Raw genomic sequence first — 55205 nt, 5'->3', positions numbered from 1 at the left:
GTCAACCTCCTGCCAGGTTTGTCGTCCCGGGCTCTGGGCGTCGCGATGCTCGCGGCGATGGCGGCGGCGAGCATCATGGCCGCCGCCGCGCCCGGTGCCTTTGGAGAACGCGCTTGGGCCTTTTCGCTGGCCAATGCCGCCATTCGCGTGGTTCTGCTGATCTTGTGGCTGTACCAGCACCGTGAAAATTCGGCCGAATTTCCGTGGCGGATTTGGATCTACAACGGCGGCACGGCCGTCCTCTGGCTCATCTCCGCCTCCTTACCTCTCCACATTGCCGTCGTTCTGTGGGCCACCGCGATCGTGGTCGAGATTGGCATGATGGCGCTTAGCGCCCGCCTTTGGCCTGACCGCGGCATCGCTGGCATCAACATCGAGCACGCTTCCGAGCGGCTTGGCTTGTTCGTCATCATTGTGCTCGGCGAGTCCATCTTCACGATCGTCACCGAGGTGTCTGACGATTGGGGCCCGGGCGCAGGCCTGCTCGGTGCGCTCGGATTCCTCGTGGTTGCCCTGCTCGGCTGGGCATTCTTCCAATACGGCACGGGGACAGTCACGGCAGGGCTCGAGCGACTGCAGGCCCGGTCCGATTTCGCCGGGATCCTTCAGACCACGTTGTTCATGCCGTTTCTTCTGGTTTTGGGGGTAACTGCAATCGCCGGGGCCATTGCGACGACCATTCCAGCCCCCTATGAGCACTTGCCCTTCGGTTCCGGGATTTCTCTCGGGGGAGGTCTGGCCCTCTTCTATGGTTGCAATGCGATCGTGTCGCTTCGCTACGGTCAGCCTCCGCGCGCGGTGCTGCCGTGGGCGGTGCCGACCGTGGTGATCGCCGTGTTGCTCATACCGGTGAGCGCTGTGGTTCCCGCCGCCGTCGCGTTGGCCCTCGCAGTGGTTGTCCTGCTCCTTGTCACCGCCTACGTCGAGATTCAGAGGCGACGGCGGCAGGCCCCAACTAGCTGACAGTTGTTGTCGTTCTGGGGCTTCAAAACGACAACAACTGCTAGTCAGTTGGGTCAGCCGTTGATCACCTGGGGGACCCCGAGGGCTTTGAGGCCTTCGACGCCGAATTCCAGGCCATAGCCGGATTGCTTGGCGCCGCCGAAGGGGACCCGCGGGTCGACGTTGCCATGTTTGTTGATCCATACGGTTCCGGCCTCAAGGCGGGCGGCAACGTCACGGGCAGCGTCCAGGTCGGAGGACCAGACGGAGGCGCCGAGTCCGACGTCGAGCGCGTTCGCCATGGCGACGACCTCGTCCACGGTGCCGTAGCGGATGATGGGCAGGGCCGGGCCGAACTGTTCCTCGGCGACGAGGGGGTTGCTGTTGTCGATGTCGGCTACGAGGGTGGTGGGGTAGAAGTTGCCGGGCTGGCCGTCGTCGGGGTTGCCGCCGAGCAGGATGCGGGCGCCGGAATCGCGGGCGGCATCCACGAGCTTCGCGACGATGTCGAACTGCTGCCGGTTCTGCAGCGGTCCCAGCACGTTCGCCTCGTCCAGACCAACCCCCATGGGCATCGCGGCGGCAACGGCAGCAAGCTCGGTGCACACTGCTTCATAGAGGGAGTCGTGGACGTAGAGGCGCTTGAGTGCGGCGCAGGTCTGGCCGGTGTTGATGAAGGCACCCCAGAAGAGTCCTTCGGCGATGGCTTTGGGGTCTGCATCGGGCAGGACGATGCCGGCGTCGTTGCCGCCGAGTTCGAGAGTGAGCCGCTTTACCGTGTCCGCGCTGGAGCGGATGACGGCCTTGCCGGTGGCGGTGGAACCGGTGAACATGACCTTGCCGATGGCCGGGTGTTCGGCGAGCCGGGCGCCGACGTCCCGGCCGCCGGAGACCACCGTGAGGAGGCCTTCGGGGAGTTCTTCGTTGATCACGGCGGCCAGGGCCAGCACGGACAGGGGTGTGTATTCGGAGGGTTTGACGACGACGGCGTTGCCCATCCGGAGGGCGGGGGCGATCTGCCAGATGGTGATCATCATGGGCCAGTTCCAGGGGCCGATCGCGCCGACGACGCCGATGGGCCGGTAGTGGAGTTCGGCGCGGGTTTCGCCGTCGTCGACGACGGTTTCCACCTCGAGCGGGGTGGCGGCGGTGGCGCGGAGCCAGGCCGCGCAGGCGCCGACTTCGAAGCGGGCGTTGGGGCCGTTGAGCGGTTTGCCTTGCTCGCGGGAGAGCAGCCGGGCAAGTTCCTCGGCGGAGCGTTCGACGGCGTCTGCCGCCCTGAGGAGCGCGGCGGAGCGGACGTCGTGGCCCAGAGCGGCCCACGCTGGTTGGGCTACCTGGGCGGCGGCGACCGCGCGTTCGAGGTCGTCGACCGTGTGAACCGGGGCCTCGCCGACAACGGTGCCCGTGGCGGGGTCGATAATGGTCCGGCTTTCGCCGGTGGTCGGGGTGATTGAAGCGAGGAGGGCGTCGTAGCTTTCCAAGGGTTTACTCCACTCTGAGTTGGTAATGGTTTCTATGGACAAGGCACTTGCGGTCAGACGGCCATCAGGATCATGGCGCCCAAGGCGCCCGCCGAAGAGATCGCCTCAAGCGATGCAGACGCGTGACGACGGTGTCCGCGGCCATTTGGTCGAAGGGTTCGGGCGGCCAGGGCGATTGAGTAGGCGATGACCGCTGCCGCGAGGGCAACTGCCAGGGCCGGATTCGCTCCACCGAGTCCTGAATGCGCATGTGCTTGGTGTACAGAACTTGACGGGACAGTGGGAAGGGTTGTGACGAAAATGGCGAACATGGCCACCATGGACAAGGAGCGGTGTATTTCCATGCCGCCCCGGCGATCCTTGGGCAAGAGCACCAGCGGAAGAGGGGACGTGAGGAGCAGGAGAAGGCCCCACACGACGCCCGGCACAATGCCTGGCCCGACGGTTGTGTCCGCCATCGCAATGAGCATGAGTGCCATCGGCCCCCACTGGCTAAGGTTCCTGACCAATCCTTCACGCATCGGGCTCCAGATTCCGAGGGCACAGCAAGCGAGCATGACGATCGAAAGGGTGGTGTGCATGGTGTTCACCGATCATCAGTCCCGGCGCTACACGTCGTCTTCGTCGCCGAGATGGACGGCCGCCGGCCCCTCCTCGCCGTGACCGATCCGCCGATACACGGCCGGGTTGCTCCGGCGGAGGCGGAACGCCCAGGCGATCCCCACCAGCCCGGGCACGATGATCGTGGCAGGCAGGACGAGCGTCAGCGCATTGGTCTCGTTTTGGCCGAGCAGTACGTTGAAGTTGACCACGATCAGCACGAAGATCGCCGCAAGGAGCACGAACCCCAGGGCAGGGGCGATCAGGCGGGTCCAGATTCCAGCGTCATGCCTGTTCTTGCGGAAGAACCCAATGACCGCCAGCGAGACAACGGTCATCAAGAGGACAAGTCCCATGGCGCCGTCGTTCGTCAGCCACGTGAACATGGTCAGGACAGGATAGAGGTCGCCCAGCGATGATCCGGTCCCCGCGATGGCGAAAGCCACCGTGACCACGACGGCGATCACCGTCTGGGCGATCGACCCGGCGTAGGGGGCGCCGCTGTGCCGCCGTACTGCGCCCAGCTTGCGCGGCAGGACTTGTTCCCGGCCCAGGGAGAAGAAATAGCGGGCTGCGGCATTGTGGAAGCTGACGAGAGCTGCGAAGAGGCTGGTGACGAAGAGCAGGCGGGCCAGGTCGGCGAGAAGTACGCCGGCATGGTCGCTGAGGAAACCGAACATCAGGTCCGGTCCTTGTTTCGCGGAAGCGTCCACCACTGCGGACGGTCCGGTTCCGACCGCCATGGCCCACGAGGAAACAGCGTAGAACAAGGCGATGATGGCCACCGCGGTATATGTAGCCCGGGCGACAGTGTGCTTGGGGTCCTTGCTTTCCTCGCCGTAGATCGCGGCCGATTCGAATCCCATGAACGCCGCGATGCCGAAGGAAAGGACCGCCCCGACGCCCGGCACGAAAAGGCTCTGCGTGCTGAGCGGCGCTCCGCTGACTCCCTCGGGGGCCACGGCAAAGGAGACGACGTCGTAGACAATCACCACGAGGAACTCCAGGCCGACGAGCACCCCGAGGACCTTCGCTGACAGGTCCACGCGGTTCACGCCGAGGAATGCAACGACGGCGATGCAGACAAGCACCGGAATCCACCACGGGACGGTGATGCCGAAGCGTTCGTTGATCAGGCTTGAGACGGTGAAGCCGAAGAGGCCGTAGATGCCGACTTGCATCAAGTTGTAGGCCATCAGGGCCACCATGGAAACCCCGACGCCGACCGGCCGGGAGATGCCCTGCGCCACGTAGGAATAGAAGGCGCCGGCGTTGACGACGTACCGGCTCATGGCCGCGTAGCCGACGGCGAACACGGCGAGGGTTCCGCCGAGCAGCAGGAAGGACAGCGGCACGCCAGTGACTCCGGTGACGGCAAACGTCGTCGTCACGCCGCCGGCGAGGACAGTGAGCGGAGCCGAGGCGGCGATGATCATGAAGGTCACCGCAGGGACGCCGAGACGACGTCGATGATGATGAGGTTGGCCCACCTCAGTGGTCTCTTTCCCGGTTGTTAAACTCATTTCTGGGCCTCCATGTGGCAGTGGCCGCCTGCGGCGGGTTTCGACGGCGGAACGTCGAGTACGGGGCTCCGGTCGAAGAAACCTTCGGGGCGGAGTTTGAATCCCACCGTGTCGACGGGCATGATCGGCCAGTCCTCGGGGCGGGGGAAGTGGGTCAGCCCGAAGGTGTGCCATACGACGATGTCTTGTCCGTCGATGTCCCTATCGCGGGCGATGTAGGCCGGCAGTCCGGCTCCTCCGGAGTGCTGGTTGACGAAGTCGCCGCTGGGGTAGCGCTCGTTCTCGTCATAGCGGGTCACCCATAGGTCCTTCGTGGCGAAGGCTGCGCGTTGGGCGATGGACGATTGGGGATCGGCGAGGAGCATGGGATGGCCTTGTCCGTGGAGCTTGTATCCCACGGGGTCGCCCAGGCGGTTGAGTGAGTCGGGATTGGAGATGATCCAGGCCCGTCCCGCCGCCATGTCAGACTCGCGCACGGCCTCCGACTCGCTCTTGAGCACCGTCCGACGGCGGGCGAAGGCGTTGCCCCGTTCGTTGCCTTCTCCCATCGGTACGCGGACGGCGTCCTCTTCCTCGACCCTGTTGCCTAGGCCGTCGATCGCGAAGTCCAGCCGGGCGCTGAAGAGGTGCTGGTGGAAGGGAGCCCCAAGGCCCGGGGCGAGCTCCGAGGCGTACGGGTAGCCCTTTCCGGGGTGGGCGCTCGTGAAGACGACGCCGGTGGCCTTGGCTTCGAACTCGATGGTGCCGTCAAGGTAGAGGTACCAGTAGAAGCCGTAGTCGTAGTTGCCGATAGTCGTGAAGAAGCTGATGACGAGCCTGCGGTTCCGGCGGGTGTAGTTCACGCCGCTCCAGAGGTCGCTGTGCTTGGCGAGGATGCTCCAATCCTCTTCGTGCATGCATATTCCGTTTCGGATTTCCCGTGGCCGGCCGAACGCGTCACTGACTACCGGGCTGAGGTAGGTGATTTCGCCGAGGCAATCGCAGCCGAGTTCGAGCGAGTTAGCGTATTGGCCCACGAGGTATTCGCCGGTATCGAAGTAGTTCTGCCAGGAGCGCACGGGTGAGGGGTCGCCGTATGGCACCACCATTTCGGCGATGGAAGCCCGCTTGAGGATGCTGCGACGGCGATCGACGTCGTCGAACGCTACATTGTGCAAAACGACGCCTTCCCGGACATCGAAGCCGATGTCCAGGCTCCACTTCTCCCACTCGACGTGGTTTCCATTGTGGACGGTGAAGCTCGGACCTTCCGGCTGGGTGATGTGGATCGGCTTCTGCGTGGTGCGCATCGGTCCGGTCAGCTCCGGGTCCGTAAAGTTGCCATGTTCTGCCGGCACCGGGACGGCGCCGAAATCCAGGACCTGGTCCACCGTCTTGCTGACGACATCAACGTAGGCAACCAGCCCATCCACGGGGTGGGCCCAGGCGCTGTCCTCGCGGAACTCCTGGACGAATGCCAAGCCGCGCAGAATCCGGCGGCCTTTCTCCTCGGGGTACTCGAAGACGCCGGCCGAAAGGGGAGCAACCCTGACTTTGCTGACGTCGAGGTTCCGGTCAGCCAAGGCCTTGAGCCACCGCTCGTCCTGGGCGAGGATCTCTTCGACCACCTCGAATTCTTCTTCGATGACCGGAAGCTCGCCCGTCACCGAGGTGTCAAGATCTACCTTCGAGACGACTTCCTGGTGTGTCACGGAGACCACGACGTCCTGTGCCGCACCGCTCAAGACGTTGTGCAGGAACGCCCTGAACCTGCGGTCCGGAGTCTCCGTTTCGCCCGCTCCTGAATCGCGAGGGGGGTCAAGGAGGCCAAGGTAGGCGATCCGGATGGATCCGTCGAAGAGCCCGGCGTCGGCCAAAATGCCCCTGACGGCCGTGATGTCTTCGGCACTGGTCAAGGCATACGGAGACAGTCCGGCAATCTCAGCCATGTCGGCGATTTCTGGAGAGGAGGTTGTGCTCATGGAAGGCCTTTGTGAGTGGCGGTTTATTTTCTATGTGTGTAGAGAATAGCATCGTGTAATCTAAGTCACAACGGTTGTAGAAAAAAGATTTGGGGAAAGAGTGCCGAAGATCGTAGACCACGACAAGCGCCGGGTGGAGCTGGTCGAAGCCACGTGGCGGATCATCGCAAGCCGGGGGATCGAGGGTGCCACGATGCGCGAGATAGCAACGGAAGCGGGCTTTGCCAACGGCGCGCTCAAGCCGTACTTCCCCACGAAAGACGATCTCTTGACGTTTGCTTTCGGCCACGTCTTCAACCAGACGAATAGCCGCATGAGCGACTCCACCGCCGGCCTGCGGGGACTGTCGGCGTTGCGCAGCTACTGCCATGAAATATTGCCGCTCGACGCCGAGCGGCTAAACGAAGCGCGAATCGCGATCGCCTTCTGGCAGCGCGCACTGACGGACCCGGCGAAGGCCGCCTTGCATGATTCCTCGATGGAGCAATGGCGTGACGCCCTGTTCGACAAGCTCCGTGAAGCCAGGGAACTCGGCGAACTGAAAGAAGGTCTCAACGACGACGACATCGTCGGCGGGATCATGACGTTTGCGCTCGGTGCCCAGATCACGGCCACGCTGACGCCGGAACATCACTCGGCGGATCAGCTTCGGTCCCAACTGGAGACCTACATATCGCTCATTTCATCCGAAAAGGGCGATCTGGTGCCGACGGCCGGATCGAAGGGATCCGCTTAGCGGCGCAGGGTGCTCTGCCGCGCCACGAGCTCCGGCGTGAACACCACTTGGCTGTGCACGTGGCCGGGTTCGGCGTCGATTTCGTCGAACAGGAGTTGGGCGGCACGCTCGCCGATCAGCTGCCTCGGTTGACTGATGGAGCTGAGTGGGATGCTCGACTGCGAAGCGAAATCGATGTCGTCGAACCCGACGATGGCGATGTCCTCGGGCACGCGGAGCCCGTTCGCGGCGAAGGATTGCAAAAGCCCTAGGGCTAATTGATCGTTGGCGGCAAACACGGCATCCGGGCGCTTGTCAGGTTGGAGATTCCCGATAAGATCTCCAATCCGGCGTCCGCGTTCGAATTTCAGATCGGGCGTTTCGAATAGTTGAAGCGGGACTCCGGCACGTGCGGCCGCGTCGGCGGCACCCCGGTATCGGTCCTCGACCTGCTGCAGGGTGAAGGGGCCGCCGACGAATGCAGGACGTACCGAGCCGACGCTGACGAGATGCTCCAGGGCAGTGGCGCCGCCGGCGACGTCGTCCACCGAAACCGAGCAGAACTGATCCGTGCTTGCGAGCCTGTCGACGAGTACAGAAGGGATACCCCGGTCGCGCATTCTTTCCAGCCGTTGAAGAACTTGTCCGAACGGCGTGATGAGGACGCCTTGGACCCGCTGCTGCTCGAAGAGGTCCAGATAGGCCTCCTCGCGGCCGGCGTCTTCGGCGCTGTTGGCCAGTATCAGGGAGTGCTTGTGGTCTTCGGCGACGTTTTCAGCGCCCAAAGCGACATCGGTGAAGAAGGGGTTTCGCACGTCCAGCACCAACATGCCGAGGCTCCTGGTGGAGCCGGACCGCAGTGAGCGGGCTGATTCGTTCCGCACGAATCCCAGCTCTTCGATGGCGGCAAGAACGCGGGTCCTCTTGTCGAACGAGACTTGGTCCGGACGGTTGAGGACATTCGAAACTGTTCCGACCGAAACTCTGGCAAGGGCGGCGACGTCAGTCAGCTTTGCTCCCGGGCCGCTTGGCACTCTCTACCTCCCAATTGATGAATCGAATCAAACCGCTTGATCAATATTACGTGGTTCGATCGGCGATCTCCGGGATTGACTGTTGACACGCCATGGAAGCAGGCCCTACCGTGTGAGTAGGCTCTTGAATGAAACGATTCAAGACGGAATTGATTCAAAAGAAACGCACTGCTGTTCGAAGACGACGCACAGGCAACAGAAGGAAAAACCATGAACACGACGGAAGCGGCCCTCGGCCGCCTCGGCGAATTGGCCATCGAGGTCCCGTCCTGGGCCTACGGCAACTCGGGCACGCGATTCAAGGTGTTCGGCACGCCCGGCACCCCGCGGACCATCCAGGAGAAGCTGGCTGACGCCGCGAAAGTCCACGAGCTGACGGGTCTTGCACCGACTGTGGCACTGCACATCCCGTGGGACAAGGTGGACGATTACTCCGCCCTCCGCGGGTACGCGGCGGACCTTGGCGTCGGGCTGGGGACCATCAACTCCAACACGTTCCAGGACGACGAATACAAGTACGGCTCCCTGACGTCCTCCGACGCCGCGGTGCGCCGCCGCGCCATCGACCATCACCTGGAGTGCATCGAGATCATGCACGCCACGGGTTCCCGGGACCTGAAGGTCTGGCTGGCGGACGGCACCAACTACCCTGGCCAGGATGACATGCGCGGCCGGCAGGACCGCCTCGCGGAATCCCTCCAGGAGATCTGCGCGGGACTGGGCGGAAACCAGCGCCTGGTGCTGGAGTACAAGTTCTTCGAGCCGGCTTTCTACCACACGGACGTTCCGGACTGGGGTACCTCCTATGCCCAGACGCTGGCCCTGGGGGAGAAGGCCTTCGTGTGCCTGGATACCGGCCACCATGCCCCGGGCACCAACATCGAGTTCATCGTCATGCAGCTGTTGCGCCTGGGCAAGCTCGGTTCCTTCGATTTCAACTCGCGCTTCTACGCCGACGATGACCTGATCGTCGGTGCCGCGGATCCTTTCCAGTTGTTCCGCATCATGCACGAGGTCATCCGCGGCGGCGGCTTCGGGAAAGATTCGGGGGTCGCCCTCATGCTGGACCAGTGCCACAACCTGGAAGAGAAGATCCCGGGCCAGATACGGTCCGTGCTCAACGTCCAGGAAATGACGGCACGCGCCCTGCTCATCGACACGGACGCGCTCACCGAAGCGCAGCGCGAAGGCGACGTCCTTGCCGCCAACGGCATCTTCAACGATGCCTTCTACACGGATGTCCGGCCGGTCCTGGCCGAGTGGCGCGAATCGCGCGGGCTCCCGGCCGATCCGATGACCGCGTTCAAGAACAGTGGCTACCAGAAAAAGATCAACGAGGACCGCGTGGGCGGCCAGCAAGCCGGATGGGGCGCTTAGGCATGAATATGCAGAACACAACCAACAAGACTGTTGAAGAACTGATCGCCCGTTCCAACCGCCTGGGCGCGGACAAAAGGAACACCAACTTCGCCGGAGGGAACACCTCGGCCAAGGGCACGGCACAGGACCCGGTGACCGGGGAGGACGTCGAGCTGTTGTGGGTCAAGGGTTCCGGCGGGGACCTGGGAACCCTGAAGGCGGACAACCTGGCGGTTTTGCGGCTGGACCGGCTGCAGGCACTGAAGGCCGTTTACCCCGGCGTCGAGCGCGAAGACGACATGGTGGCCGCCTTCGATTACTGCCTGCACGGCAAGGGCGGCGCCGCGCCCTCGATCGACACCGCCATGCACGGGTTCGTGGACGCCGCGCACGTGGACCACCTGCACCCGGACTCCGGCATCGCGATCGCGACGGCAGTGGACGGCGAAGCGCTGACGTCCAAGGTCTTCGGCGAGAAGGTCGTGTGGGTTCCGTGGCGCCGTCCCGGTTTCCAGCTGGGACTGGATATCGCCGCGATCAAGGAAGCCAACCCGCAGGCCATCGGCACCATCCTGGGCGGCCACGGCATCACCGCGTGGGGAGCCACGAGCGGGGAAGCCGAAGCCAACTCCCTGTGGATCATCGAGCAGGCCGAACGCTACATCGCCCAGAACGGCAAAGCCGAGCCGTTCGGTGCCAAGCTTCCCGGCTACGCCGCGCTCCCGGAAGCCGAGCGTCGCGCCAAGGCGGCCGCGTTGGCTCCCGCCATCCGCGGCCTCGCCTCGGCCGACAAACCGCAGGTGGGCCACTTCAGCGACGACCCGCGGGTCCTGGAATTCCTCGAAGGCGCCGAGCATCCCCGCCTCGGGGCGCTGGGCACCTCCTGCCCGGACCACTTCCTGCGGACCAAGGTCAAGCCGCTCGTCCTGGATCTTCCCGCCGGCGCCGGCATCGGGGAGAGCATCGCGCGCCTGACGGAACTGCACGCCGCGTACCGCGAGGATTACCAGGCGTACTACGACCGCCACGCCGGCCCGGATTCCCCGGCCCTGCGCGGCGCGGACCCGGCCATCGTCCTGGTCCCCGGCGTCGGAATGTTCTCCTACGGCAAGGACAAGCAGACCGCACGGGTCGCCGGGGAGTTCTACCTCAACGCGATCAACGTGATGCGCGGAGCCGAGGCCATCTCCTCCTACGCACCGATCGAGGAATCCGAGAAGTTCCGGATCGAATACTGGGCCCTCGAGGAAGCCAAGCTCGCCCGGATGCCCCAGCCCAAGTCCCACGCCACGCGCATCGCGTTGGTGACAGGCGCGGCGTCGGGCATCGGGAAGGCGATCGCGACCCGCCTTGCCGCGGAAGGCGCCTGCGTGGTCATCGCGGACCTCAACCTGGACAACGCCCAGGCCGTCGCGGCCGAACTCGGCGGTGACGACGTCGCTATCGGCGTGCAGGCAGACGTGACCGACGAAGCCCAGGTGCAGGGAGCCATCGACGCGGCCGTCCTGGCATTCGGCGGGCTGGACCTGGTGGTCAACAACGCAGGCCTGTCGATCTCCAAACCCTTGCTGGAAACCACGGAGAAGGACTGGGACCTGCAGCACAACGTCATGGCCAAGGGCTCGTTCCTGGTCTCCAAGGCCGCGGCGAAGGTCATGATCGACCAGGGCATGGGCGGGGACATCGTCTACATTTCCTCCAAGAACTCAGTGTTCGCGGGCCCGAACAACATCGCCTACTCCGCCACCAAGGCCGACCAGGCCCACCAGGTCCGGCTCCTCGCCGCGGAACTGGGTGAATACGGCATCCGCGTCAACGGCATCAACCCCGACGGCGTGGTCCGCGGCTCCGGGATCTTCGCCGGCGGCTGGGGCGCCAAACGCGCCGCCGTCTACGGCGTCGACGAGCAGGAACTGGGCAAGTACTACGCCCAACGCACCCTGCTCAAACGCGAAGTCCTCCCCGAGCACGTCGCCAACGCGGCCGCCGTGCTCACCAGCAACGAACTCTCGCACACCACCGGCCTGCACATCCCGGTCGACGCGGGCGTCGCAGCAGCCTTCCTCCGATGAGCGGGAAGGAGGCCGGCGCCGGCGTTTTCGCCGCCGTCGATATCGGAGCGTCCTCGGGGCGCGTCATGCTCGGCCGGGTCACCGGCGGGCCCGCGTCCGGAAAAACGGTCTCGCTGGAAACGGTGCACCGTTTCCCCAACGGCGTCGTGGAGCTCGACGGCGGACTCCACTGGGACTTCGACGCCCTGTTCGGTGAGGTGCTCACGGGACTTGCGGCGGCCGCCCAAACGGCCGCCGCAAGCGGGGATCGGATTGCCAGTATCGGGATCGACACGTGGGCCGTCGACTACGGACTCGTGGATGCCTCCGGTGTCCTGCGGACCCAGCCGTTCAGCTACCGCGACGAGCGCGGCCGCACCGCCGTCGCGGACGTCCACAAGGTCCTGGACCCGGCGCGGCTCTATGCCACCACGGGTCTGCAGTTCCTGCAGTTCAATACCATCTACCAGCTCGCCACGGAGCGTGAACTGCGCGGCGTCCAGGCTCTGTTGATTCCGGACCTTATTGCGTTCAAACTGACGGGGCAACGCCGTACCGAGGCCACGAATGCTTCCACCACCGGGCTTTTCGACGCCGTCACGGGGGAGTGGGCCACCGAATTCTTCAGGGCACTCGGCCTGCCCAAAAACCTGTTCCCGGCCATCATCCAGCCGGGCGAAACCGTAGGCACGCTGCTGCCGGAGATCGCGGCCCGGACAGGGTTGCCCGCGGAGACTGCGGTGGTTGCCGTGGGATCGCACGACACCGCCTCGGCCGTGGCGGCCGTTCCGGCCCGGCAGGAAGACTTCGCCTACATTTCCTCCGGCACCTGGTCCCTCGTGGGCGTTGAGCTGGACAGCCCGGTCCTGGACGAGTCAAGCCGTTTGGCCAACTTCACCAACGAACGCGGCGTCGACGGAACCGTCCGGTACCTGCGCAACGTGGGCGGCCTGTGGCTGCTCAGCGAATGCCAACGCACGTGGGCGGCCGAAGGGCACCGACAGGAACTCGCCGCGCTCCTGGAGTCCGCGGCGGCACTTCCCGCCGCCGGTCCCCAAATCAACGCCGACGATCCCGCGTTCATCGCCCCGGACAACATGCCCGAGCGCATCCGGGCCGCGGTCCGCGCCGGCGGTGCCGTCCTTCCGGACCGGCCGGCCGCCGTCGTGCGCTGCATCCTGGACAGCCTCGCGGCCGCCTACGCCAGGACCCTGGCGCGCGCCGAAGAACTGTCCGGCAAGCAGACGTCCGTGGTCCACATCGTGGGCGGGGGCTCGCAAAACAGGCTGTTGTGCCAGCTCACCGCCGATGCCACCGGCAAGACGGTTGTCGCCGGCCCCGTGGAAGCCACGGCCCTCGGAAACGTCCTGATCCAGGCCCGGGCGGCAGGAGCCATCAACGGAAGATTGGCGGAACTGCGGGCACTCGTGAGGGCAAGCGTCGGGCTCGAAAGCTACGAACCAAAACTGGCACTTCAGAGTCCCTAGGTCCAGCGCCCTGTTGTGCCGCAAAACCCCTCGATAAACTTAAGGGGCGCCGAAGAGACGCAAGGTTGGTTGCGGGAAAGGCAAGATCATGTCCGACAGCAGCGGCGTCGAAGAACCCACTGAAGATGAGACAAGCGGAGCTCGCGAGGAACCGGAACTCAGGGGCCGTAACGTCGAGGGGGAGTACGGCAAGACGGGAACGGAACCCGGGCGGCACTCCGAAGACGAAGAAGGCCAATACAGCGAAGGAGACTACGGAGCGGCGGGCAGCCAAGGCGGCTTGCCCGAACCCTTGGGTGGGAAAGCCAAGGAATCCGGGCGCTACGCAAAAGCCGACCTCGGTGACGCAGGAACAGTTCCGGGGCGCACAGCAGAGTCGGAAATCGGCCAGTACGCGGAGGGGGACTACGGCGCGGACGGCGCAGTGGGACCGCTACGCGAGGCGGCCAAACCACCGGTGCCAGCGGATGACGACGACGACTGACGCAGTCGAGTGCCCTGGCATCGATTACGTCGGCCGGACCGTGTTTTCTTCAGACTTGGCCCGGAGGAACCTCAGATCCTCGGGGGAGAGGCTGACCTGGCTGTGCTGGTCGGCATCCGGGGTGATGCCGGTTTCCTTATGGAGTATCTCCGTGAGGGTCCGCGGCAAGACCACGCATCCAGGGTTGTCGATTAGCCAATGCCGCGTTTCGGGGCTGAGCATGTCCCAGTGGTCCCTGATGTTCATCTCCATGGATGGCGCCTAACTAAGTGGGTGCAGGGAAAAATGGTGGGTGCAGACAAGAATGCCGGCCGAGGCCGGTGCCGGGAACGTAATTAGGATACGCCGCGGCATAGGGGAAAGACAGGCCCGGAGATGGCAACTGAAAGCGACGGCGTAGGCTTCCGATCCAAGCGGGGCCCGATACTCATAGCCCTGATGCTCTCGAGCGGCCTTGTCGCGATCGATGCCACCATTGTGGCGACTGCGGTGCCTTCGATTGTGCATGAAATCGGCGGGTTTGCCTCGTTCCCGTGGCTTTTCTCCGCCTACCTGCTCGCACAGGCCGTTTCCGTTCCGGTGTACGCGAAACTTTCCGACATGGCAGGTCGCAAGCCGATCATTCTCACCGGGATTGGACTCTTCCTGATCGGATCGATCCTCTGCGGCTTGGCGTGGAGCATGCCTGCGCTCATTGCCTTCCGCGTGGTTCAGGGCTTGGGTGCCGGCGCGGTCCTCCCGGTGGCCATTACCATCGCCGGCGATATCTACACCCTCGCCGAGCGTGCAAAGGTGCAAGGCTACCTGGCCAGCGTGTGGGCCACCTCGTCGGTTGTCGGCCCAACACTGGGCGGCGTGTTCGCTTCGCTTGGAGTGTGGCGCGGAATCTTCCTGGTCAACATTCCGCTGTGCCTCGTGGCGGCGTGGATGCTGGTTCAAAAATTCCAGGAGAACATCGAACGGGTAAAGCACCACGTCGACTATCTGGGAGCCGTCCTTCTCACGGTCACGTTGACCTTGACCATCCTCGGGGCTTTGGAGGGTGGACAGGCATGGGCCTGGGATTCTCCGATCAGCATCGCGGTGTTCGCCCTTGGTGCAGTGTTACTCGTTGCCTTCGTCCTGGTCGAGCGACGAGCAGCTGAGCCCGTCCTTCCGCCGTGGGTGGTTTCGAGGCGCCTTCTCGCCACGACCGCCCTGATCTCCTTCGGGGCCGGAGCAATCGTGCTTGGCCTCACTTCTTACGTTCCGACCTTCCTTCAAGGTGCGCTTTCGGTGTCGCCATTGGCTGCGGGCCTGTCATTGGCAGCCTTGACCATCGGCTGGCCCATCAGTGCTTCTCAGTCGGGCCGTTTCTATCTACGGATCGGCTTCCGGGCAACAGCGTTGATCGGGATCACCGTCACCCTCATCGGTTCGGCGGCCCTCGCCGTGACGGCCTACACACCGAACCTGGTGCTCGTCGCGGGCAGCTGCTTTGTCGCGGGACTCGGACTTGGGCTTCTGGCAACCCCGAGCCTGATCGCCGCCCAGTCCAGCGTCGAATGGCACGAGCGCGGAGTGGTGACGGGCACCAACCTTTTTGCGCGATCCATCGGCAGTTCTCTTGGCGTCGCGGTTTTCGGCGCCGTGGCTAATGCGATCTACGCCGGCAGCCCCGGTGGCGGGAAGAATTCGCAGGCGGTTGTCTTGGCGTCTGCTGCAGTGTTTCTCGCCGTGCTTGTGAGCGCCGCGCTCACAGTCATCGCTGTCCTCGCGATGCCCGATACGGCCCCGGAGGCGCCTGCGCCCCAAGGCAAAGGACCGGCCCGCCTGCTTCAGAAAGTGCGGAGACTCAACGGGCGGGACGGAGGCCCTTAGGCCCGCGTCCTCGGCTGGGCTAGTTCCCCGGCTCCTCCGGAGACTGACTGGCTTCGTGGCCAGCCGTACGGACAACGCGGATCTTCGTGGTCTGCGGCTCTGACTGTTCGGGGAGCTGGATGCGGATTTCCAGGACGCCATCCTCATACGTCGCGACGATGCCGTCTTGGCTCACTCCGCGGGGCAGCGGGATGCTTCGGGACCGTTCGCCGTAACGGAGCTCGGTGCGGTAGCCCTTCTTGTCCACGCGTTCGGCATCCTCTTCGCGCCGCGCCTCGATATGCAGGGTGTCGTCGGCAATGCTGATATCGACGTCGGTCTCGGGGTCGATTCCCGGCAGATCCACCCTGACAACGAGCGTGTCCCCCTCTTGGTACTGCTCGATGCGGAGCGAAGGGTCGGATTCGCCTTGAAGGAAGCGTCGGAGCGGCTCCGGTACTCCAAGTCCGCCGCGTCCGAATAGGTTGTCCATGATGACCTCCTGGTAGGTACCGGCTGCGGGCCAAGTTAGACGTGCCGGGATGAGAAAAAAGCTACGCCTAGCATGGTCCCGTGGATAGCCCTTTGTCTCAGCCGACGCGGCGTCCACCACTTAATAGCGCAATCTTGACGACGGCTGTGCCGGGTCGGAGACTGAGCATAGGAGGCGCGCCGTGGGCAATTTACCGTGGATATTCGTGCTGCTCATCCCATCGCTGGGCTTCATCTTCTTCCTGATTTACGCAAATATTCGGCTCTCAGCCAGGCGGAAAGCCCTTGGGTTACCCCCTCTAGGTCTGACTCCACGTCGTTCCAAGACTCGACACCGGAAGCACCACAAGTATGTGATCATCCATCGCTTGAAACACTGAGATCGGTTCCTCTCAGCTTTGATGGAAGTCCGGAGCCTTTGGGGCGTCGAGTATTCCAGCGATCTTCTCTTCCAGGGCGGCGATGGTCGCTTCGGGCAGGACAATCAGCCCATCCAATTCGCGCCGGGCGCGCTTGTAGGCGGTCTGTCGCTCCGCCGGCGTCGCTGCACTGTCAGAAGCGATCCTCAGCAGCTTCCTGGCGGTCGCCAGCCGCTGGCGCTCGGGCTCGGTGAAGTTGCTGTCCTTGATGCGCTTGGCTTCCCGTTCCGCCACATCGAACGCCAGCTCGAAGCTCCGGACGGCCGCGCGATACTCAGCCAGCCGGGCCGCCGTCGTGATTTCTCCCGGAGTTGCCGGACGCAGACCGTCAGCATCCCGCTTGGCCCGAAGAAATTCCACGGTGAGCGGTTCGCGGACATCGGACATGACCGGAAAATCGATGAGCTTAGCGATGTCGAGTTCGTATTCGAGCCATCGCCTGTTCACGGCGTCGTGTGCTTCTTGCAGCCGCACCACCTCGGCCTGGCTGGCGTGCTCCGCTTCCGCCGCGCGGTTCTTGAGCTGATAGAACTCCACCCGACGGCGGTGCCGCCTTTCGCTGGCCCTGGACCAGGACCGCGCCCACCCGCCAGCCAATCCGCTCAGCGGAAAGATCAGCCACCAGTTGTGGCTGACGAATTCGAGGAAGGGATTCACCGCTTCATCGTCCCACCGGCCCGGACCTGTCTCAAGAGGGCGCAGCCTAGCCGACCTTCCGGAGCCAGTCCGTCAGGAGCGGCAAGACGACGGAGCTACGCATCGCTCCGATGTGATCAAGGCCAGGAAGCACGTGGACATCCCACCCGGACTCAATGAGTTCTTGCTTGTGTGTCGTCAGGGGCTCGCCGATCTTTACATGAACGTTGCCCCATGCCGGGCCGTAATCGATCAGATCGTCCGATCCTGCGAAGGCAAGGCGGGGCAAACCCGGCTGGACTTCGGCGGCGGAATCGTCGAAGTCTTGAAGGGCCTCGTAGAGAGTGACGAATTGTCGGGTTTGTGCTTTGTTCGTTTGAACGGGCACCGAATCCCAGTCTCCAGGCTCAACGTCGGCGGTCGGTGAAGGAACGACGTCGGCAGATTGTGTGGACATGGAATGTGCTGCTCGCGTGACCGCCAACATGCTCTCGTAGGGTCCATCGAGGGGTGGGAAGCCGCCCATCACCAGCGCCCAGAGCCGGTCAGTGCGGATTGCTAGTTGCAAGCCGCAAAGTGCCAGCCAGGAGTAGCCGTAAAAGGCGAAGCTGCCGGCATCAGCGGCATCGGCGATGGCAAGGAGATCAGCCGTGACATTCCGTGGAGTAAGGGTGTCCGGCGCGGGGTGGGCCATCCGGTGGCTTTCATAATCGGCGACGATGACGCGGTGGGATCGCGCGAGTCCGTTCACAAGATTGGGTCCCAGATCCGGATCTGCGCCCCACCGGCGCATCGTTTCGGCTTCCTCCGGCGGATAAGGGGCGAAACGGGCCGGAACCATCAGGGCGCGTCCGTTTCCGTGGATGGTGATGGGAATCGTCGTGCCGTCGTGAAGAACGGCTTCAGCGGTATCAATCACGGCTTACCCTCCATCCAGGTGCGGCCCCTTGTGGTCAAGCTTGCCACCGAATCGCCGGCGGCGGGCGTTCGCGTGGTCGCCCAACTCAAGCCCTTTCCCATCGACAGGCACCCTGCCCAGGAATAGCCTTAAGCCGTCCCATTGACCTACGAGGATGACGGAGAGGTATCCGAACATGGGAGCTACAGAAAACGCCGAATTGGTCCGGCGGGGATATGAGGCCTTTAACACGGGTGATCTGGCGGCACTCAGCGAGTTGTTCGCTGAGGACGCAGTCTGGTACGCAGCTGGGAATGGCGTGCTGTCCGGCACTAAGCAAGGACGCGACGCCATTCTGGCCTATTTCGGCGAGCTGGGAGCACGTTCCCAGGGTACCTTCCAAGCCGCGGTCCAGGACATCGTCGGTGGAGAAAGCCACACCGTCGGGCTCCAGCAAAGCCGCGCAGAAAACGATGGAAAAACCTTGGATATTGCAACTGCCATTTCCTTTGTTCTCCGCGACGGAAAGGTCGTAGAGGGCCGGGAATTCTTCGAGGACACGGCCAAGGCAGACGAATTCTGGACCTGAATCCCGGAGGTGGATCCCGCTTTTGAAAACTCATTGACATCCCGGGCGGCGGGGTCTATTGCTTGGCATGTCCACACCCATCCACACCAGCAAGGAGCAGATATGGAGCCGTACGGAGTGGTGCACTTCTTCCCGGGAGGCACCAAGGACCAATACGAGGCGTCAATAGCCGCTGTTCACCCAGGAGAGGGGCTCTTGCCCGAGGGCCAGACTTTCCACGCAGCAGGCCCGTCGGCGGGCGGTTGGACGATCATGGCCGTCCACGAGTCGAAAGAAAGTTGGGAGAAATTCCGCGACAGCATTCTCATGCCCCGCATGCAGGCGGGCATCGCGGGTGGATTCGAGTCACCCCCGGAAGAGACCGTCGTCGATCTCTACAAGGTCATGCCCTAACCCTTCGAAAAGGCCGCCCCCAGGTCTCGCGGGCGGCTTCCGACTTTCAGCGAGGGAAGTGGAAAGGAAACAGTTTTGGCCTCCATAGTGAACTACTTCGAAGTCGGTTCCCCCGATCCGGAGGGCACGCAGGCCTTCTACGGCTCGCTCTTCGACTGGAGTTTCGGTGAGTCCTCTCCTGCCAGCTACCAGATGGTGAATGGCGACAAGGGCGGGCTGTGGGACACGACCTCGCTCGAGGGAACGTCGTGGGCGATCTTCTACGTCCAGGTTGACGACGTCAAAGCCGCGATCGCCAGAGCCGAGTCTCTCGGTGCAAGCGTAGCCATTCCGTTCGTTGACAACGGCGCGATCGAGTTCGCGCACCTCCTGGACCCGCACGGCAACCGTTTCGGCGTGTGGCGTCCCAAACAGCCGAACTGAAGCGTAGGGATCATCCGCACGACGGCGACACTCGATGAAAAGGACGAAGTGCATTGACTCTCGATACATTGCCCGTGATCGATTTCTCCCGTCTGGATGCAGGCCCGGAAGAAGCCGCACGATTCCGTGACGAACTGCGAGATGCCATGCATGAGGTTGGCTTCCTCTATCTAGCCGGCCACGGCATCCCGCAGGAGTTGACGGACGCGATTCTCGACGTGTCGCGCCGCTTTTTCGAGCTGCCGGAAGAGGAAAAGCTCGCGATCGAGAATGTCCACAGCCCCCAGTTCCGCGGTTACACCCGCGTTGGTGGCGAGCTCACCGACGGCGGGATCGACTGGCGCGAGCAGATCGACATCGGCGTCGAGCGCGATGCTGTTGAGCCGGGCCCTGGCGTTGCCGAATATTGGCGTCTGGAGGGGCCCAACCTGTGGCCGGAGGCGTTGCCCGAGATGCGGAACATTGTCTCGGAATGGACCGAACGGCTGAGTACCATCTCGCTTGCGTTGCTACGGGCACTGGCAGTTTCGCTCGGAGCACCTGAGGACACTTTTGATGCGGCATTCGCCGAGCGCGCTTTCCCTGTCCTCAAGATTGTGAGATATCCGGGGGAGTCGAACCCGGAACCCAAGCAGGGCGTAGGATCCCACCGTGACGGGGGAGTGCTCACGCTTCTCCTGGTTGAGCCCGGGAAAGGCGGTCTCCAGGTCGAGTACCAGGGGAAATGGATCGACGCCCCACAAGTGCCGGGGACTTTCGTGGTCAATATCGGCGAAATGCTGGAACTGGCCACCAATGGCTACCTCAAGGCGACCCTGCACCGGGTCATCTCACCCCTTCGAGGCACGGACCGGATTTCGCTTCCCTTCTTCTACAACCCCGCACTGGACGCGACCATGCCACAGCTTGCCGTGAGCCCTGAGTTCCAAGCAAAAGCCCGTGGCTTGTCCGTTGACCCGACAAACAGTCCGATTCTGGAAACCTACGGGGACAACGCCCTCCGGTACCGGCTTCGGGCCCATCCGAACGTCGTCGCAGAGCATCACGCCGACCTGCTGTGAGCCGGACAGGTCAAAGCCGGATAATGGGGTCATGGATTTCGAATTGCTCACCATCCAGGACTGTCCCCACAGCTCGGCGGCCCGCGAACTTTTCTCCCGGGCCGTGGAGCTGGAAGGGAACAATCCGGCCTTGATTTCGGTCAGGGAGATTGTGAGCGACGAAGAGGCGGAAACGGCCGGATTCCACGGATCCCCGACGTTCATGGTGGACGGAGCTGACCTCTACCCGTCCACCGCGGAACCGGCTATGGCGTGTCGCGTCTACCGTACGGCCGATGGTTTAAGGGGCCTGCCCAGCCTGGAGTCGCTTCGACGGGCGATCCAGGCCAGGCTGGCCGCCTAACGTCAGCCCGGGACGTGTGCCGCTGAAACCACCGGGTGGTCCCGGCCCAGGTTTCCCAGCGCCGAGGCTCCTTGCGGGGATCCGAGTTCCTCGAAGAACTCGACGTTGGCCCGGACATAATCTGCCCACTCATCCGGGACATCGTCCGAATAGTAGATCGCCTCCACCGGGCAGACGGGATCGCAGGCGCCGCAGTCCACACATTCGGAGGGGTGGATGTAGAGCGAGCGTTCGCCTTCGTAGATGCAATCCACAGGGCATTCGTCGATGCAGGCTTTGTCCTTGACGTCCACGCAGGGCTGCGCGATCACATAGGTCATGACGCGCTACACACCGGTGTAAACGGTCTTGCCCCACGTGAAGAAGTCCAGTGCGGACTTGCCCTGCTCGCGGAAGGTGTTGGTGGAGGAGTCCTTCACGCCACCGAACGGCACGTTCAAGTCCAGGCCGGCCGTGGGACGGTTGACCTTGATCACGCCCGCCTGCGCGCGTGCGGCGAAATCCGTGGCCAAGGCCAGGGAGTCGGTGCAAATGCCTGCGGTGAGGCCATAGCGGGAATCATTGATGGCGGCGAGTCCGGCCTCGTAATCGGGGACCTGCAGGACCGCGACTACCGGACCGAAGATTTCCTCGGTCACGGCAGCGTCGTCAAACGCAATATCGGTGAGCACCGCGGCAGGGAAGAGCAGCGCTCCGGAGGGGTCGCCGTCGTACTCTCCGTGAAGGAGGGTGGCGCCGCGTTCGACGGCGGTGCGCACCGCTGCCTGGTCCTGTTCGAACTGCTGGCTGCTCACCACAGCGCCCATCTTGGCGCCGTCGAGCCCGTCACCGGCGGTGTAGCCCGCGGCCTCGGCAACAAGGGCTTCGAGGAACGCGTCGCGGACACCCGGGGTGACATACACGCGGGACGTCGCGGTGCACGCCTGGCCCGTGAGTCCGAACGCACCGGCTGCGACTACCGCGGCGGCCTTCTGCGGATCGGCGTCGTCGAGCACTAGGACGCCGTTCTTGCCGCCCATTTCAAGCTGGACGCGGGCGCGGCGGGCGTTCAGGATTTCCTGGAGCCCAAGCCCCACTTTGGTGGATCCGGTGAAGGACAGCCCGGCGATGCGGGGATCGCGTGCCAAAGCGTCTCCCACCACGCGGCCCTTTCCGTGGACCACGTTGAAGACTCCTGCGGGTACACCGGCGTCGTGGAGGGCGCGGGCAAGGTGCGTCGCGGAGAGCGGGGTGAGTTCGGCCGGCTTGATGACCACGGCGTTACCGCTGATGAGTGCGGGGGCGGCCTTCCATGCCGGGATGGCGATGGGGAAGTTCCACGGGGTGATGAGCCCGACGACGCCGAGCGGCTCGCGCCGGGTGGTAATGGTGGTATCCGGGAGCCCACTGGGAAGTACTTCGCCCGTGGCGCCCCAGCCGAGGGAGCCGAAGAAGCGCAGGACGTCCGAGGCGCGCTTGACCTCTCCCTTGGCTTCGGCGAGGGTTTTGCCTTCTTCGCGGACGAGGTCCTCGGCGATCGCGCTTTGGCGCTCGAGGAGCAGGTTGCCGGCGGTCATGAGGATGGCGCCGCGGGCGGGGGCGGGCAGGGCTGCCCAGGCCGGCTGGGCGGCGGCAGCGGCGGTGATGGCCGCGTCGACGTCGTCGGCGGTGCCTCGCGGGGAGAGGGCAGCGAGTTCATCCGGGCGGGCCGGGTTGATTCGCTGGATTTCGGGTTCTCCGGTCCATTCGCCGTTGATCAGGTGCTGCGTGGCGGCAACATCCTGTCGGGCGGACGTTGCCGATTCGGTGGCGGTGGAAGTCATGGTCATCCTTTGGCTTAGCGGTTGGGATTGGGTGTTGGGGCTGTGCGGGAGGACGGCCGGACCTAGAGGCTCCGGATCAGGCCCCCGTCGCAGCGAAGCGCGACGCCGGTGATGTAGGAAGCGGGGGCGCTGCAGAGGAAAGAAGCGGCGGCGCCGAACTCCTCCGGTTCGCCGTAGCGTCTGGCCGGAATGGTCTTGCGGGATTCGAGTTGGATTTCCTCGGGCGTGGTGCCGCGGCGCTTGGCCGCCGCCCGGTCCAGTTCGGCGACGCGATCGGTGGCGATGCGTCCCGGCAGGATCATGTTGACCGTGACGGCGTCGAGAGCCACTTCCGCCGCAAGGGTTTTGAGGTAGCCCGCCAATGCTGCGCGGCCCGTGTTGGAGACGGCAAGGTTGGGCAGGGGTGCCACAACGCCGCTGGATCCGATGGCCAGGATCCGTCCCCAGCGCCGCTCCCGCATCCCCGGCAGGATCTTCGAGACAAGCGCGTGGTGGGGCTTCACGAGCAGCTCGAACGCGGCGGTGATGTCGTCGGCGCCAAGGCTCGCGGCCGCCCCCGGCTTGGGACCGGGGCCGTTGAGGACAAGGATGTCGATGGGACCGAGAAGTTCCACTGCGCGTTCGACGGCGGCGGTCACTCCGTCCGCTGTGCTCAGGTCGGCCTCGACAGCCACGGCGCTGTGGCCGTCGGCCTGCAGCTCTGCTGCGATCTTCTCGGCCAGCTCGCCGCGGCGGCCGGTGATGGCAACCCGGACGCCTTCGGCCGCGAGCCCGCGGGCGACGGACAGTCCCAGCCCTCCCGTGGAGGCGGCGACGAAGGCGGTCTTGCCGCTGATTCCGAAATCCATTAGAGCCTTCCTGCTGTGTGCTCGGCGGGGGTAAGGGAGAGATCCAAAGCGTGGGCCGCTTCAGCCAGATGCGTCAGCATTCCGTTCCTGAGGACCTCCGGGAAAGGAGTCGCCGGCGGCCGGACGCCGGAGTCCTTGATGAAGCCCCGCTCACGGAAGCACTCCTTCCGGACCGCCAATGCGATCCGGGCCTGCTGCTCGAAGTTGATGAGCGGCAAGTACGGGAGCAGCGCGTCCCGGGCAGCGTCGTAACCGCCCGATTGCCACGCGCGGACGCAGGCAACGAGGGCTTCCGGGTAGGAGAACCCCGTCATGGCGCCGGCGGCGCCGGCCACCAGCTCGTCCAGCAGCCCTTGACCTCCCAGCCCGCCGAACACCGAGACGTCGACGGCGGCCGACAGTTGAGCGATGGCCACACTGGTCGGCGGGGCCTCGGCCTTGACCGCGACAACAAACTTGCACGCCTGGACCACGTAAATGAGTGCTTCGGTGCTGATGCTGACGCCGCTGGCCACTGGGTAGTCCTGCAGGACGACCTTGGCCCCGGTGGACTGGTGGATGGCGTTCAGGTGCGCGATCACAACTTCCGGCCGGGCCGAATTGGCCTGCACCATGACGGCTGCGAGCCGGTCGCCAGCCACGGCCTGGGCGGCGCGGATTTCTTCGACTGCCGTGCCCGTAAAGAGCGAGGTCACACCCACCACGAGAGGCAATCGGGTTTCTTCGACCACCACTTCCAGCGCCAGGCTGCGCTCCGCTGCGGTCAGGGCGGCCGCCTCGCCGAAGACACCCAGGACAGTCAGCCCTGTCGCGCCGATTGATTCATAGTGCTCCACCAACCGGGCCAGGCTGTCGGTGTCCAGATCGAGGGTGCTGCCCTGGAATGGAGTGGCGACGACGCCCCACACTCCGGGTGCTAGTGCTTCCCGCATTGGTTTGTCCTTCCGTTCGTGCTGAAGTTCGGTGTCTTGCATCTGTTCATGCTGCATTCAGCGGCCCGGCCACACAGGCGGGCGTTTTTCCTGGAAGGCGAGCACGCCTTCGGCGGAGTCTTCACTGTCGAGTGCGGCCATGAGTGCCGGCAGCCTGAGGCCGCGGGCTTCCGCCGCGCTCAAGTGGCTCGTCCTGCTGACCATTTGCTTGACGGCCCGGACGGAGCTGGGCGCGCAGGCGAGGATCTGGTCCACCCAGCGCTGTACCGCGGCGTCGAGCTCCTCCGCGGGGACCACTTCGTTGACGAGGCCCATCGATTGCATCTCTGCAGCCTCGGCCTTGCGGCCCGTGAGGAGCATGCCCATCGCTTGCGTGTAGGGGACGCGGCGCACCAATTGGTGGATGCCGCCGTCGAGCGCCAAGCGCCCGACCCGCGGTTCGGTGAGGCCGAAGCGGGCCGAGTCCGCGGCGACCACAATGTCGGCGCCGAGCACCATCTCCATGCCGCCGCCCAGCGCATAGCCGTTCACCCGGGCAATCACCGGAATGTCCAGGCTCGTGCGCAGGCTCAGTCCGCCGAAACCGTTGGGGTCAAGCTCCGCCCAATACTGCAGGCCGGTCTTGTCCACGGCAGAGGCGGACATGTCCGCCCCGACGCAAAACGCCCGCGTGCCGGCCCCGGTGACGACGACGGCGCGCACGTCAGGATCGGCTTCGATCTGGCTCCAGATCTCGTTGAGCCGGGCTTGTGCAGTCCCGTCGACGGCGTTGAGCACGTGCTGGCGGTCGATGACCACCGTGGCCACGTGGTTCTCGATGGTCAGCGTGACCTGGTCGACGATCGTCTTCTCTTCCATCGACACGGTCACCGGAGCACTCCCAACTTCTGCAGGCGCTCGATGGTTTCAGCGTCGAAGCCGTTTTCCAGGAGGACCTCCACATTGTGCTCACCGAGCCGCGGCGCCACGCGCCGGACGGAAGGCGGGGTAGCAGACAAGCGAATGGGTGCGTTGAGCATCTTCACGGTGCCGACGCCCGGGTGCTCGGCTTCCACGATCATGCCGTTGGCCTCCGTCTGGGCATCGGCCAGTGCTTGTTCCAGGGTGTGGACAGGCGCGTTGAGCAAGCCTTGGCTTTCCAGTTGGTTGGTCCAGTACTCGGTAGTGTTTGTGGCCATCCGCTCCCGGAAGATCGCCTGCAAGGCCGGCTTGTGCTTGAACTGCTGCTCCAGGTTGGCGAACTCCGGCCGCTGGGTGAGGTCCTCGTCCAGGCCCAGCGCTTCGGAAATCCGAGCGAGCGGATCAGGCGTGAAGCCGCCCACCATGCAGACGGCGCCGTCGGTGGTTTCGAAGACACCGCTCAGCGGCATGGCGCCCCAATTGACTTCGTAGCCGCGGTTGAGCTGCATGCACGCCTCCTGCATCTGCAGGTGGAGCATGGAGTCGTACATTGTCACCTCGACTTTTTGTCCGACGCCGGACGCCTCCCGGGTGCGCAGTGCCAGCAGGATGCCCTGCATGAGGTGCATGCCCGTGATGTAGTCGCACAACGTGGTGGGGTAGATGGCCGGCTTCTGGTCGTCCGACTCGCGCCGCCACATCACGCCGGAGTACGCCTGTGCGATCGCATCCTGGCCGCCCTTGTGCGAGTAGGGTCCCACCGGGCCGAAGCCCGTGCCGGAGGCCCAGATGATTCCGGGGTTCTCCGCCTTGAGTTCCTCGTAGCCGAAGCCCATCCGCTCCATCACGCCGGAACGGAAATTGCTGACGACGACGTCGGCGTCGGCCATGACCCGGCGGAGGACGGCTTTGCCCTCGTCGGTGCGGGTATCCACGGAAACGCTGCGCTTGTTCCGGTTGATGGACAGGAAGATGGGGTTGTCCTGGCCGTCCTTGTCCGGGAACGAATTGCGCGAAATGTCGCCGGCGCCCGGACGTTCCACCTTGATGATGTCCGCGCCGTAGTCGCCCAGGAGCTGGGTGCAGGACGGTCCCATGAACACCTGGGTGAAGTCCACGATCTTGATGCCGTCGAGCGGAAGCGGGATGCCGTTGGACTTGGCGGCGCCGGCGGGCGCCGCCGTCGTGGTTTCCTCAAACTCATCGAGAAGCGTGTCGGTGCTCATGCCCCCACCACCGCTTCGCTGTCGACTGTAGCGTTCGACGACGGGATGTCGCCCGGGTCCGCACCGTGCCGGCGCATGCCCTGCTGGATGTCCAGCGCGGAAACGTCGCGGACGAGGGTGCCGTTTTCGACCGCGAGAGCCGCGGCGACGCCGACTGCCTGGCCCATGGCCATGCAGGGCGGGATCTCGCGGGACATCTTCTGCGCTTCCGGGGTGGCGGAGTAGTGGCGGCCGGCGACGAGGAGCTGGTCCACTTCCTTGGGAAGCAGCGAGCGGTACGGGTAGTAGTAATCGCGGCCGCGGGCCACGGTGTCCGCGAAGTGGCGGCGGGAGGTGACATCGTCCTTGGTCATGACGTATTCGCCCTCGAGCAGGCGGGTCTGCCGTACGCCCATTTGGGAGGCGACGTCCAGCATGTGGCAGTTCTCGAAGCCGGGCAGGTGGGCGCGGACGTACTCCACGGCCTCGGTGATACGGTCGCGCGCGGCAAACTCTGCGGCGGTCATGTCCGCCGGATCCACGCCGTCGTACCCGGTCATGTGGGGAGCGTTGCACCAGACGACGCCGTCGATGGGCGTCTTGAGCCACCACAGTTCCCAGGCGCCGCCAAGGAGCCGCTTGATGGTGCGGTTGATGGCACGGGCCTCCTTCGGGTTGGCCTGCTCGAAAGCTTCTGCGGCGGCCGTGTCCACGTTGCCCAGGCGGAAGACGAGGGTGGTAAGGTAGCTGTCCTTGATGTGGCTTGCGCCGGCACGGGAGGCGACGTCGATGTCACCGGTCGTGTCGATGACGATGTCCGCCATGAACGCCTGCGGGCCGGACTTGGTCTCGCAGATGACGCCCTTGATCACGCCGTTGTCCACGATCGGGCGTGAGAACCACGAGTGCAGGCGGAGGTTGACTCCGGCTTCGCGGACAAGGTCGTTGGAGACGCGCTTCCAGCCGTCCGGATCGAAGGCTGCGGCGTAGCAAATCGGCTTGGGGTTGGTGTGGGAGTGGAAGTCGAAGGTGCCGTAGCGGCCCCACTTGTTCCAGAGTTCCTCGGAGGTCTTGCGGTCATCGGCAGGCGGGACGATAGCCAGGCCGAGTTTCTGCAGCCGTTCCACGTACTCCGAAACGATGCCGGTCACCGTGATTTCCTGGCCGTTGATCATGTCGTCGAGCACCAGGACCATGCCTCCGGAGGCAAGCCCACCGAGCGAGGAGTAGCGCTCCAGGAGCGTGACGGATGCGCCGGACCGTGCTGCGGTGACTGCGGCGGCCACGCCGGCGGGCCCACCGCCGACCACGAGGACGTTGGAGCGGGAGATGACGGGTGCGGTGAGGTCCGCCGTCGTCGTACTGAGTTCCAGTGACGATGTGGTGGCAAAGGAGTTCATGGTGGAGGATCCTTACTTCCCGGCGGGCATTCCGTTGGAACGGTTGCCGGGGTATAGACGGGGTGCTCAGGAGGAGCCCGCGGCGATGTACGCAGCGGACCAGGCCTGGCGGAGGGCATGCCGAGTAGAGGTCATGGGGGACCTGGACACGGAGATTGAGATGTTTGCGAACGGACGTCCAAGGGTCCGTACGTGTATGGGAGCGAGCGGCGGCTAGCGCCGGCTGGTCACCATACGTGAGGGGCGTTGACCCAGATAGCTACGCATACCTCTTCGTAGCTGTTTTTGTACCAGTGAGGCGTATCCGAGGAGAAGGTGATCGAATCGCCCGCCTCAAGCGTGTAGCACTCGCCGTCGAGGAAGATGTCCTTCTTTCCCGACAAGATGATGCCGAACTCCTCGCCGCTGTGGCGGAAAGGGGTGGCGCTGGTGTCGTGGCCTGGCGGACTCACGATCCATTGGGCCTCCAAGGCGCCATTGAGGTCCGGGGTCAGGAGTTCATAGACTGCCTCTCCCACGGACTTCTTGGTGACGCCTTTGAGGTTTCGCCGCTCGGACTTGCGGACAACCGGCGACCTGGTTTCTTCCTGGCCGAGGAAGAACTTCCCCACAGGAATGTCCAGACCGTGCGCCAGCTGCGCCAAGGTGGTGAATGATGGGTTGGCCAGCCCGCGTTCGATCTGGCTGACGATCGCCGGGCTGAGACCGGTGATCTCCGAGAGTTTGGACAGGGTCATCCCCTTGTCCTTGCGCATCGTGCGGACCTTGTTGCCGACAGTTGCCAGAAGCGCGCTCGTGCCGGCAGGCGAGGATGCCGTGATGATCTCGTTGGTCATGATCCAGCTTTCTCTCGGTGAGCTGACTCACATAACTATAGTGAAAAATTTTAGCGAATCAATGGTTTGGTGAAATTTTCTCGTTCTCCGGGTTCACTGACGCCGCTGCCGCGGCAGACTCTTCAATGCACGCGGGGCAACGAAGGCTATTTACCAAAAAGCATTGACCTGGTGAATATCTTCAATATAGTTAAGTGAGTCGCATCACTTGGGGAAGTTTGCAACACGATCAGAGACGTTGGCGCTTCAGCCTTCTGGCGGAAGGCCCAGCCCGGCCCCACGTCCACCCTCGTGTTTCCCTTACTGATCCTGCGGCACCCAAGCAAGCCATCCACGCTCCCTCTTACGGGACTGGGTGTCCCCGTTTGCTTCAAAGCGCTACGAAGAGGCACGCGTAGCTATCTGGGCTAACTCGCTTCCCATGAGGTGAGCTGGTTCGGCCTTGCCGGACCAAGCCAAAATGATAGTTTCGATCACCGTCCATTCCCCCTGGATGTCAACGGTGATCCGTACCCTCACGCACCGCGAAGGTGCGGAGGAAGGAAAGAATCATGACTGACACTGTCGTCAAGAATGGCCCGGAAAGCGCCCGGAAATCCCGGCTCTCTCCGGAAGTCCGCCGTGGGCTGCTGGGCCTCGGACTCGGGAACACCCTTGAGTGGTACGACTGGATGGTCTTCGGACTACTGTCGGCCTTCATCGGGCCAAAGTTCTTCCCCTCGCAGGACCCCACCGCCGCAACGCTTAACGCCCTGGCCGTCTTCGCCGTCGGGTTCGCCTTCCGTCCCTTGGGCGGCGTCCTGCTCGGTACTTTCGCCGACAGAATCGGCCGTCGAAAAGTGATGCTCTGGTCCATCATGATGATGGCAATCACCACGCTGATCATCGCCCTGTGTCCGACGTACCAGCAGATCGGCGGCGCCGCCGGCGTCATCCTCTTGGTCTGCCGCATCGTGCAGGGCATCTCCACCGGTGTTGAAGCTCCGCTTTCCACCGCGCACGCCGTCGAACTGGTTCCCGTTGGACGCGAAGGGTTCGTCGCGGGCATCATTTCCTTCTTCGTCAACTCGGGCATTCTCCTCGCTTCGCTGGTCAGCTACCTGTGCAGCCTGATGCTGAGCGGGGCTGTCATGGCCGACTGGGGCTGGCGTGTTCCCTTCATCGTGGGAGCGATCTTCGGCTTCATCGTGGTCTACCTTCGGCGCACTCTTCCGGAAACCATGCGGCCCGAGGAGCTCGCGGAGAACTCCTCCAAAGCTGTTTGGGGCGGCGTGCGCAAGCATTGGCTGAGCGTGCTGGCCATAACCTTCGTGGTTGGAGCAGCGCAAGCCTACAACTACGCCTGGAATACCGGCCTGCCCACCGCGGCCCGCAGCGGCTTCAAAGAAGACGCCACCGCTGTCTTCGCCCTCACCACCATTCTTGGAGCCGTGCTGGTTGTCGGCAGCCTGGTAGTCGGCAAGTTCGCAGACGGTAAGTCGATTTCGAAGTGGTTCCTGATCACCCGCGCACTGTCGATCCCGTCGGTCTTCCTGATGCTGATGTACGTCCGTCCGGGCATCGGCGGGTTCGCCGCGGTCCTCCTGGGCGGCTCGGTTGTCCTTGTCCTGAACATGACCCTGTACAACGTCGTCACCAGTTCCCTGATGCCCAAATCATGCCGAGGCGCCGGAACTTCCCTTGGTTACGGGATTGGTGTGGCCGTCTTCGGTGGTACGGCTTCCTATCTCCTGGTCTGGCTCCAGTCCATGAATGCATCGTGGATCTTCCCGGTTTACGTCGCGGTGCTGTCCGTGCTGAGCATTGTCTTCTACCTGCTGGCACGCAGGAAGAGCGGCATCTTCATTGGAAGCTAGGAACGTGATCTCGTTTGACCTCAGTCAGTCCGACGTAGAGCTCTACACCGCGGCCCGCCAACTGCTCCTCACGGCTCATCACAGCGAGAACCATCGTGTCGCTGCCGCGATGCGGGGCGCGTCAGGGGCTATCTATCTGGGCCTTCACATCGGTTCCAAACGAATCAACGTGTGTGCCGAATCCAGCGCCCTCGCCAATGCCCGCATTGCCCAGGAAGCCTCCATCGAGTCCTCCGTCGCAGTCAGCATGGACGAACACGGAGAACCGCAAGTCACGAATCCTTGTGGCGTCTGCCGGGAGCTGCTGCGGAACTACGGAGCCGGGGCAACGGTCCTGGTTGATGCCGGGGGAGAGGTTGGAACTGTCGGTCTAGCCGAACTCCTGCCATATCCCTGGATGCGGGCCACCGAGACCGAATGGGCCACCCAACCACCGGAAGCCATGAAGATGCACTAAATGCAACGGAAAAGTCCGGGTCCGCACTCTGAAGAGTGCGGACCCGGACTTTTATCGTGAAACTGTTCCCTCGGCAACTGTCCGCTGAGGAACGGCGCCCTTTGGGAATTGCGGCGTTATGCCGAGCGGCGTTCCCCGCGACGTTCGCGCAGGATGTTCAGGCGGTCTTCGAGGATCTGCTCGAGCTCGGGAAGGCTGCGACGTTCCAGCAGCATGTCCCAGTGGGTGCGGACGGCCTTCTCGTTGGTGTCAACGGGGCGTTCACCATCAACCAGGAGCGCTTCCTTGCCGGTCTTGGAAACCCAGACAGGAGGGATCTCGGCTTCGGAGGAGAAGGTAACGAAGACCTGCTCTCCGTCGGCGCAGCGGTATTCAACCCTCTGACGCGGCGCCGGCTCCACGCCGGATTCGGTTTCCATGCTCTGGGCGCCAAGACGCATGCCCCGCAGGCTGCGATCGCTCATGATTACTCCCTCTGTCTGTTCGCGGAACCATGCTCCGCGCTAGCCGGACGCCGCGAGGCGTCGCCCGGACTACTGTCTGCACACGTTGCATCACTAGATGAAACGCCTGACCAAGCGTTAATGTTCCGTTCGGATTGAACCGGCCGGACAAATACACCATTATACGCGGATCGAAGCTGACAGGACAAAGCGAAGGGGACCGGCCAGAGAGATTGTGGCCGGTCCCCGTTCAAACTGTCGGTAGTTACGCGGACGGTTCTTGTTTGGAATCGCTGAACAGGTCAGCGACGCCGGATCCACCGTTGGCGCCACCGAGCGCTCCGCCGATGCCCTTGAGGGCCTCACCGACCTCGCTCGGGATGATCCACAGCTTGTTGGATGAGCCCTCCGCAATCTTCGGCAAGGTCTGGAGGTACTGGTAGGCAAGCAGCTTTTGATCCGGGTTGCCTTTGTGGATGGCGTCGAAGACCTTCTGAATGGCCTGCGCTTCGCCATCGGCGCGGAGGATGGCTGCCTTCGCGTCACCCTCTGCAGCCAGGATTGCCGCTTGCCGTTGGCCTTCTGCCGTGAGGATCGCCGATTGCTTGGTGCCTTCGGCCGTCAGAATCGCAGCACGCCGGTCGCGCTCGGCCCGCATCTGCTTCTCCATTGAGTCCTGAATGGAGTGCGGCGGGTCGATTGCCTTGAGCTCCACGCGGGAAACGCGGATTCCCCAGCGTCCCGTGGCTTCGTCCAGGACCCCGCGCAACTGGCCGTTGATCTGGTCGCGCGAAGTGAGTGCTTCTTCAAGATTCAAGCCGCCCACGACGTTACGGAGCGTCGTGGTGGTCAGCTGTTCAACAGCCTGGATGTAGTTGGCGATCTCGTAGGTCGCTGCCCGGGGATCCGTGACCTGGAAATAGACCACGGTGTCGATCGATACAACCAGGTTGTCTTCGGTAATCACCGGCTGCGGCGGGAAGGAAACCACTTGTTCGCGAAGATCCAACAGCGGCAGCAAGCGGTCGACAAACGGGATCAGGATGGTGAGCCCGGGGTTGAGCGTGCGCTGGTATTTACCAAGGCGTTCCACGACGCCGGCGCGCGCTTGCGGGATGATCCTGATCGAGCGGACCAAAACGATAATCACGAATATGACGAGAACTAGCAGCACGATCGCGGCTGCAGTTCCTCCCAAGCTGTCCATACATCTCCTTCATTCCCCAGTTACGTTTTTGATGCGGTATGTGTGCGGCAAAATGCCGGTCGCCAGTCGCCGAACGCTCGTCGTCGAACGTCGTGGCGTAAGCCATGGCGGGACGCTGCTAGTGCGGGCTGTTTTCCACTGTCGGGGCGACTACCGCCGTCGCGCCGTCAATCCTGGTGACCTGCACGGTCTGGCCGGCGTCGATGGTTTCCGCCGCGCTGCGGGCGCTCCACACATCGCCACCGATTTTGACGAGTCCCGCCGTCGCGCTGACGGGCTCCATGACGAGCGCCGATTGGCCGATCAAGCGGTCCACGTTGGTGCGTTGCTCGGCGGGCCCTTTGTGCAGATGCTTGAGTGCGATAGGACGGACGAACGCGATCATCAGCAGGGACACGATGCAGAGGACCACAATCTGCAACCACAGATCGGTTCCGGCAAGGTCAGCGACGAGTGCAGCCAGCGCGCCGGCCCCGAGCATGATGAAGAAGAAGCTGAGCGTCAGCATCTCCACCACGGCGAAAGCGAGAAACACCGTGAGCCAGAGGGCCCACCAGTTGCTGCCAAGCCATTCAAACATCGTTCCCCCTGTTTCCGGACTTGCGGCGGCAGCCGGCCTGATCCGGACTGCAGCGTCGGCAAGATCACAGTCGCTATTTTTCCATCCTAGCCCGGCGCGAAGGTTCCCGTTAGGCGCCTTGCTACGGCGCTGTGAAAACGCTGAGGGTGAACTTCGCGGTGGCTTGAACGGACGTTTCCGAGGCCGTTGACGCCAGAAGGGCGGCGCGTTCCAGGTGATGACCCGCCGGTCCCATGAAGGCGACATCGGCGATGTCCCGCCCACCGAGCTTGAGGTCCACGTCGAGGTGAATGGTGTCGGCGAGAGTGAAGAACTCCTGCATGGACTCGGTAAGTCGTTCTTCTTTTCCCGGCTCAATGTTGAGCATTCCGGTGCGTTCCGCAATCTCCCCAAGGTGTCCGTTGCGCGGAGTCACCACGATCACCCGGCCGCCTGGACGCAGGACGCGGGCGAATTCCGGGGGGTTCCGCGGCGCGAAGACCACGATGATGGCATCCACGGAGTGGTCGGCGATGGGCAGTGGTCGCCAGATATCCCACACCAGATTTACGGCGCCGGGATTCAGCCGTGCGGCCCGGCGGAGGGCGAACTTCGAGATATCGATGCCAATGGCTGCCGCAGGAGTGCGTTCCAGCACTGTCCGCAGGTAGTGGCCGGTGCCTGTCCCCGAATCGAGGACCAGGGAGCCCGGCACCGACAGGACCGGAGCCGCCTCCTCCGCGATGGCTTCGGCGAGCGGAGCGTAGTGGCCCGCGCCCAGGAAATCGTCGCGGGCCGCGACCATCTCTGCCGTGTCCGCCTCGAAGACGGTGCCCTTTCCCGTGAGCAGGTTGAAATAGCCCTGTTTGGCGGCGTCGAAACTGTGGCCGGCGACGCAAACCAGGGAAAGCGGCGCCGCCCCGCTTAGTCCAAAAGGACCCCTGCAGACCGGGCAGCGCAGGGAAGGGACGGCGTCGGAAAGCATAGGGACAATCCTACGGCGGCCGGAGTGGCAGATATCGTCACGCCGTGGCGGCCGCTAGGCTCACCAGCGTGAAAGCCGAACAACTCCCGCTGCTGAATTCCGTCTCTGCTCCCGCCGCCCATCCCGATGGGACCCGCGCCGTCGTGTCCGTAACGCGGCCCGATTTCGATGCTGATGCGTATGTCGGGCAGCTTTGGAGTGTTCCTTTTGACCCTGCGATCCCGCCCCGTCGGATAACCCGTGGGTTCCGGGACACCGCACCGGCATTTTCGCCCGACGGTACGGTATTGGCATTCCTCAGGGCGACGCCGGACGGCAAGCCGCAACTGCACGTGGTGGAGGCCGACGGCGGGGAACCGCAAGCGATCACTGAGCAGAAACTGGGTGTCTCGGACTTTTCCTGGGCACCCGATTCTCACAGGATTGTTTTCTCTTCGCGGGTTCCCGAGGAAGGCCGTTACGGAACGGTTGACGGCGTCGGGCCGGGCAGCGAAGACCCCCGATTGATCACCGACAACCAATACAGGCTCAATGGACTGGGTTACACCGCCGACAAGCCCGCGCAACTGTTCGTCGTCGACGTTCCCGAGCCCGGAGCGGAACCGCCGGTGGCCCCCGCCGGGAGGGCCGCTAAAGCCCTCGGGCCAGAGGCCGCGAGCCTGGTGCCGCGGGCCATGCAGTTGACCTCCGGCGACATCGACCACACCTCGCCGTCGTTCAGCCGCAACGGCGAGAGCGTTTACTTCGTCGCCTCGCTTCACGAAGGCCACGACGCCGATCTCGCCTCGGGTATCTATCGTGTCCCCGCCGCGGGAGGGGACATCACCGCGCTGCGTCCGGACGCTGCACCGCAGTCTGTCCTGGAAGTCTGCGAGTCCGTGGACGGCGAATGGCTGTTCTTTACGGCACAGGACCTCGGCGATGACGGCCTGGATTTCGTCGCGAGGAACACAGCGCTATATGTCATGCCGGTCCGGGGTGGCAAGGCGACGATGCTGAGCGATGTCGAAAACCAGGACGTTGGCGGCCCCCTCGAAACCGTCGGAGCGGATGGGGTGCTGGCGCCCAACACGACTCGTGGGAACGTGCAACTGATCCGCTGGACGGCCGACGGCGGGGCCGAGGTCCTCGTCGAGGGGCCCCGGGTGGTGATCGGCGCTTCCGCGGTGCGAGACATCGTGTCTGTCTCTTTCGGTGACGCGTTCAGCAACGGTGAGCTCGGCGTTCTGGAGAACGGTGAATTCCGGGTGCTCACCGATTTCGCCAGGGCGCTCCGATGCAAAGCAGCCATTCTTGAACCGCACGAGTTCACAGCCACCGGCCCTGACGGCTACCCGGTCCATGGCTGGGCGGTCCTGCCGGAGGGGCCAGGCCCGCACCCCGTGCTGCTCACCATCCACGGCGGCCCTTTCGCGCAGTACACGGGAGCCTTCTTCGACGAAGCCCAGGTTTACGCCGAGGCGGGATACGCCGTGCTGATGTGCAACCCGCGTGGTTCCGCCGGGTACGGCCAGGCGCACGGCGAGGCCATCAAGGAAAGGATGGGCACCGTGGACATGGCGGATGTACTCACCTTCCTGGATGGTGCCCTGGAAGCCTTCCCGGTGATGGACAAGGAATCGATCGGCATCATGGGCGGGTCCTACGGCGGATACCTGACGGCCTGGGTCATCGGCCACGAACACCGCTTCAAGGCAGCCATCGTGGAGCGCGGATTCCTTGACCCCGTCAGCTTTGCCGGATCATCGGATATTGGATGGTTCTTCGGTGGCCAATACACGGGCGGCTCGCTGGAACAGATGGCGGCCCAAAGCCCCATGGCCGTGGTGACCGCAGTCCGGACACCCACGCTGGTAGTCCACAGCGAAAACGATCTCCGATGCCCGGTTGAACAGGGCCAGCGCTACTTTGCCGCCCTCAAGGCGCAAGGCGTGGAGACGGCGTTGCTCCTCTTCCCGGGTGAAGATCACGAACTATCGCGCTCGGGCACGCCACACCACAGGCGACAGCGTTTCGAGCAGATCCTCGCGTGGTGGGCAAGGCACCTGCCTTCAGCAGCAAACCGGCCCCGCGAGGCCGGTTCAGCTACGGATTGAGGAAACCAAGCCCGCGGCGTGCCTCGTCGATGCCGGGGTACGCCCAATGTGCTGAGTATTCTGCATCGTTCGCCAGGGACCGCAGCTCGGCGCGGTCCACATAGATTCCGCCTTGCAGGTGGTCGGTCTCGTGCTGGACTATCCGGGCCTGCCATCCGGAGAATCCAGCCGTGGCTGCACTGCCGTCGGGACGCTGATAATGCAGGCGGACATCGCGGTGCCGTGTGACCACGGCCTGGAATCCGCGCATCGACAAACAGCCTTCGTAGAACGACGCCGTTGCAGTCCCCTCGGGTTCGTAGCCGGGGTTCAGTATCGCGAAGAAGCCCAGCGGTGTCCTTTGGCGGATCTCCGAGGCCACAGGGTCAACATCGAAATGGTCTTCGAGCACGGCCAGCTGCAAGGGGATGCCGAGCTGCGGTGCGGCGAGGCCCACACCGGGAGCGGCATGCATGACATCCCGCATCCGCTCGACCAGTTGCTCCAGTTCGGTGTCGTCGAGCTGGCCGTCATAGGGCGCGGCGCGCTGGCGCAGCACGGGATGGCCGACCTGCACGATGGGCGGGAGGCCTTCGAGGCCGAGCAAGTCCTGGACTGCGCTGCGGATTTCCGAGGCAGTAAACGTGGTGTCCGGGCCGGCAGCCAGAGGGCGGGTCTCAAAGTCCATGGATTGAGCTTAGTGTCAATGCATCGTGAATCTACGGGCAACAAGCTCCGAGAACATCGGCAAGGTGATGGCTCGGCCGATCACCGCGTTCCTTGCGTTGAGGACCTTCGGGGGCAAGGGGCGGCCCAGCGCCATGTTGAGGCTGGCCTGCCAGATGGCTTTCTTCGCTGCACGCTGCCGGTCCCGCTCGAATCCAGCGAGTTCCTTGGTGGCAGGGCCTCCCGCGGATGTTCGCAATGCTTCGCTGATGATCGGCGCCAAGGCAACGGCGTCCAACCAGCCCAGGTTCATCCCTTGGCCGCCGATCGGGCTGATCTCATGGGCGGCGTCTCCAATCAGGGCGACCCGTCCGTGGATCATGCGGGAGACCATCCGGGAGGTGACGCCGAACGCGCTGATCATCGTATTGCTTGCGGAATCCACCGCGCTGCCGGTCCGCTTCTTGATAAGTGCGGCGAGCGCATGGGGAGTGGGTTCCTGGCACGGCGCGCCAAGCCGGACCACCCACCGGCGGATGCCGTCGGGCAGGGGGAATGACTCCACGATTCCTCCGGGCTCAAGGAAGAGGACGGCGTTGTCGCCGTACGTCGATTCATCCCGGAAATCGCCCATGACGTAGTAGTCGGGATAGGTGCGGAGACGCGGCTCCAAACCCAGTCCCTCACGGACGGCGGAATGGACACCGTCGGCGGCCACTACGAAGCGGCCTAGAAATTCCACCGGAGCCCCCGATTGCTGTCCCCGCAGACGCAGGTGTCCGCCGTCGTCGACGACTTCCTCAACCTGCACCCCGCGGTGGAGGGCTCCCGGATCGAGGTCGATCACCCTGGACTCGAGGGCGTGGGTGGTGAGGTATTGCGGAACGGAAAGGATGAAGGGGTACTCGGCGGAGGGGCGGGCGAAGTCCATGTCGGCAACTTTCCTGCCACCGCTGTAAGCCGCACCGTGGGTGATGCGGACCCCGGAAGAGACCAAGGGATGTGCGGCACCTACTGCGTCCAAGGCCGCCAGGGCGGGAGGATGGATTCCTATGGCGCGCGTCTGGCGGCCCGACGTCGCGCGCCTTTCGAGAACCGCGACGCGGTGCCCGTTTTGCAGCAGCAGGGCTGCCATATATAGCCCGACAGGTCCGGCTCCAACCACCACGACGTCAAACATCATGGACCTCGCCGGGCCGGTAGACCAGCAGGTTGTGCCACAAGCCGCTCGGTTCAACCGTCCAGGCCGGGGGAGTGGCCGCACGGAGTTCCGCCGCGGTATAGCTGCGCCTGATGGACGTGAGGCCGTCGCCGTGGATGTAGGAACCGATGCCGAGGGGCCAGGATCCTGCCCAGAAAAGTGCGTAGGCCATGCGGCTGCGTTTGAGGTCGTTGTGCAGGGCGATCCGGCCGCAAAGCTGTTCGGAATCGTGAAGGAAGGCGGCGAGTTCCGGGGTGGTCAGGTGGTGCAGGACATGGTTGGAAATAACGACGTCGAATGTGCGACCTTCTGACACGAGCTCCGAGCTGAGGGCCTTCCGGTAGCTCACGCGCTCCACCGGCGGAGCGGAGTTGGCGAACTGGAAGGCGCGCTCGTCCGGGTCGATTCCGGTGATTTCCAGCTGATAGCCGTCCGCCGCGGCACGACGAGCGAGGTTACGGGCGACGTCTCCACCGCCGCAGCCGATGTCAAGGACCGTGGTGGGCACCGCCGTCGTGAGCAAAGGCTTGATCCGTGAGCTGTAGGTGGCCCGCCAGCCGGAAACTACGGCGTTGACGATCGGAAACCGCGCGTAACTCCGGTTGAGCCGGTCAAGCTCGCAATCGGGACGGTCCATGTCTTCCACCGCGGTCACATCCCGTTCGCCGAGAAAGCCGCCAGCGCGGGGGTGGGCGAGCATCAGAGACCCGGCATCACAGGGTCGGGGAAACCCTGGTGAACAGTCCCGTCTCCACCGTGAGGCCGGGCCCGAATGCCATGGAACAGATGCGTTCCTCCCGCTCTGCCGGAGTTTGTCCCAGGATGTGTTTCAAGACGAAGAGCACAGTGGCGCTGCTCATGTTGCCGTAGTCGCGAAGGACGTCGCGGGCGGGAATCATCTGCTCTTCGGTGAGTTCAAGCTTCGATTCGACTTTGTCGAGGATGCTGCGGCCGCCGGGATGGATGGCCCAATGTGTAATGTCCCGGTAGGGGAGTCCGGCCAGGGAGGGGTCCCGGGCAAGCAGCGGTTCGAGCGCGCCTGTGATGTGTTCCTCGATGATGTGGGGCACGTACGTGCCGAGAACCATTTCGAATCCTTCGTCTCCGATGTTCCAGGCCATGGCTTCTTCGCCGACTGGCGTCAGGACAGTCTCGAAGTGATCGAGCCTGATCACCGGGTCCGGCCCTTCGGGTTCGCGGGAAGTCACGACGGCGGCTGCCGCGCCGTCCGCAAAGATCGCCGAGCCCATGATGGTGTCCGGATCGTTTGAGGTCCGGACGTGGAGCGAGCAAAGCTCCACGCAGATGACGAGGACGACGGCAGAGGGGTCGGCCTGGCAGAACTGCCGGGCTGCGCGGAGGGCGGGGAACGCTGCGTAGCAACCCATGAAGCCGAGGTGATATCGCTGTACCGCCGGGCTGAGTCCGAGGGCCCGGACTACTTTGTAGTCGGGGCCGGGATTGAAAAATCCCGTGCAGGAAACAGTGATGACATGGGTTATGTCAAGTAAATCGATATCGGGACATTTCCCGACGGCGGCCTTGGCGGCCTCGATGAACAATTTGGTGGCTTCGACGGCAAAGATTTCGTTGCGGACTTTGGTGCTGGGGCTAAGTACACGGCCCGTGGCAGGGTCGAAGAACGAGGGATTCTCGGAGTGGTTATCAAGGGACAATTCGGCGACGGCGGTGAATCGGGTATCGATCGCTGCTGAATCAAAACAGGTTCGCACCAGCCGGGATCCAAGCCGTGTCAGGCCGGGTTGAGATGCAAAAACGTCGCGCGCCTGTGGTTGCACAAGCACTGTGGGCGGTACGGCAGTTTCCAGAGACCTCACGTAGACCGGCATGCTTCATTGTTGGCGACGAAGATGCCGTTGACAATGGCAGGGCGTGGAAATGTGGACGTTTTGAGGGGCATCGGCTGTTTTCCGGGGAGCTGCTCCTCGACCGGTTTCAGGGTTTTCAAAGCTTCTGCGTCACAAATTGAGGCGATGGGCTACTAGTTCTAGTAGGAGTCCATTTGTCCGTTTCGCTGAGCTCACCGAGCGGCTGGACGGTTGGCAATCGACAATGGAACGGGTTCTCACAGCTACTCCCACTCTCGTGGTTTTAACGCCGATAATGTACATTATGTAAAGTAGCGAAAGACCGTTCGCCCGTTTCTACGAATACATCCGCTTCTTCCGACGGCCGCACAGGTGCCGAAATCGGTCCTGCCAGACCCCCGCTTCTCCCCGGGGCGCAGTGGCAACCAAACCGGCGAACGAAGCCCAGTGACAAAGCCGCCGACCACGTATACGCTCCGATCAGCTTCCACTTCAGGGGGATTCGATGAAGCATTCACGATTGTGGCAAAACACTTTTCGCCTACTATTTTTCGTCCTGCTAATGACTTCTTGTGCATCGGGCCCGGTAGGCGAAACAAGGCCGGACGTCCCAGCGCTTTCCCCGACCGTTTCCACGCCTCCAGTGGTTACGTGCACGTCGTTCCTGCCGTCCGCCCCATGTTCGCAATACGTCGGCATTTCGGGGACATCCGACGGCGTCACCCTGCCCTGGGTGGCGGCAGGCGGGCTGAGAGTGGAACTGTATTCCGTCAACGGGGTGCTTCAGTTCGCGGCGAAAACCCCGTGCAATCCGATCAGTGGACCGGCGACGATCACAGCGAACACTCTCACACTCGGCAAACTCGCGGCTGGAGCAATGGGCTGCGCCGGCGAGTCTTCTGCTCAGGAGCAATGGGTCACGCAATTCCTCAGTCGCCCCATAGAAATGTCGTTCGTGAAGGACACTCTGACCTGGACGGCTGGAGTGGACACGCTCAGCTTCAAAAGCAAATAGCAGGCGCTCGTTGTGGCGTTACGCTGCCCACCAGGCGGAATTCCCGGCGGGGCTCCGCTGGTCCATCATGGGGCTCCTCCCCCACCAGGATCCAAACCGCGATCGTTTCGAGTCCATATTCACGCCGCAACGCTTGCCACACACCGGCTGCCTCAGAACACATCCTCCGGATCCACCGTGGATGTTGCGTACTCCGAACGCCCGGCGGGTCGATAACTCCGGATGGTGATGCCCCGGGGCGTTGTACGTGAGCTGAGCAGCTCGAGCGCCCGGTCCGGACCGGATTCGGGGAACAACCGTGTGCCCTGGCCGACGATCACGGGATAGGTGAGCAAATCGAGTTAGTCGACGAAGTCGTTGGCGAGCAGCCATCGGACCAGGACGCCGCTGCCCGGGACCAGCAGGTCGCCGTCCACTGAGACGTTGGTCGTTGTCGTCAACCTCATGTCGTTTCACCCCGTCGAACAACGGCCGCGGACCACTTCTGGATCCACGCTACGTGCCCTCATTCTCCCAAGCCTTTACGCCCTTTGCCCGGTAGCGCCGTCGAACGCTGAATTCGGTCATGGCGGCGGCTTCCGTGCGACGATATCCGGATGGAACAGACCCCGGATGTGCTGCGCTATGCCGCCTTTACCGATACCCCCGAAGGAGGAAATCCGGCAGGAGTGGTCCTGGATGCAAGCGGCCTGGACGACTCACGGATGCAGGCAATCGCGGCTGAGATCGGGTACGCGGAAACGGTCTTTGTCACCGAGATGGCCGTTGACGGGGACGCCCGCCGAAACCGTGTGCGGTACTTCTCCCCCATCGCCGAGGTACCGTTTTGCGGCCACGCGACTATCGCTTTGGCTGTCGCGCTCTCAGGACGCGACGGTGCGGGAACCTTTGTATTCGACACCGAGGTAGGGCCCGTGGTGATTGAGACGGCGGGCCGCGGCACTGAGGTCACGGCAAGCTTCACGAGCGTGGAACCCCAAATTGCCGAGTTCTCCGACGGCGTCCTGGATTCCCTGCTCGGATTGCTCGGCGTGGGCCAAAGCGAACTGCACCCGGGCTACCCTCCGAAGGTCGCTTTCGCCGGAAACTGGCACCCCATCCTGGTCTTCGCCGAACGGAGCACCTTCGACTCCTACGTGTTCAACCCGGATGCCATGCGCGCGCTGATGGATGCCCAGGGCTGGGCCGGCACCGTCACGACGCTCTGCGAGATTGCTGGCGGCGAGTTCGACTCGCGCAACCTTTTCCCCGTGGGAACCATCACTGAAGATCCGGCGACAGGTTCAGCCGCCGCGGCTTTCGGCGCATACCTCCGGCTGCTTTCGCTCGTGGAGACCCCAACCCGAGTGATTGTGCACCAAGGCAGCCACGTCGGCCGCCCGAGTGTCCTCATGGTCGACATTCCCCCGCAAGGCGGAATTGTCGTGAGTGGAGAAGCCGTGGAGATCGCCGAGCCCACATAACCAGTCCAGGCCCCACAAAACCAGGATAGTAAGGCAACCTTTTCAGTTTGCCTTACTATCTGCTAGCGTCGTTGTTATGAACCCCCACCCGGATACAGACGCGACGGGCATGCTCGAAGCTGCCGCGGAGCTTCGTGTCCTCATTGGCCAGTTGACCAGGCGGCTGCGTGAGCAGTCCCAAGTGGACAACCCGACCCAAGTGGACAACCTGACGAATGCGCAAAAGGCCGTGTTGATCCATTTGGATCGCGACGGTCAGGCCACCCTGTCCGCGCTGGCCCGCGCAGAGGGAATGCGTCCCCAGTCCATGGGCGCCATCATTTCCGCCCTTTCCAGCGCAGGACTCGTTGAGAGCGGCCCTGATCCGGCAGACGGCCGCCAGCGGATCTTGTCCCTCACAACCGAAGCCCGGAGGAGCATCAGCGCCAGCCGGGCGGCCAAAGCTGATTGGCTCTACCGCACCATCCAGTCCAAACTCACGCCGGACGAGCAGGAACACTTGCCCGGCGCTATCCACCTACTCAAACGCCTTCTGGAGCCGTGATACCCATGCCCATCACCACGTTGGACCCACAGACCGCCCTCATCATCGTTGACCTTCAGCGGGGAATCGTTGCGTCCCCGAAGGCTCATCCCCTTGAGCCAATCGTGCGGAACTCCGCTGCACTGGCTGACGCCTTCCGCAGCCACGGACTGCCCGTGGTACTGGTGAACGTCACCGGCGGCGCGCCGGGCCGGACAGATCAAGGCAGCACTGCAGGAAGGGAGTTCCCCGCCGATTTCGCCGAACTCCTGCCCGAACTGAACCAGCAACCGAGCGATCACCTTGTCACGAAGAAGACCTGGGGCGCCTTCACCAACACCGGTCTTGGCACGCTCTTGGAAGACCTCGGAGTAACGCAAGTTGTCCTGACGGGTGTCGCCACGAGCATTGGCGTGGAATCCACTGCGCGGAGCGCCCACGAATCCGGCTTTAACGTCACCCTCGCACTCGACGCGATGACTGATTTGACCATGAACGCCCACGAAAACTCCGTCAGCACGATTTTTCCCCGGCTGGGCGAGACCGGCACGACGCAGGAAATCCTGGACGTGCTCAAAGCCACCCGGTCGTGACCGCGCGGGACGCCGCCCAACCATCGAGCCCCTCAGCTGCCACGGGCAGCCGAGGGCTGACTCCCCCACGGAACGCGGCCGGCGCTCCGGCTGCAGGCCACGGGAACCCGCCGTCAAACCCGCTCGGCTGGAGGTTCACGGCACCGCTGCTGCTTGGCTCCACCCTGAACCCGATCAACAGTTCGATGATGGCCACCGCGCTGGTGGGCATCGGGGCTGACTTCCGGTCGAGTCCGGGCGCCACCGCCGGGCTCATTTCCGTCCTGTATCTATGCAGCGCAGTGGCCCAACCGACCATGGGGAAACTCTCCGTTCTCTTCGGGCCCAGGCGGGTGTTCCTTTCCGGCGTCGCTATCCTTCTGCTGGCCGGAGTCGTCGGAGTGCTGGCGCCCAACCTGGGCGTGCTGCTCATTTCGCGGGCACTCATCGGCATCGGAACCTCAGCGTGCTACCCGACGGCGATGGCGCTGGTCCGCCGGCGGGCCGACGAGTCCGGCATTGGCGTACCGGGCCGCGTCTTGGGCAACTTTTCGATCGCGGCCCAGGTGACCGCCGTCGTCGGCTTGCCGCTCGGCGGAGTGCTGGCCGGCGCGTTCGGCTGGCGGGCCCTTTTCGCACTCAACATTCCGTTGGCCCTGCTGGCCTTCACCTTCACTTTGCTTGGAGTAGCGAAAGACGCGCCGGTGCGCAAACAGGGCCTGGTTAGCCTGCTCACCATGCTGGACCTGCCGGGGATCGCCCTCTTCGCCGGTGCGATTGTCTCGCTGCTGGTGTTCCTCTCGGCGCTCACGACGCCGGCCTGGTGGCTTGCGGTGCTGGCCGTGGTGCTCGCGGGGGTGCTGCTGTTGCGGGAGCGGCGTGCGGGCAGTCCACTGATCGACGTCCGGATGCTGGGCAGGAACGGACCGCTGCAGCGTACCTACCTGCGTACGATCCTGGCCGCCCTGGCCACGTATGCCTCGATGTACGGGACCAGCCAGTGGATGGAACAAAGTATGGGGCTCAACCCCGCGGCGGTGGGGCTGATTCTGATTCCGTTAAGCCTGCTGAGCATTGTCGTGGCACGGGTCGTCTCCAGCCGGGCGTGGGTCCGCTGGCCGTTGATCCTTGCAGGCGTCGCATTGACGCTTTCCGCAGGCGTGATGCTGCTCGTGAACCACAGCTCCGGCGTCGGGCTGCTCATTGGAATGACCTTGCTGCTGGGCCTGACCAACGGTTTCGGCAGTTTCGCGAATCAGGCGGCGCTATACCTGCAAACAACTGCCGCGGAGATCGCGGTGGCCTCCGGGTTGCTGCGGACGTCAATGTACTTGGGCGCGATCGGCTCCTCCAGCCTCATTGGCATCGCCTTCGGGCCGTCCGCCACCGACGCCGGTTTCCACACTTTGGCGTGGATCCTGGTCGCAATCGGCGCCTCGATGGTTCTCCTGACGGCGTTTGACCGCAGCGTTCCGGCCGTCGCCGCGGAGCATTGAGCCCGACGGCGGAAGCACTGGACGGCAACGGGTGCGCCCCTCGAGAAACGCCGCGATGATCAGAAGGGATGACGCAAAGGCGCGCGTCATCCCCGCTCAGCTGTTTGCCGAAACCGCAGTCCCCAGGCCAAGCGCCGTGAGGATCGCGGCAGACGTCCGTTCGAGTGCTTTCGTCACAGATGGCCTCTTCAGCCAGAGAACCGCTTTGGTCGCCACCAGGGACAGGACGCCGAGGTAGAGCATCGAAATGACGAAATCGATGACTCCTAGCAACATCGTCAGTCCAAAAGACGCTTCCCCCGGAGGAAGGAACTGGGGCACCACAGCGAGGAAAAACAGGCCCACTTTGGGGTTCAGCATGCACGAAACAAGTCCCGCCAGGAAAGTCGAACACAGTTTGGGGCCCGCCTCGACAGAGTCCTGTTCCTGGTGGGCTGGCTGTCCTCGCCGGCTGTGGATAAAGGCGCTGATCCCTAGGTAAACCAGATACAGGCCACCGATGATTTTCACTACCCTGTATGCCTCGGCCGACTGCTCCAGAAGGGCCGCCAATCCTATGCCGACAAGCCCTGCCCAGAAGATGCTGCCGAGCGAGGACCCGAGGCCCGCCGAGAGGCCGGCCTTGACGTTCGACAGGCTGTACCTCAGGACGAGGAACGAGTCAGGGCCCGGTGTGAGGGCCAAAATCACGCACAATCCGACGAACGCCGCAAGTGAACTCAGAGTCATGTTCCCATTGAATCATTGCGCGGCATCTGCCCTGCTGCCGCGGGCCTCACGGAAGCTTCCCAGAGCCCCCGGCTACAATAGGGCCGTCCGTATTTCCCCTGGAGAGGTAGTTCCCTTTTGGTCACTCGCCACGATGCACCCAGCCCGGAGCCGGGTCAGTCACCCCCTGTTGCCTACCCGGGCCAGGGAAAACTGGCTGCCCGCAGCCGGCGGTTCAGCTTTCGCCGTTCGCCCCGCTGGTTCAAAATCACCAGCGCCGCAGTGGCCGTCTTGCTGATCGCAGTCATCGCGTTTGGAGGGTATTGGGTATGGCGCCTTCAGTCCAACATCTCATCGTCCGCACTCGGTGCCGGTGGCGTCAGGACGGAAGGACCGGTGGACGACAGCAAGGACCGTCTCCAAATCCTCGTTCTGGGTACCGATACCAGGAGCGGTAAGAACGGGCAGTTCGGCACCACGGACCAATCCTCCGGCTACGGCCAATCGGACGTCATGATGTTGCTGGATATTTCCGCGGACAACAACCATGTCAACGTGATCAGCTTCCCGCGCGACTTGTTGGTCGACGTGCCGGCCTGTACTGACAACAAAACCGGCAAGCAATACCCTGAACGGCAAAATGCGATGATCAACAGCGCGATGGCCGAGGCAGGCATCGGCTGCGCTGTTGACACCGTCAACAAGCTCACGGGTTTGGAAGTTGACCACTTCATGATGGCCGACTTCAACGCCGTGACCGAACTATCCAAAGCCGTCGGCGGCGTCGACGTCTGTGTGAGCACCGCCGTCAACGACCCCGACTCCGGATTGCATTTGCCCAAGGGCACCTCACAGGTGGAAGGTGACCAGGCACTTGCCTTCCTGCGCACCCGCCATGCATTTTCCGACGGCGGAGACCTCGGACGGATCAAGGCCCAGCAATCGTTCCTTGGTTCCCTCGTGCGGAAGCTCAAAGCTGACGGCACGCTCGGAAACCCCCAAAAGATGCTGGGCATCGCCGATACGGTCACCAAGAACCTCACCGTCGACAACGGTCTCGCCTCGGTTCCGGCCTTGTTGACCATCGCGGGCAGGCTGAAAAACATTGACCCGGCCAAGGTCAACTTCATCACCGTGCCCAATGTCCCTGCCGCGTCCGATCCCAACCGGCTCGACCTCGACCAACCGGCTGCGGGCAACTTCTTTGCTGCCCTGACCAAGAGCCCCGACCTCAGCCAGCCCGCACCAAGCGCCGCGGCGTCCCCTGCTCCCTCCACGGAAACGTCGAAGGCCGGATACGACAAGGCGCTTCAACCGATCACCGTTGCCAATGGAACGGGCGTGACCGGCAGAAGCCAGGAGATCGGAGCGCTTCTCTCCGCCGGAGGCTTTACGAAGCTGGCCAGGATCCAAGCCGACTCCCGGCCGCAGACCATGGTCTACTACGGTGCAGGCTTTGCCGACGTTGCCGCGGACGTCGCCGCAATGTTCGGGTTGCCGGCGACGAGCGTGCAGCAGGTCGCCAGCGTCCAGGGAGTCCAGCTCTACGCCGGGCAAGATTTCGCCGCAGGCAACAAGCCGACGCTTCCGGCCCCTAAGCCCAATGACGTGGTTGCCCAGACCGCCCAAGACCAGACATGCCAAACGACCAACCCGGTCGGATAGCCCGATAAGACAGAAAGCGCCCTCCGTCCCGCATTGCGCGGCGGAGGGCGCTTCTGTTCTTGGCTTACTGAGGCTGCTCCCCCGACACGTTGACCAGCCAGGCAATGCCGAACTTATCGGTCAGCATCCCGAAGATGTCTCCCCACGGCGCCTTCTCCATCGGCACGGTGACCGTCCCGCCGTCGACCAGCCCGTCCCAATAGCCGCGAAGTTCTGCTTCGTCGTCGCCGCTGAGCGACACCGAGATGTTGTTTCCCGGGCTGTAGTCCATGCTATTGGGGGTGTCTGCGGCCATGAGCAGCAATCCCTTGTCTGTTTTGAGCGCCGAGTGCATGATCTTGTCGCTCTCGGCGGGGTCTTCGCTCGCGTGGAACTCCGCGAAGGTGCTTTGGGTCAACTCGCCTCCAAAGACCGACTGGTAGAAGGCCATGGCCTCCTTGGCGTTGTCCCGAAAGCTGATGTAGGGGTTGAGGTTCGTGGTCATTACATGGCTCCTCGGTGTTTGGGGGCAGCACGATCAGCTACCTTTTCGTCATGCTAACAGCGCCCGCCGGGACCATCTACAGGCAAACTTTTTCCTGCCCGACGGCGGCTGTCAGCTCCCGGGGCCCCGCTTCCTAGCTGCCGCTTGCCTGCCGGCCGACCAGCCCGACTGTGTTGCCCTCGCTGTCCTTGATAAAGGCCATCCACTCATCGCTTCCAACTGGCCCGAGGCTTCCATCGACATGGCTGTAGACCAATTGTGGCTCCTGGACGATCTTCGTTCCCGAGGCGCGTAGGTCTTCAACAGAGAGCCGGAGATCCGGGACGTCGAGGTAGATCAGCGACGACGGAGCGCCGCGATCCAGGAGAAGCCTGACGCCGTCGAGATCGAAGAAGAGCAGGCCAGGCGGATCGAATCTTCCGCTCGGCGCACTGCCCAGCAACCGGGAGTAGAACGCCGATGCCCGGTCGAGGTCCACCGCCCGCTGGGCAACCTGGATCAACTTCATGTTGCACCTCCGGAGGTTGGCGTCGCTTCACGTGTCGTAGCCACATCTTCCGCGGTACTCGATCCTGGTTCAAGAGGTGCTGGTTCAAGGGTGCGGGTTCAAGAGGTGCCGGTTTAAGAGCCTAGTGGCATGCGCAGGACTTTCGGTTCGAGTTCGGGCATCAGTGCGGGATAGTGTCGTTTCCATGCCTGCTGCAAAACCCGCCCTGCCCCGCACCGCCCTCATCGCCGGCCTGGCCGACGCCATTCTCGTTCTTGTTTTCGCGGCCATCGGCCGCGACGCACACCAGCGCGCCGATGTGGTGACCGGGGTCTTTTCCACGGCATGGCCGTTTCTTGCCGGTGCCGCGATCGGATGGCTTGCCGTGCGGGCCTGGCGGGCACCCCTGCAGATCTGGCCGGCCGGCGTCGGCGTATGGATTGGAACCGTGGCCGGGGGCATGCTTTTGCGTGCGGCTACCGGACAGACCGTGGTGCTCGCGTTCATCATTGTCGCCTTGATCAGCTTGGCGATTCTGCTCCTCGGCTACCGCGCCGTGATCGCCCTCGTGGTGCGTGCCCGTCGACGGAGCCGCCGGTCCTAAGCACCGGCCGATGGACTAGGCTTGCTACGTCCACTGCCGCACTTCGGAAAGGCCGCCCCCAGTGATCACCGCTTTTGTCCTGATCAAGACCGACGCTTCACGCATCCCGGAGACGGCCGAGGAGATCTCGGCCATCCAAGGAATCAGCGAGGTCTACTCCGTCACAGGGGAATGGGACCTTATTGCCGTGGCACGCGTGGCGAAGCATGAGGAGTTGGCGGACGTCATCGCCGACAAGCTCTCCAAGGTTCCCGCGGTGGTGCACACCACCACCCATATCGCCTTCAGGGCCTACTCGCAGCATGATCTGGACGCGGCGTTTTCACTGGGCTTCGAGCAGTAACCGCCTGAAGCCGCGCGCCTTGCCTACCTTTGGGTGAGTCCCACCCACGTGTCGAGGACCCGGATGGCTGCTCCGGAATCGATGGATTCCGCAGCCCGCAGCCAGGCCGACTTCATGCGGTCCAGGAACGGTCCGTCGGCTGCAGTGTCGAAGGCCACCAGGCCTGCGGCGGCGTTGAGCAACACCGCGTCCCGGACCGGGCCCGGCTTCCCGTCAAGCACTTCGCGTACGACGGCGGCATTCGCCTTTGCGTCGCCGCCTCGAAGATCGGCGACGGTCGCCGCAGCGATCCCCAGATCCGCGGGCGAGAACCGCTGCTCGCTCACTTGCCCGTTCCTGATTTCCCATACCGTGGATGGACCCGTAGTGGTGAGTTCATCTAGTCCGTCTTCCCCGCGGAATACCAATCCGCGGCTCCCCCGCCGGGCAAGGACCCCTGCGATCAAGGGAGCCATGGTGGCGTTGGCAACACCCACGGCCGAAGCCTGGACATGGGCCGGGTTGGTCATGGGTCCCAGGAAGTTGAAGGCCGTGGGAATGCCAAGCTCCGCCCGCACCACACCGGTATGGCGGAACGACGGGTGGAACACCTGGGCGAAACAGAAGGTGATTCCCGCCTCTTCGGCGTTGCGGGCTACGCGTTCGATCGGCAAGTCGAGCCTCACGCCCAAGGCTTCCAGGACATCGGCAGAGCCCGACGACGACGATGCCGCCCGGTTCCCGTGCTTTACGACACGCGCTCCCGCGCCGGCCGCCACGAGGGCAGCCATGGTCGAGATGTTGACCGTGTTGAGTCGATCGCCGCCGGTGCCTACGATGTCGAGCTTTTCACCCGGAATGCTCACGGGCTTGGCGTTGGAGAGCATTGCCTCCACCAGTCCGGTGACCTCTTCCACCGTTTCCCCCTTGGCGCGCAGGGCAACCAGGAAACCGGCAATCTGGGAAGGGGCGGCTTCTCCGGACATGATCGTGTTCATGGCCCATGCCGTGTTCCCGACCGAGAGGTCATGCCCGTTGATCAATGCGGAGATGAGTCCGGGCCACGAGTTGCTTGCCTGCTCTGCAGATGCCTGTGAAGTCACCACTTGATGCTAGCGATCCACCCTGCTCCGTGACCAATGCTAAGGACGCCGGGAACTTTTCCGCGCGAATTCGCGTGTTTGTAGAAAAAGTCTCCCCAAATGGCGGTTCGCATTGGGAAGTCCGGACTTTTACAGACATAATGTCCTTGTGACATCTGCGACCCATGCCCCCAGTACCCCGGCGCACCCGACGCTGAATCGCCCCAATTTGGTTTCCGTTGGAACCGTTGTGTGGCTTTCCAGTGAGTTGATGTTCTTCGCCGGTCTCTTCGCCATGTACTTCACGCTGCGCTCCACGTCGGGCGCCTTGTGGGCGGAAGAAACCGGCAAGCTCAACTTCCCGTTTGCGCTTGTAAACACCATCGTCCTTGTGTCGAGTTCCTTCACTTGCCAGATGGGTGTCTTCGCCGCCGAGCGACTTGAGCCGCGCCGTCGAGGTGGTGTGCTGCAGTTCACCCGCTGGGGCATGAACGAATGGTTCATCCTGACGTTCATCATGGGCTCCTTCTTCGTTGCCGGGCAGACCACCGAATACGCGATGCTTGTGTCCGAGCATGTGACGCTCTCGGCCAATGCCTACGGTTCCTCGTTCTACATCACAACCGGCTTCCACGGCCTCCACGTCATCGGCGGCCTCATCGCCTTCCTGTTCATTATTGGCCGTGCCTACGCCGCCAAGAAGTTCGGGCACTTCGAAGCGACCTCGGCAATCGTCACCTCGTACTATTGGCACTTCGTGGATGTTGTGTGGATCGGCCTCTTCCTGGTCATCTACGTACTGAAGTAGCCCGGCACCCACTCTTGTTCCACAAGAGGATGAATTTTAAAGAAGCGGCTCTTGGAGCCGACGCAGGATCGAATAAAGGAACCACCACGTGAAGGCACTCTCGCAGAAGCGACGTCATCCACTGGCAGCCATTGCGCTGCTGCTGATGGGACTCCTCGTCACTGGTGGGCTCTACGCCGTTGCCACAACGGTCAACCAGGCGAAGGCAGATACCACTACCTTCAGCGCAAGCGACGCCCAGGAGGGCGGCAAGCTTTTCGCCGCCAACTGCGCCACCTGCCACGGCATGGGCGCCAGCGGAACCAAGGACGGCCCCTCGCTGGTCGGCGTGGGTGCTGCTGCGGTTGACTTCCAGGTTGGCACCGGCCGTATGCCCATGCAGATGAACGGACCCCAGGCCCAGGAAAAGCCGCGGCAGTTCAACGACCAGCAGACCCAGCAGCTTGCGGCCTACGTCGCTTCGCTCGGCGCTGGCCCGTCAATTCCCGACGCATCACTGCTCGACGAAAAGGGAGATGCCGCCAAGGGTGGCGAACTCTTCCGCGTGAACTGCGCGATGTGCCACAACGCCGCAGCCGCCGGCGGTGCTTTGACCCGTGGAAAGTTCGCTCCGGCACTGGCTGGCGTCTCCGGCCAGCACATCTATGAAGCCATGGCCACTGGTCCGCAGAACATGCCCGTCTTCAACGACGCCAACATCTCTCCTGAAGGCAAGCGCGACATCATCACCTTCCTGAAGAAGATCGAAACCAACGGCTCGCCTGGTGGAAACGATCTCGGAGGATTGGGTCCGGTATCCGAAGGCCTCTTCGTCTGGGTTGCAGGCCTCGGCGTCATCATCGCCTTCACCATCTGGCTGACGTCGCGTACGTCCTAGGCCAGCGCACTAAAGAACTTCTGCTGTCCCCACAGCAGTTTTGAATTGAACATTAACCCGGTTACGGCCGGGACAACGAGAGAAGGATGAGGCGAATTATGGGCAACCATAGTGACGGCAGTCCGAACCACTCGGGCACCGTAGCTACGGCTGGTCAGAATGTTGTGGAGAAGTTCCAGGATCCTGGGCTTCCTCCGCACCGTTTGCGCCTGGCTGACACGGACCCGAGAGCCGCTAAGCGAGCCGAGCGACAGGTGGCCATACTGTTTGGCATCTCCGTCATCGGCACGGTGATCTTCCTGGTGTCGTACTTTGCCATTGATCTTGGGCAAGACTCCACGATCGCAACAATCCGCACCCAAAACCTGTTGCTCGGCCTTGGCACCGCATTTGCGATGCTCGGCATCGGCACCGGCATCGTGCACTGGGCCAAGGCCCTCATGCCGGACCACGAGGTTTCGGAAGAGCGCCACGCCATCCGAACCGAGGATGACCGGCAGGCAGCCGTGCGAATCGTCGAGGACATCGTCGAGGAAACCGGCATCAAGCGTCGCCCGCTGATCCGCAACACCCTTCTGGGTGCCGTGGCACTGGCGCCCCTCCCTGCCTTGGCAGTGTTCGGTGACCTGGGTCCCCGCCCGGACAACACGCTCGCGCACACCATGTGGGCTCCCCAGGACGGCAAGCTCAAGCGCCTCACCCGCGACCCCGACGGAACTCCGATCAAGGCATCGGACGTGACCATCGGTTCCGCATTCCACGTGATCCCGGAGGGCCTCAACGAACTCCAGGAGGGCAAGCTCAACGCGAAGGCCAAGGCCGTCGTTTTGCTCATGCGCCTCAACCCGGATGACTTGACGATCTCCAAGGGACGCGAAACCTGGAGCTACAACGGAATCGTTGCCTACTCCAAGATCTGCACCCACGTTGGTTGCCCCGTTGCCCTTTATGAGCAGCAAACGCACCACCTGCTGTGCCCGTGCCACCAGTCAACCTTCGACCTCACCAAGGAATGCAAGGTTATCTTCGGCCCCGCCAGCCGTCCGCTCCCCCAGCTGCCCATCGCGGTTGACGCTGAGGGCTACCTCGTAGCCACGAGCGATTTCAAAGAACCTGTAGGACCGAGTTACTGGGAGCGTGACGAGCATGAGCGCCTCATCAACAGCTGAAGTCCCCTTCGTACCCAAAACCAAGGTTGGCCGGATCACGGACTTCGTTGACGAGCGCGTCGGCGGATCCGGAATCCTGCGTGAATTCGGCCGGAAGGTCTTCCCCGACCACTGGTCCTTCATGTTCGGTGAGGTGGCGCTGTATTCCTTCGTCATTCTCCTGATGTCGGGTACCTTCCTGACCTTCTTCTTCGACCCGTCCATGGCAGAGACCCATTACTCGGGTTCGTACACCCCTCTGACGAATGTCGAAATGTCCGTCGCGTACAACTCGTCGCTGAACATTTCCTTCGACATTCGCGGTGGCTTGTTCTTCCGCCAGGTCCACCACTGGGCGGCTTTGCTGTTCGTGGCATCGCTTGGTGTACACATGCTGCGCGTTTTCTTCACGGGCGCTTTCCGCAAGCCGCGTGAAATGAACTGGGTAGTGGGCGGCGTCCTGCTCATCCTGGCCATGGCTGAAGGCTTCACCGGATACTCTCTTCCCGATGACCTGCTCTCCGGTAACGGCCTGCGAATCATCGACGGTGTCATCAAGTCCATCCCGGTAATCGGAACGTACATCTCGTTCTTCCTCTTCGGAGGCGAGTTCCCGGGTACGGCCATCATCGGCCGCCTGTACGTGCTGCACATCCTCCTCGTGCCAGCCATGATCCTGCTGATGATCGTCATCCACCTGTTCATGGTGGTTGTGCACAAGCACACCCAGTACCCCGGCCCGGGCCGCAACGACGGCAACGTCGTTGGTTACCCTCTCGGACCGGTTTACGCTGCCAAGGCCGGCGGCTTCTTCTTCATCGTGTTCGGTGTCGTCGCGCTCATGGCTGCGATGTTCACCATCAACCCGATCTGGAACTACGGGCCGTACGACCCCTCCCCCGTGTCTGCAGGTACCCAGCCTGACTGGTACATCGGCTTCGTCGATGGTGCCCTGCGACTCATGCCTGGTGTGGTCAACGACTTCCACTTCGAATACATCATCTTCGGCCACGTGCTGACGCTGAATGTGCTGCTGCCCGCGTTGGTTCCTGCCGGCATCATTTTCACGGTGCTGTTCATGTACCCGTGGATCGAACGCTGGATCACCAAGGACAACCGCGAGCACCACGTTCTGGACCGTCCGCGTAACGCTCCTACCCGCACTGCCATTGGCGTCGCAGGCTTCACCTGGTACTGCGTCATGTGGGCCGCTGCCGGCTCGGACCTCATCGCAACGCACTTCCACGTTGCCCTGAACGACGTCACGTACTGGCTGCGCACGCTGTTCTTCATCGGCCCGATCATTGCGTTCATGGTCACGAAGCGTGTGGCGCTTGCGCTGCAGCGCAAGGACCGCGAGATTGCCCTGCACGGCCGGGAAACGGGCCGCATCGTGCGCCTGCCGCATGGCGAGTTCATCGAGGTACACGCACCGCTGGACGACTACAAGCACTACAAGCTTGTGGGCTTCGAGTCGCCTTCCCCATTGCCGGCCGAACCGAACGAGCACGGCGTGGTCACCCCGAAGGAGAAGCGCCGCGCGGCGTTGTCCAAGTGGTTCTTCGAAGACCGTGTTGCCCCGGCAACCCCGGCCGAGCTTGAAGCCGCTCACGGACACGGCCACCATGAGGCCATCGAGTCCGCCGAAGAGCACAAGAGCCTTAGCCACTAGCTCCCGCAGCTAGCACAAAGAAGGCCCCGTCCATGTGAACTGCTCCCCGGAAGTTGGACTGGCTAAATAGATACTAGGCCGCGAGGGTCTGGGCACGGTATTGCACCGGGCTCAGGCCCTCGAGCTTTGTCGAGATCCGGTCGTTGTTGTACCAGCGGATGTACTCGTGCAGGGCCGCTGCCAGTGCGTCAGTGTTGAGGAACCGGACGTGGTGGAAGAACTCTTCCTTGAGGTGTCCGAAGAAGTTCTCCATCACGGCGTTGTCATAGCATTATCCGGCTAATAGCCCGGGATGCCGGGGATTAGCCGGTTAAGGATTAGTTGTTTCGGGAGGTCAGTTTCCGG

General features: G+C 63.4%; 57 protein-coding genes and 1 pseudogene (1 of these 58 running past the window's edge). 27 read left to right on the top strand and 31 right to left on the bottom strand.

Going from position 1 to position 55205, the window contains the following annotated elements:
• A protein-coding gene (locus AC3WJU_RS10970; protein WP_492259862.1) for a low temperature requirement protein A crosses the window boundary here: on the top strand, positions 1 to 963 show its 3' portion. Its footprint begins 219 nt before the window's first position; only the last 963 of its 1182 coding nucleotides appear in the window; the start codon falls outside the window, past its left edge; its stop codon occupies positions 961 to 963.
• Positions 964 to 1016: 53 nt separating this feature from the next.
• Here the strand turns inward: AC3WJU_RS10970 and AC3WJU_RS10965 are convergent, their stop codons facing one another.
• Genes AC3WJU_RS10965 through AC3WJU_RS10950 form a run of 4 tightly spaced genes read right to left on the bottom strand, consistent with a single transcriptional unit; the run spans position 1017 to position 6477 of the window.
• On the bottom strand, positions 1017 to 2426 hold the full coding sequence (locus tag AC3WJU_RS10965) for an aldehyde dehydrogenase family protein (RefSeq protein ID WP_492259861.1): 1410 nt from the start codon (positions 2424 to 2426) through the stop codon (positions 1017 to 1019).
• A gap of 53 nt (positions 2427 to 2479) precedes the next feature.
• Complete coding sequence (locus AC3WJU_RS10960; protein ID WP_492259860.1) at positions 2480 to 3016, bottom strand: hypothetical protein; 537 nt, start codon at positions 3014 to 3016, stop codon at positions 2480 to 2482.
• 18 nt (positions 3017 to 3034) lie between these two features.
• Positions 3035 to 4549 (bottom strand): APC family permease, encoded by a 1515-nt coding sequence (locus AC3WJU_RS10955; RefSeq protein ID WP_284989072.1) that lies wholly within the window; start codon positions 4547 to 4549, stop codon positions 3035 to 3037.
• Entirely contained in the window at positions 4546 to 6477 is a 1932-nt protein-coding gene (locus tag AC3WJU_RS10950; RefSeq protein WP_492259875.1) for a primary-amine oxidase, read from the bottom strand. Before AC3WJU_RS10950 ends, AC3WJU_RS10955 begins: the two co-directional genes overlap by 4 nt.
• Before the next feature lie 133 nt (positions 6478 to 6610).
• Between AC3WJU_RS10950 and AC3WJU_RS10945 the strand changes: the two genes are divergently transcribed.
• Positions 6611 to 7246 (top strand): TetR/AcrR family transcriptional regulator, encoded by a 636-nt coding sequence (locus AC3WJU_RS10945; RefSeq protein ID WP_059389965.1) that lies wholly within the window; start codon positions 6611 to 6613, stop codon positions 7244 to 7246.
• Here the strand turns inward: AC3WJU_RS10945 and AC3WJU_RS10940 are convergent.
• Complete coding sequence (locus AC3WJU_RS10940; protein WP_284989071.1) at positions 7243 to 8259, bottom strand: LacI family DNA-binding transcriptional regulator; 1017 nt, start codon at positions 8257 to 8259, stop codon at positions 7243 to 7245. The genes AC3WJU_RS10945 and AC3WJU_RS10940 overlap by 4 nt on opposite strands.
• A 210-nt stretch (positions 8260 to 8469) precedes the next feature.
• On the opposite strand from AC3WJU_RS10940, the gene rhaI reads away from it, so the two are divergent.
• The 4 genes from rhaI (at position 8470) to AC3WJU_RS10920 (ending at position 13640) form a co-directional block, all read left to right on the top strand.
• A complete protein-coding gene (gene rhaI / locus AC3WJU_RS10935; protein ID WP_492259859.1) occupies positions 8470 to 9636 on the top strand; it encodes an L-rhamnose isomerase in 1167 nt (388 codons plus the stop codon).
• Positions 9637 to 9644: 8 nt separating this feature from the next.
• On the top strand, positions 9645 to 11690 hold the full coding sequence (locus AC3WJU_RS10930) for a bifunctional aldolase/short-chain dehydrogenase (protein WP_492259858.1): 2046 nt from the start codon (positions 9645 to 9647) through the stop codon (positions 11688 to 11690).
• Positions 11687 to 13156: a rhamnulokinase gene (locus AC3WJU_RS10925; protein ID WP_492259857.1), complete on the top strand. Its 1470-nt coding sequence runs from the start codon at positions 11687 to 11689 to the stop codon at positions 13154 to 13156. Before AC3WJU_RS10930 ends, AC3WJU_RS10925 begins: the two co-directional genes overlap by 4 nt.
• A gap of 88 nt (positions 13157 to 13244) precedes the next feature.
• Entirely contained in the window at positions 13245 to 13640 is a 396-nt protein-coding gene (locus tag AC3WJU_RS10920) for a hypothetical protein (RefSeq protein WP_492259856.1), read from the top strand.
• A gap of 24 nt (positions 13641 to 13664) precedes the next feature.
• Here the strand turns inward: AC3WJU_RS10920 and AC3WJU_RS10915 are convergent, their stop codons facing one another.
• Positions 13665 to 13892, bottom strand: a complete 228-nt coding sequence (locus AC3WJU_RS10915; RefSeq protein ID WP_253257550.1) for a hypothetical protein — start codon at positions 13890 to 13892, stop codon at positions 13665 to 13667.
• A gap of 123 nt (positions 13893 to 14015) precedes the next feature.
• Here AC3WJU_RS10915 and AC3WJU_RS10910 point away from each other — a divergent pair, with 123 nt between their 5' ends.
• Positions 14016 to 15500: an MFS transporter gene (locus AC3WJU_RS10910; RefSeq protein WP_284989064.1), complete on the top strand. Its 1485-nt coding sequence runs from the start codon at positions 14016 to 14018 to the stop codon at positions 15498 to 15500.
• Between the two features lie 19 nt (positions 15501 to 15519).
• Here AC3WJU_RS10910 and AC3WJU_RS10905 read toward each other — a convergent pair whose 3' ends face one another.
• The 3 genes from AC3WJU_RS10905 to AC3WJU_RS10895 all read right to left on the bottom strand — a co-directional run bounded on the left by AC3WJU_RS10905 (position 15520) and on the right by AC3WJU_RS10895 (position 17945).
• Positions 15520 to 15972 (bottom strand): Hsp20/alpha crystallin family protein, encoded by a 453-nt coding sequence (locus tag AC3WJU_RS10905; RefSeq protein WP_492259855.1) that lies wholly within the window; start codon positions 15970 to 15972, stop codon positions 15520 to 15522.
• 391 nt (positions 15973 to 16363) lie between these two features.
• Complete coding sequence (locus AC3WJU_RS10900) at positions 16364 to 17047, bottom strand: hypothetical protein (protein ID WP_492259854.1); 684 nt, start codon at positions 17045 to 17047, stop codon at positions 16364 to 16366.
• A gap of 46 nt (positions 17048 to 17093) precedes the next feature.
• Positions 17094 to 17945 (bottom strand): alpha/beta hydrolase, encoded by an 852-nt coding sequence (locus AC3WJU_RS10895; protein ID WP_492259853.1) that lies wholly within the window; start codon positions 17943 to 17945, stop codon positions 17094 to 17096.
• A 175-nt stretch (positions 17946 to 18120) separates the two neighbouring features.
• On the opposite strand from AC3WJU_RS10895, the gene AC3WJU_RS10890 reads away from it, so the two are divergent.
• The 5 genes from AC3WJU_RS10890 (at position 18121) to AC3WJU_RS10870 (ending at position 20733) form a co-directional block, all read left to right on the top strand.
• Positions 18121 to 18513, top strand: a complete 393-nt coding sequence (locus AC3WJU_RS10890) for a nuclear transport factor 2 family protein (protein ID WP_059389978.1) — start codon at positions 18121 to 18123, stop codon at positions 18511 to 18513.
• A gap of 102 nt (positions 18514 to 18615) precedes the next feature.
• A complete protein-coding gene (locus AC3WJU_RS10885) occupies positions 18616 to 18906 on the top strand; it encodes a hypothetical protein (RefSeq protein ID WP_059389972.1) in 291 nt (96 codons plus the stop codon).
• A 75-nt stretch (positions 18907 to 18981) separates the two neighbouring features.
• A complete protein-coding gene (locus AC3WJU_RS10880; protein WP_059389973.1) occupies positions 18982 to 19329 on the top strand; it encodes a VOC family protein in 348 nt (115 codons plus the stop codon).
• Between the two features lie 53 nt (positions 19330 to 19382).
• On the top strand, positions 19383 to 20390 hold the full coding sequence (locus AC3WJU_RS10875; protein WP_492259852.1) for an isopenicillin N synthase family dioxygenase: 1008 nt from the start codon (positions 19383 to 19385) through the stop codon (positions 20388 to 20390).
• Between the two features lie 31 nt (positions 20391 to 20421).
• Entirely contained in the window at positions 20422 to 20733 is a 312-nt protein-coding gene (locus tag AC3WJU_RS10870) for a hypothetical protein (RefSeq protein WP_306959889.1), read from the top strand.
• A 2-nt stretch (positions 20734 to 20735) separates the two neighbouring features.
• Here AC3WJU_RS10870 and fdxA read toward each other — a convergent pair whose 3' ends face one another.
• The 8 genes from fdxA to AC3WJU_RS10830 form a co-directional block, all read right to left on the bottom strand.
• On the bottom strand, positions 20736 to 21053 hold the full coding sequence (gene fdxA, locus AC3WJU_RS10865; protein ID WP_059389976.1) for a ferredoxin: 318 nt from the start codon (positions 21051 to 21053) through the stop codon (positions 20736 to 20738).
• A gap of 6 nt (positions 21054 to 21059) precedes the next feature.
• Positions 21060 to 22535: an aldehyde dehydrogenase family protein gene (locus AC3WJU_RS10860; RefSeq protein WP_492259851.1), complete on the bottom strand. Its 1476-nt coding sequence runs from the start codon at positions 22533 to 22535 to the stop codon at positions 21060 to 21062.
• A gap of 62 nt (positions 22536 to 22597) precedes the next feature.
• Positions 22598 to 23383, bottom strand: a complete 786-nt coding sequence (locus AC3WJU_RS10855) for an SDR family oxidoreductase (RefSeq protein ID WP_306959885.1) — start codon at positions 23381 to 23383, stop codon at positions 22598 to 22600.
• A complete protein-coding gene (locus AC3WJU_RS10850) occupies positions 23383 to 24315 on the bottom strand; it encodes a dihydrodipicolinate synthase family protein (protein WP_307053435.1) in 933 nt (310 codons plus the stop codon). Before AC3WJU_RS10850 ends, AC3WJU_RS10855 begins: the two co-directional genes overlap by 1 nt.
• A gap of 57 nt (positions 24316 to 24372) precedes the next feature.
• On the bottom strand, positions 24373 to 25173 hold the full coding sequence (locus tag AC3WJU_RS10845) for an enoyl-CoA hydratase-related protein (protein ID WP_492259874.1): 801 nt from the start codon (positions 25171 to 25173) through the stop codon (positions 24373 to 24375).
• Positions 25174 to 25181: 8 nt separating this feature from the next.
• On the bottom strand, positions 25182 to 26441 hold the full coding sequence (locus tag AC3WJU_RS10840; RefSeq protein WP_307053437.1) for a CaiB/BaiF CoA transferase family protein: 1260 nt from the start codon (positions 26439 to 26441) through the stop codon (positions 25182 to 25184).
• Positions 26438 to 27820, bottom strand: coding sequence for an FAD-dependent oxidoreductase (locus tag AC3WJU_RS10835; RefSeq protein WP_306959876.1), 1383 nt, complete (start codon positions 27818 to 27820; stop codon positions 26438 to 26440). The genes AC3WJU_RS10840 and AC3WJU_RS10835 overlap by 4 nt, the downstream gene beginning before the upstream one ends.
• 227 nt (positions 27821 to 28047) lie before the next feature.
• Positions 28048 to 28656, bottom strand: a complete 609-nt coding sequence (locus AC3WJU_RS10830; RefSeq protein ID WP_059389980.1) for a helix-turn-helix domain-containing protein — start codon at positions 28654 to 28656, stop codon at positions 28048 to 28050.
• 551 nt (positions 28657 to 29207) lie between these two features.
• Here AC3WJU_RS10830 and AC3WJU_RS10825 point away from each other — a divergent pair.
• Positions 29208 to 30512, top strand: coding sequence for an MFS transporter (locus AC3WJU_RS10825; protein ID WP_492259850.1), 1305 nt, complete (start codon positions 29208 to 29210; stop codon positions 30510 to 30512).
• Between the two features lie 4 nt (positions 30513 to 30516).
• Positions 30517 to 30969, top strand: coding sequence for a cytidine/deoxycytidylate deaminase family protein (locus tag AC3WJU_RS10820; protein WP_492259849.1), 453 nt, complete (start codon positions 30517 to 30519; stop codon positions 30967 to 30969).
• 116 nt (positions 30970 to 31085) lie between these two features.
• Here the strand turns inward: AC3WJU_RS10820 and AC3WJU_RS10815 are convergent, their stop codons facing one another.
• From AC3WJU_RS10815 to AC3WJU_RS10800, 4 genes are all read right to left on the bottom strand, one after another.
• Positions 31086 to 31433: an RNA polymerase-binding protein RbpA gene (locus AC3WJU_RS10815; RefSeq protein WP_059389983.1), complete on the bottom strand. Its 348-nt coding sequence runs from the start codon at positions 31431 to 31433 to the stop codon at positions 31086 to 31088.
• Positions 31434 to 31677: 244 nt separating this feature from the next.
• Positions 31678 to 32619: an SPFH domain-containing protein gene (locus AC3WJU_RS10810; RefSeq protein WP_059389984.1), complete on the bottom strand. Its 942-nt coding sequence runs from the start codon at positions 32617 to 32619 to the stop codon at positions 31678 to 31680.
• Positions 32620 to 32737: 118 nt separating this feature from the next.
• A complete protein-coding gene (locus AC3WJU_RS10805; RefSeq protein WP_492259848.1) occupies positions 32738 to 33199 on the bottom strand; it encodes an NfeD family protein in 462 nt (153 codons plus the stop codon).
• A 121-nt stretch (positions 33200 to 33320) separates the two neighbouring features.
• Complete coding sequence (locus tag AC3WJU_RS10800) at positions 33321 to 34163, bottom strand: methyltransferase domain-containing protein (RefSeq protein ID WP_059389986.1); 843 nt, start codon at positions 34161 to 34163, stop codon at positions 33321 to 33323.
• Positions 34164 to 34231: 68 nt separating this feature from the next.
• On the opposite strand from AC3WJU_RS10800, the gene AC3WJU_RS10795 reads away from it, so the two are divergent.
• Entirely contained in the window at positions 34232 to 36259 is a 2028-nt protein-coding gene (locus tag AC3WJU_RS10795) for a S9 family peptidase (RefSeq protein WP_492259847.1), read from the top strand.
• Here AC3WJU_RS10795 and AC3WJU_RS10790 read toward each other — a convergent pair.
• The 4 genes from AC3WJU_RS10790 to AC3WJU_RS10775 are packed head-to-tail and all read right to left on the bottom strand — an operon-like array spanning position 36249 to position 39955.
• Positions 36249 to 36926 carry a peptide deformylase gene (locus AC3WJU_RS10790; RefSeq protein WP_492259846.1) on the bottom strand — a complete coding sequence of 226 codons (678 nt, stop codon included), beginning with the start codon at positions 36924 to 36926 and terminating at the stop codon, positions 36249 to 36251. The two genes, AC3WJU_RS10795 and AC3WJU_RS10790, sit on opposite strands and share 11 nt — an antisense overlap.
• A 15-nt stretch (positions 36927 to 36941) precedes the next feature.
• Positions 36942 to 38087 carry an FAD-dependent oxidoreductase gene (locus AC3WJU_RS10785; RefSeq protein WP_492259845.1) on the bottom strand — a complete coding sequence of 382 codons (1146 nt, stop codon included), beginning with the start codon at positions 38085 to 38087 and terminating at the stop codon, positions 36942 to 36944.
• Positions 38077 to 38805: a class I SAM-dependent methyltransferase gene (locus tag AC3WJU_RS10780; RefSeq protein ID WP_492259844.1), complete on the bottom strand. Its 729-nt coding sequence runs from the start codon at positions 38803 to 38805 to the stop codon at positions 38077 to 38079. Before AC3WJU_RS10780 ends, AC3WJU_RS10785 begins: the two co-directional genes overlap by 11 nt.
• A 13-nt stretch (positions 38806 to 38818) precedes the next feature.
• Positions 38819 to 39955, bottom strand: a complete 1137-nt coding sequence (locus tag AC3WJU_RS10775; RefSeq protein ID WP_284989038.1) for a type III polyketide synthase — start codon at positions 39953 to 39955, stop codon at positions 38819 to 38821.
• A 733-nt stretch (positions 39956 to 40688) separates the two neighbouring features.
• Here AC3WJU_RS10775 and AC3WJU_RS10770 point away from each other — a divergent pair.
• Positions 40689 to 40949 (top strand): META domain-containing protein, encoded by a 261-nt coding sequence (locus AC3WJU_RS10770; protein ID WP_492259843.1) that lies wholly within the window; start codon positions 40689 to 40691, stop codon positions 40947 to 40949.
• A gap of 152 nt (positions 40950 to 41101) precedes the next feature.
• On the opposite strand, the gene AC3WJU_RS10765 is transcribed toward AC3WJU_RS10770, so the two are convergent.
• Positions 41102 to 41284, bottom strand: coding sequence for a hypothetical protein (locus AC3WJU_RS10765; protein WP_492259842.1), 183 nt, complete (start codon positions 41282 to 41284; stop codon positions 41102 to 41104).
• 261 nt (positions 41285 to 41545) lie between these two features.
• Here AC3WJU_RS10765 and AC3WJU_RS10760 point away from each other — a divergent pair, with 261 nt between their 5' ends.
• From AC3WJU_RS10760 to AC3WJU_RS10745, 4 genes are all read left to right on the top strand, one after another.
• Positions 41546 to 42412, top strand: a complete 867-nt coding sequence (locus tag AC3WJU_RS10760; RefSeq protein ID WP_492259841.1) for a PhzF family phenazine biosynthesis protein — start codon at positions 41546 to 41548, stop codon at positions 42410 to 42412.
• Between the two features lie 76 nt (positions 42413 to 42488).
• A complete protein-coding gene (locus AC3WJU_RS10755) occupies positions 42489 to 42956 on the top strand; it encodes a MarR family winged helix-turn-helix transcriptional regulator (RefSeq protein WP_492259840.1) in 468 nt (155 codons plus the stop codon).
• 5 nt (positions 42957 to 42961) lie between these two features.
• Positions 42962 to 43528 carry a cysteine hydrolase family protein gene (locus AC3WJU_RS10750; protein WP_059389994.1) on the top strand — a complete coding sequence of 189 codons (567 nt, stop codon included), beginning with the start codon at positions 42962 to 42964 and terminating at the stop codon, positions 43526 to 43528.
• On the top strand, positions 43525 to 45003 hold the full coding sequence (locus tag AC3WJU_RS10745; RefSeq protein ID WP_492259839.1) for an MFS transporter: 1479 nt from the start codon (positions 43525 to 43527) through the stop codon (positions 45001 to 45003). The genes AC3WJU_RS10750 and AC3WJU_RS10745 overlap by 4 nt, the downstream gene beginning before the upstream one ends.
• A gap of 96 nt (positions 45004 to 45099) precedes the next feature.
• Here the strand turns inward: AC3WJU_RS10745 and AC3WJU_RS10740 are convergent, their stop codons facing one another.
• Entirely contained in the window at positions 45100 to 45732 is a 633-nt protein-coding gene (locus AC3WJU_RS10740; protein ID WP_492259838.1) for a LysE family translocator, read from the bottom strand.
• Positions 45733 to 45849: 117 nt separating this feature from the next.
• Here AC3WJU_RS10740 and AC3WJU_RS10735 point away from each other — a divergent pair, with 117 nt between their 5' ends.
• On the top strand, positions 45850 to 47376 hold the full coding sequence (locus tag AC3WJU_RS10735; RefSeq protein ID WP_370872076.1) for an LCP family protein: 1527 nt from the start codon (positions 45850 to 45852) through the stop codon (positions 47374 to 47376).
• A 64-nt stretch (positions 47377 to 47440) separates the two neighbouring features.
• Here AC3WJU_RS10735 and AC3WJU_RS10730 read toward each other — a convergent pair whose 3' ends face one another.
• A complete protein-coding gene (locus AC3WJU_RS10730) occupies positions 47441 to 47860 on the bottom strand; it encodes a VOC family protein (protein ID WP_284989030.1) in 420 nt (139 codons plus the stop codon).
• Between the two features lie 133 nt (positions 47861 to 47993).
• A complete protein-coding gene (locus tag AC3WJU_RS10725) occupies positions 47994 to 48368 on the bottom strand; it encodes a VOC family protein (RefSeq protein WP_284989029.1) in 375 nt (124 codons plus the stop codon).
• Between the two features lie 184 nt (positions 48369 to 48552).
• Here AC3WJU_RS10725 and AC3WJU_RS10720 point away from each other — a divergent pair, with 184 nt between their 5' ends.
• Both AC3WJU_RS10720 and AC3WJU_RS10715 read left to right on the top strand, forming a co-directional pair.
• Positions 48553 to 48951, top strand: a complete 399-nt coding sequence (locus tag AC3WJU_RS10720) for a DUF3054 domain-containing protein (RefSeq protein WP_492259837.1) — start codon at positions 48553 to 48555, stop codon at positions 48949 to 48951.
• 61 nt (positions 48952 to 49012) lie between these two features.
• Positions 49013 to 49294, top strand: coding sequence for an Lrp/AsnC family transcriptional regulator (locus tag AC3WJU_RS10715; RefSeq protein ID WP_078108932.1), 282 nt, complete (start codon positions 49013 to 49015; stop codon positions 49292 to 49294).
• A 23-nt stretch (positions 49295 to 49317) separates the two neighbouring features.
• On the opposite strand, the gene trpD is transcribed toward AC3WJU_RS10715, so the two are convergent.
• A complete protein-coding gene (trpD, locus tag AC3WJU_RS10710) occupies positions 49318 to 50376 on the bottom strand; it encodes an anthranilate phosphoribosyltransferase (RefSeq protein WP_306959843.1) in 1059 nt (352 codons plus the stop codon).
• 148 nt (positions 50377 to 50524) lie between these two features.
• On the opposite strand from trpD, the gene ctaE reads away from it, so the two are divergent.
• The 4 genes from ctaE (at position 50525) to qcrB (ending at position 54860) form a co-directional block, all read left to right on the top strand.
• Entirely contained in the window at positions 50525 to 51163 is a 639-nt protein-coding gene (gene ctaE / locus AC3WJU_RS10705; protein ID WP_084784675.1) for an aa3-type cytochrome oxidase subunit III, read from the top strand.
• Positions 51164 to 51251: 88 nt separating this feature from the next.
• Entirely contained in the window at positions 51252 to 52040 is a 789-nt protein-coding gene (gene qcrC, locus AC3WJU_RS10700) for a cytochrome bc1 complex diheme cytochrome c subunit (protein ID WP_059389999.1), read from the top strand.
• Between the two features lie 98 nt (positions 52041 to 52138).
• Positions 52139 to 53209 carry a cytochrome bc1 complex Rieske iron-sulfur subunit gene (qcrA, locus tag AC3WJU_RS10695; RefSeq protein ID WP_284989026.1) on the top strand — a complete coding sequence of 357 codons (1071 nt, stop codon included), beginning with the start codon at positions 52139 to 52141 and terminating at the stop codon, positions 53207 to 53209.
• Positions 53187 to 54860, top strand: coding sequence for a cytochrome bc1 complex cytochrome b subunit (gene qcrB, locus AC3WJU_RS10690; protein WP_059390000.1), 1674 nt, complete (start codon positions 53187 to 53189; stop codon positions 54858 to 54860). Before qcrA ends, qcrB begins: the two co-directional genes overlap by 23 nt.
• A 73-nt stretch (positions 54861 to 54933) precedes the next feature.
• On the opposite strand, the pseudogene AC3WJU_RS10685 reads toward qcrB, so the two are convergent.
• Positions 54934 to 55131 (bottom strand): annotated as a pseudogene (locus AC3WJU_RS10685) (IS3 family transposase); the annotation flags it as partial.
• Between the last annotated feature and the right edge of the window lie 74 nt (positions 55132 to 55205).

It is taken from the genome of Arthrobacter sp. FW306-1B-F12A (assembly GCF_058781865.1).
The sequence above is the reverse complement of the archived record's forward strand: the minus strand, read 5'-3'. Positions and strand labels throughout refer to the sequence as shown.

What these genes read in the sequence shown, in the direction of transcription:
- AC3WJU_RS10955 (WP_284989072.1), bottom strand. Translation starts at nt 4,549, where the DNA reads ATGAGTTTAACAACCGGGAAAGAGACCACTGAGGTGGGCCAACCTCAT.
- AC3WJU_RS10950 (WP_492259875.1), bottom strand. Translation starts at nt 6,477, where the DNA reads ATGGCTGAGATTGCCGGACTGTCTCCGTATGCCTTGACCAGTGCCGAA.
- rhaI (WP_492259859.1), top strand. Translation starts at nt 8,470, where the DNA reads ATGAACACGACGGAAGCGGCCCTCGGCCGCCTCGGCGAATTGGCCATC.
- AC3WJU_RS10930 (WP_492259858.1), top strand. Translation starts at nt 9,645, where the DNA reads ATGCAGAACACAACCAACAAGACTGTTGAAGAACTGATCGCCCGTTCC.
- AC3WJU_RS10925 (WP_492259857.1), top strand. Translation starts at nt 11,687, where the DNA reads ATGAGCGGGAAGGAGGCCGGCGCCGGCGTTTTCGCCGCCGTCGATATC.
- AC3WJU_RS10920 (WP_492259856.1), top strand. Translation starts at nt 13,245, where the DNA reads ATGTCCGACAGCAGCGGCGTCGAAGAACCCACTGAAGATGAGACAAGC.
- AC3WJU_RS10915 (WP_253257550.1), bottom strand. Translation starts at nt 13,892, where the DNA reads ATGGAGATGAACATCAGGGACCACTGGGACATGCTCAGCCCCGAAACG.
- AC3WJU_RS10910 (WP_284989064.1), top strand. Translation starts at nt 14,016, where the DNA reads ATGGCAACTGAAAGCGACGGCGTAGGCTTCCGATCCAAGCGGGGCCCG.
- AC3WJU_RS10905 (WP_492259855.1), bottom strand. Translation starts at nt 15,972, where the DNA reads ATGGACAACCTATTCGGACGCGGCGGACTTGGAGTACCGGAGCCGCTC.
- AC3WJU_RS10890 (WP_059389978.1), top strand. Translation starts at nt 18,121, where the DNA reads ATGGGAGCTACAGAAAACGCCGAATTGGTCCGGCGGGGATATGAGGCC.
- AC3WJU_RS10885 (WP_059389972.1), top strand. Translation starts at nt 18,616, where the DNA reads ATGGAGCCGTACGGAGTGGTGCACTTCTTCCCGGGAGGCACCAAGGAC.
- AC3WJU_RS10870 (WP_306959889.1), top strand. Translation starts at nt 20,422, where the DNA reads ATGGATTTCGAATTGCTCACCATCCAGGACTGTCCCCACAGCTCGGCG.
- fdxA (WP_059389976.1), bottom strand. Translation starts at nt 21,053, where the DNA reads ATGACCTATGTGATCGCGCAGCCCTGCGTGGACGTCAAGGACAAAGCC.
- AC3WJU_RS10860 (WP_492259851.1), bottom strand. Translation starts at nt 22,535, where the DNA reads ATGACTTCCACCGCCACCGAATCGGCAACGTCCGCCCGACAGGATGTT.
- AC3WJU_RS10855 (WP_306959885.1), bottom strand. Translation starts at nt 23,383, where the DNA reads ATGGATTTCGGAATCAGCGGCAAGACCGCCTTCGTCGCCGCCTCCACG.
- AC3WJU_RS10850 (WP_307053435.1), bottom strand. Translation starts at nt 24,315, where the DNA reads ATGCGGGAAGCACTAGCACCCGGAGTGTGGGGCGTCGTCGCCACTCCA.
- AC3WJU_RS10845 (WP_492259874.1), bottom strand. Translation starts at nt 25,173, where the DNA reads ATGGAAGAGAAGACGATCGTCGACCAGGTCACGCTGACCATCGAGAAC.
- AC3WJU_RS10840 (WP_307053437.1), bottom strand. Translation starts at nt 26,441, where the DNA reads ATGAGCACCGACACGCTTCTCGATGAGTTTGAGGAAACCACGACGGCG.
- AC3WJU_RS10835 (WP_306959876.1), bottom strand. Translation starts at nt 27,820, where the DNA reads ATGAACTCCTTTGCCACCACATCGTCACTGGAACTCAGTACGACGACG.
- AC3WJU_RS10830 (WP_059389980.1), bottom strand. Translation starts at nt 28,656, where the DNA reads ATGACCAACGAGATCATCACGGCATCCTCGCCTGCCGGCACGAGCGCG.
- AC3WJU_RS10825 (WP_492259850.1), top strand. Translation starts at nt 29,208, where the DNA reads ATGACTGACACTGTCGTCAAGAATGGCCCGGAAAGCGCCCGGAAATCC.
- AC3WJU_RS10815 (WP_059389983.1), bottom strand. Translation starts at nt 31,433, where the DNA reads ATGAGCGATCGCAGCCTGCGGGGCATGCGTCTTGGCGCCCAGAGCATG.
- AC3WJU_RS10810 (WP_059389984.1), bottom strand. Translation starts at nt 32,619, where the DNA reads ATGGACAGCTTGGGAGGAACTGCAGCCGCGATCGTGCTGCTAGTTCTC.
- AC3WJU_RS10805 (WP_492259848.1), bottom strand. Translation starts at nt 33,199, where the DNA reads ATGTTTGAATGGCTTGGCAGCAACTGGTGGGCCCTCTGGCTCACGGTG.
- AC3WJU_RS10800 (WP_059389986.1), bottom strand. Translation starts at nt 34,163, where the DNA reads ATGCTTTCCGACGCCGTCCCTTCCCTGCGCTGCCCGGTCTGCAGGGGT.
- AC3WJU_RS10790 (WP_492259846.1), bottom strand. Translation starts at nt 36,926, where the DNA reads ATGGACTTTGAGACCCGCCCTCTGGCTGCCGGCCCGGACACCACGTTT.
- AC3WJU_RS10785 (WP_492259845.1), bottom strand. Translation starts at nt 38,087, where the DNA reads ATGATGTTTGACGTCGTGGTGGTTGGAGCCGGACCTGTCGGGCTATAT.
- AC3WJU_RS10780 (WP_492259844.1), bottom strand. Translation starts at nt 38,805, where the DNA reads ATGCTCGCCCACCCCCGCGCTGGCGGCTTTCTCGGCGAACGGGATGTG.
- AC3WJU_RS10775 (WP_284989038.1), bottom strand. Translation starts at nt 39,955, where the DNA reads ATGCCGGTCTACGTGAGGTCTCTGGAAACTGCCGTACCGCCCACAGTG.
- AC3WJU_RS10760 (WP_492259841.1), top strand. Translation starts at nt 41,546, where the DNA reads ATGGAACAGACCCCGGATGTGCTGCGCTATGCCGCCTTTACCGATACC.
- AC3WJU_RS10755 (WP_492259840.1), top strand. Translation starts at nt 42,489, where the DNA reads ATGAACCCCCACCCGGATACAGACGCGACGGGCATGCTCGAAGCTGCC.
- AC3WJU_RS10750 (WP_059389994.1), top strand. Translation starts at nt 42,962, where the DNA reads ATGCCCATCACCACGTTGGACCCACAGACCGCCCTCATCATCGTTGAC.
- AC3WJU_RS10740 (WP_492259838.1), bottom strand. Translation starts at nt 45,732, where the DNA reads ATGACTCTGAGTTCACTTGCGGCGTTCGTCGGATTGTGCGTGATTTTG.
- AC3WJU_RS10730 (WP_284989030.1), bottom strand. Translation starts at nt 47,860, where the DNA reads ATGACCACGAACCTCAACCCCTACATCAGCTTTCGGGACAACGCCAAG.
- AC3WJU_RS10725 (WP_284989029.1), bottom strand. Translation starts at nt 48,368, where the DNA reads ATGAAGTTGATCCAGGTTGCCCAGCGGGCGGTGGACCTCGACCGGGCA.
- AC3WJU_RS10720 (WP_492259837.1), top strand. Translation starts at nt 48,553, where the DNA reads ATGCCTGCTGCAAAACCCGCCCTGCCCCGCACCGCCCTCATCGCCGGC.
- qcrA (WP_284989026.1), top strand. Translation starts at nt 52,139, where the DNA reads ATGGGCAACCATAGTGACGGCAGTCCGAACCACTCGGGCACCGTAGCT.
- qcrB (WP_059390000.1), top strand. Translation starts at nt 53,187, where the DNA reads ATGAGCGCCTCATCAACAGCTGAAGTCCCCTTCGTACCCAAAACCAAG.